This is a genomic window from Pseudarthrobacter sp. MDT3-1 (genome assembly GCF_054510755.1).
Window position 1 is genome coordinate 1 of the sequence record NZ_JBTNDX010000025.1, and the last position, 57,671, is coordinate 57,671.

General features: G+C 62.6%; 48 protein-coding genes and 3 pseudogenes. 28 read left to right on the forward strand and 23 right to left on the reverse strand.

Annotated features, from left to right (window positions below; genetic code table 11):
- On the reverse strand, positions 1–585 hold a 585-nt coding region (locus ACX80X_RS16840), incomplete at its 3' end, for a transposase family protein (RefSeq protein ID WP_459312721.1).
- A gap of 132 nt (positions 586–717) precedes the next feature.
- Between ACX80X_RS16840 and ACX80X_RS16845 the strand changes: the two genes are divergently transcribed.
- The 3 genes from ACX80X_RS16845 (at position 718) to ACX80X_RS16855 (ending at position 2,188) form a co-directional block, all read left to right on the forward strand.
- Complete coding sequence (locus ACX80X_RS16845) at positions 718–963, forward strand: excalibur calcium-binding domain-containing protein (RefSeq protein WP_459312797.1); 246 nt, start codon at positions 718–720, stop codon at positions 961–963.
- 120 nt (positions 964–1,083) lie between these two features.
- Positions 1,084–1,413: a DUF4234 domain-containing protein gene (locus ACX80X_RS16850; protein WP_252608750.1), complete on the forward strand. Its 330-nt coding sequence runs from the start codon at positions 1,084–1,086 to the stop codon at positions 1,411–1,413.
- Between the two features lie 49 nt (positions 1,414–1,462).
- On the forward strand, positions 1,463–2,188 hold the full coding sequence (locus ACX80X_RS16855) for a hypothetical protein (RefSeq protein ID WP_459312723.1): 726 nt from the start codon (positions 1,463–1,465) through the stop codon (positions 2,186–2,188).
- A 71-nt stretch (positions 2,189–2,259) separates the two neighbouring features.
- On the opposite strand, the gene ACX80X_RS16860 is transcribed toward ACX80X_RS16855, so the two are convergent.
- The gene (locus ACX80X_RS16860) at positions 2,260–3,852 is read right to left on the reverse strand and encodes a serine hydrolase domain-containing protein (protein ID WP_459312725.1); all 1,593 of its coding nucleotides are present in this window, start codon (positions 3,850–3,852) and stop codon (positions 2,260–2,262) included.
- 382 nt (positions 3,853–4,234) lie between these two features.
- Here ACX80X_RS16860 and ACX80X_RS16865 point away from each other — a divergent pair, with 382 nt between their 5' ends.
- The gene (locus ACX80X_RS16865; RefSeq protein ID WP_459312727.1) at positions 4,235–5,308 is read left to right on the forward strand and encodes a methyltransferase; all 1,074 of its coding nucleotides are present in this window, start codon (positions 4,235–4,237) and stop codon (positions 5,306–5,308) included.
- A gap of 57 nt (positions 5,309–5,365) precedes the next feature.
- Positions 5,366–5,587, forward strand: a complete 222-nt coding sequence (locus ACX80X_RS16870) for a hypothetical protein (protein WP_252599286.1) — start codon at positions 5,366–5,368, stop codon at positions 5,585–5,587.
- A 48-nt stretch (positions 5,588–5,635) separates the two neighbouring features.
- On the opposite strand, the gene ACX80X_RS16875 is transcribed toward ACX80X_RS16870, so the two are convergent.
- Positions 5,636–7,330 (reverse strand): PAS domain-containing sensor histidine kinase, encoded by a 1,695-nt coding sequence (locus tag ACX80X_RS16875; protein WP_252599284.1) that lies wholly within the window; start codon positions 7,328–7,330, stop codon positions 5,636–5,638.
- 334 nt (positions 7,331–7,664) lie between these two features.
- On the opposite strand from ACX80X_RS16875, the gene ACX80X_RS16880 reads away from it, so the two are divergent.
- The 5 genes and pseudogenes from ACX80X_RS16880 (at position 7,665) to ACX80X_RS16900 (ending at position 10,686) form a co-directional block, all read left to right on the forward strand.
- A complete protein-coding gene (locus tag ACX80X_RS16880) occupies positions 7,665–8,270 on the forward strand; it encodes a DUF1326 domain-containing protein (RefSeq protein ID WP_459312799.1) in 606 nt (201 codons plus the stop codon).
- Between the two features lie 13 nt (positions 8,271–8,283).
- The gene (locus ACX80X_RS16885) at positions 8,284–9,135 is read left to right on the forward strand and encodes a DUF2182 domain-containing protein (protein ID WP_252599282.1); all 852 of its coding nucleotides are present in this window, start codon (positions 8,284–8,286) and stop codon (positions 9,133–9,135) included.
- 44 nt (positions 9,136–9,179) lie between these two features.
- On the forward strand, positions 9,180–9,596 hold the full coding sequence (locus tag ACX80X_RS16890; RefSeq protein ID WP_252599280.1) for an ester cyclase: 417 nt from the start codon (positions 9,180–9,182) through the stop codon (positions 9,594–9,596).
- 97 nt (positions 9,597–9,693) lie between these two features.
- Positions 9,694–9,813, forward strand: a pseudogene (locus tag ACX80X_RS16895) (mycothiol transferase); the annotation flags it as partial.
- Positions 9,814–10,134: 321 nt separating this feature from the next.
- The gene (locus tag ACX80X_RS16900; RefSeq protein ID WP_252573739.1) at positions 10,135–10,686 is read left to right on the forward strand and encodes a flavin reductase family protein; all 552 of its coding nucleotides are present in this window, start codon (positions 10,135–10,137) and stop codon (positions 10,684–10,686) included.
- A gap of 429 nt (positions 10,687–11,115) precedes the next feature.
- On the opposite strand, the gene ACX80X_RS16905 is transcribed toward ACX80X_RS16900, so the two are convergent.
- Complete coding sequence (locus ACX80X_RS16905; RefSeq protein WP_252599278.1) at positions 11,116–13,629, reverse strand: ATP-dependent Clp protease ATP-binding subunit; 2,514 nt, start codon at positions 13,627–13,629, stop codon at positions 11,116–11,118.
- Positions 13,630–14,280: 651 nt separating this feature from the next.
- A pseudogene (locus ACX80X_RS16910) lies at positions 14,281–14,409 on the reverse strand (serine hydrolase); the annotation flags it as partial.
- A gap of 137 nt (positions 14,410–14,546) precedes the next feature.
- On the opposite strand from ACX80X_RS16910, the gene ACX80X_RS16915 reads away from it, so the two are divergent.
- The gene (locus ACX80X_RS16915) at positions 14,547–14,804 is read left to right on the forward strand and encodes a helix-turn-helix transcriptional regulator (RefSeq protein ID WP_252573733.1); all 258 of its coding nucleotides are present in this window, start codon (positions 14,547–14,549) and stop codon (positions 14,802–14,804) included.
- Positions 14,801–16,054, forward strand: coding sequence for a type II toxin-antitoxin system HipA family toxin (locus ACX80X_RS16920; protein WP_459312730.1), 1,254 nt, complete (start codon positions 14,801–14,803; stop codon positions 16,052–16,054). Before ACX80X_RS16915 ends, ACX80X_RS16920 begins: the two co-directional genes overlap by 4 nt.
- Before the next feature lie 27 nt (positions 16,055–16,081).
- Here ACX80X_RS16920 and ACX80X_RS16925 read toward each other — a convergent pair whose 3' ends face one another.
- Positions 16,082–16,837 (reverse strand): ArsR/SmtB family transcription factor, encoded by a 756-nt coding sequence (locus tag ACX80X_RS16925; protein WP_459312732.1) that lies wholly within the window; start codon positions 16,835–16,837, stop codon positions 16,082–16,084.
- 118 nt (positions 16,838–16,955) lie between these two features.
- Between ACX80X_RS16925 and ACX80X_RS16930 the strand changes: the two are divergent.
- The 3 genes and pseudogenes from ACX80X_RS16930 (at position 16,956) to ACX80X_RS16940 (ending at position 19,694) form a co-directional block, all read left to right on the forward strand.
- A pseudogene (locus ACX80X_RS16930) lies at positions 16,956–17,628 on the forward strand (hypothetical protein).
- Between the two features lie 140 nt (positions 17,629–17,768).
- A complete protein-coding gene (locus tag ACX80X_RS16935) occupies positions 17,769–18,200 on the forward strand; it encodes an ester cyclase (RefSeq protein ID WP_459312734.1) in 432 nt (143 codons plus the stop codon).
- Between the two features lie 132 nt (positions 18,201–18,332).
- Positions 18,333–19,694 (forward strand): MFS transporter, encoded by a 1,362-nt coding sequence (locus ACX80X_RS16940; protein WP_459312736.1) that lies wholly within the window; start codon positions 18,333–18,335, stop codon positions 19,692–19,694.
- 50 nt (positions 19,695–19,744) lie between these two features.
- On the opposite strand, the gene ACX80X_RS16945 is transcribed toward ACX80X_RS16940, so the two are convergent.
- Positions 19,745–20,812, reverse strand: a complete 1,068-nt coding sequence (locus tag ACX80X_RS16945; protein ID WP_459312738.1) for a glycerophosphodiester phosphodiesterase family protein — start codon at positions 20,810–20,812, stop codon at positions 19,745–19,747.
- Positions 20,813–21,050: 238 nt separating this feature from the next.
- On the opposite strand from ACX80X_RS16945, the gene ACX80X_RS16950 reads away from it, so the two are divergent.
- Entirely contained in the window at positions 21,051–22,076 is a 1,026-nt protein-coding gene (locus tag ACX80X_RS16950) for a DUF808 domain-containing protein (RefSeq protein ID WP_459312740.1), read from the forward strand.
- Here ACX80X_RS16950 and ACX80X_RS16955 read toward each other — a convergent pair.
- The 3 genes from ACX80X_RS16955 to ACX80X_RS16965 form a co-directional block, all read right to left on the reverse strand.
- The gene (locus ACX80X_RS16955; protein ID WP_459312742.1) at positions 22,073–23,026 is read right to left on the reverse strand and encodes a lipid kinase; all 954 of its coding nucleotides are present in this window, start codon (positions 23,024–23,026) and stop codon (positions 22,073–22,075) included. The two genes, ACX80X_RS16950 and ACX80X_RS16955, sit on opposite strands and share 4 nt — an antisense overlap.
- 229 nt (positions 23,027–23,255) lie before the next feature.
- Positions 23,256–24,152, reverse strand: coding sequence for a ketopantoate reductase family protein (locus tag ACX80X_RS16960; RefSeq protein WP_459312744.1), 897 nt, complete (start codon positions 24,150–24,152; stop codon positions 23,256–23,258).
- A 194-nt stretch (positions 24,153–24,346) separates the two neighbouring features.
- The gene (locus tag ACX80X_RS16965) at positions 24,347–24,664 is read right to left on the reverse strand and encodes a hypothetical protein (protein WP_459312746.1); all 318 of its coding nucleotides are present in this window, start codon (positions 24,662–24,664) and stop codon (positions 24,347–24,349) included.
- A gap of 276 nt (positions 24,665–24,940) precedes the next feature.
- On the opposite strand from ACX80X_RS16965, the gene ACX80X_RS16970 reads away from it, so the two are divergent.
- Positions 24,941–25,228: a hypothetical protein gene (locus ACX80X_RS16970; RefSeq protein WP_459312748.1), complete on the forward strand. Its 288-nt coding sequence runs from the start codon at positions 24,941–24,943 to the stop codon at positions 25,226–25,228.
- Positions 25,229–25,333: 105 nt separating this feature from the next.
- On the opposite strand, the gene ACX80X_RS16975 is transcribed toward ACX80X_RS16970, so the two are convergent.
- Positions 25,334–26,206: a thiamine pyrophosphate-dependent enzyme gene (locus ACX80X_RS16975; RefSeq protein WP_459312750.1), complete on the reverse strand. Its 873-nt coding sequence runs from the start codon at positions 26,204–26,206 to the stop codon at positions 25,334–25,336.
- Between ACX80X_RS16975 and hisD the strand changes: the two genes are divergently transcribed.
- The 4 genes from hisD to ACX80X_RS16995 all read left to right on the forward strand — a co-directional run bounded on the left by hisD (position 26,193) and on the right by ACX80X_RS16995 (position 29,279).
- Positions 26,193–26,870 carry a histidinol dehydrogenase gene (gene hisD, locus ACX80X_RS16980; protein ID WP_459312752.1) on the forward strand — a complete coding sequence of 226 codons (678 nt, stop codon included), beginning with the start codon at positions 26,193–26,195 and terminating at the stop codon, positions 26,868–26,870. The genes ACX80X_RS16975 and hisD overlap by 14 nt on opposite strands.
- 28 nt (positions 26,871–26,898) lie before the next feature.
- Complete coding sequence (locus ACX80X_RS16985) at positions 26,899–27,711, forward strand: ABC transporter substrate-binding protein (protein ID WP_160678138.1); 813 nt, start codon at positions 26,899–26,901, stop codon at positions 27,709–27,711.
- Between the two features lie 85 nt (positions 27,712–27,796).
- Positions 27,797–28,450, forward strand: coding sequence for an amino acid ABC transporter permease (locus ACX80X_RS16990; RefSeq protein WP_160678140.1), 654 nt, complete (start codon positions 27,797–27,799; stop codon positions 28,448–28,450).
- A complete protein-coding gene (locus tag ACX80X_RS16995) occupies positions 28,443–29,279 on the forward strand; it encodes an amino acid ABC transporter ATP-binding protein (RefSeq protein ID WP_459312755.1) in 837 nt (278 codons plus the stop codon). Before ACX80X_RS16990 ends, ACX80X_RS16995 begins: the two co-directional genes overlap by 8 nt.
- A 116-nt stretch (positions 29,280–29,395) precedes the next feature.
- Here ACX80X_RS16995 and ACX80X_RS17000 read toward each other — a convergent pair whose 3' ends face one another.
- Positions 29,396–31,069: a thiamine pyrophosphate-binding protein gene (locus ACX80X_RS17000; RefSeq protein WP_459312757.1), complete on the reverse strand. Its 1,674-nt coding sequence runs from the start codon at positions 31,067–31,069 to the stop codon at positions 29,396–29,398.
- Positions 31,070–31,189: 120 nt separating this feature from the next.
- On the reverse strand, positions 31,190–31,693 hold the full coding sequence (locus ACX80X_RS17005) for an Lrp/AsnC family transcriptional regulator (RefSeq protein WP_056346961.1): 504 nt from the start codon (positions 31,691–31,693) through the stop codon (positions 31,190–31,192).
- A gap of 92 nt (positions 31,694–31,785) precedes the next feature.
- On the opposite strand from ACX80X_RS17005, the gene hisC reads away from it, so the two are divergent.
- Positions 31,786–32,895: a histidinol-phosphate transaminase gene (gene hisC, locus ACX80X_RS17010; RefSeq protein ID WP_459312759.1), complete on the forward strand. Its 1,110-nt coding sequence runs from the start codon at positions 31,786–31,788 to the stop codon at positions 32,893–32,895.
- 43 nt (positions 32,896–32,938) lie between these two features.
- Complete coding sequence (locus ACX80X_RS17015) at positions 32,939–34,351, forward strand: amino acid permease (protein ID WP_459312761.1); 1,413 nt, start codon at positions 32,939–32,941, stop codon at positions 34,349–34,351.
- 620 nt (positions 34,352–34,971) lie between these two features.
- On the opposite strand, the gene ACX80X_RS17020 is transcribed toward ACX80X_RS17015, so the two are convergent.
- From ACX80X_RS17020 to ACX80X_RS17035, 4 genes are all read right to left on the reverse strand, one after another.
- Complete coding sequence (locus tag ACX80X_RS17020) at positions 34,972–35,487, reverse strand: hypothetical protein (protein ID WP_459312763.1); 516 nt, start codon at positions 35,485–35,487, stop codon at positions 34,972–34,974.
- 230 nt (positions 35,488–35,717) lie between these two features.
- The gene (locus ACX80X_RS17025; protein WP_459312765.1) at positions 35,718–36,272 is read right to left on the reverse strand and encodes a hypothetical protein; all 555 of its coding nucleotides are present in this window, start codon (positions 36,270–36,272) and stop codon (positions 35,718–35,720) included.
- A 53-nt stretch (positions 36,273–36,325) separates the two neighbouring features.
- Positions 36,326–37,000, reverse strand: coding sequence for a helicase associated domain-containing protein (locus ACX80X_RS17030; protein WP_459312767.1), 675 nt, complete (start codon positions 36,998–37,000; stop codon positions 36,326–36,328).
- A gap of 5 nt (positions 37,001–37,005) precedes the next feature.
- Entirely contained in the window at positions 37,006–37,140 is a 135-nt protein-coding gene (locus tag ACX80X_RS17035; RefSeq protein ID WP_459312769.1) for a hypothetical protein, read from the reverse strand.
- Between the two features lie 604 nt (positions 37,141–37,744).
- Between ACX80X_RS17035 and ACX80X_RS17040 the strand changes: the two genes are divergently transcribed.
- The 4 genes from ACX80X_RS17040 (at position 37,745) to ACX80X_RS17055 (ending at position 43,276) form a co-directional block, all read left to right on the forward strand.
- The gene (locus ACX80X_RS17040) at positions 37,745–39,052 is read left to right on the forward strand and encodes a DNA cytosine methyltransferase (protein WP_459312771.1); all 1,308 of its coding nucleotides are present in this window, start codon (positions 37,745–37,747) and stop codon (positions 39,050–39,052) included.
- Positions 39,053–39,202: 150 nt separating this feature from the next.
- Positions 39,203–40,609: a hypothetical protein gene (locus ACX80X_RS17045; protein ID WP_459312773.1), complete on the forward strand. Its 1,407-nt coding sequence runs from the start codon at positions 39,203–39,205 to the stop codon at positions 40,607–40,609.
- Positions 40,609–42,438 (forward strand): DEAD/DEAH box helicase, encoded by a 1,830-nt coding sequence (locus ACX80X_RS17050; protein WP_459312775.1) that lies wholly within the window; start codon positions 40,609–40,611, stop codon positions 42,436–42,438. Before ACX80X_RS17045 ends, ACX80X_RS17050 begins: the two co-directional genes overlap by 1 nt.
- 103 nt (positions 42,439–42,541) lie before the next feature.
- The gene (locus tag ACX80X_RS17055) at positions 42,542–43,276 is read left to right on the forward strand and encodes a protein NO VEIN domain-containing protein (protein ID WP_459312777.1); all 735 of its coding nucleotides are present in this window, start codon (positions 42,542–42,544) and stop codon (positions 43,274–43,276) included.
- Positions 43,277–44,231: 955 nt separating this feature from the next.
- On the opposite strand, the gene ACX80X_RS17060 is transcribed toward ACX80X_RS17055, so the two are convergent.
- Genes ACX80X_RS17060 through ACX80X_RS17070 form a run of 3 tightly spaced genes read right to left on the reverse strand, consistent with a single transcriptional unit; the run spans position 44,232 to position 52,644 of the window.
- Positions 44,232–49,667 carry a DEAD/DEAH box helicase gene (locus ACX80X_RS17060; protein WP_459312779.1) on the reverse strand — a complete coding sequence of 1,812 codons (5,436 nt, stop codon included), beginning with the start codon at positions 49,665–49,667 and terminating at the stop codon, positions 44,232–44,234.
- 42 nt (positions 49,668–49,709) lie between these two features.
- Complete coding sequence (locus tag ACX80X_RS17065) at positions 49,710–50,618, reverse strand: hypothetical protein (RefSeq protein WP_459312781.1); 909 nt, start codon at positions 50,616–50,618, stop codon at positions 49,710–49,712.
- Positions 50,608–52,644 carry a hypothetical protein gene (locus tag ACX80X_RS17070; RefSeq protein ID WP_459312783.1) on the reverse strand — a complete coding sequence of 679 codons (2,037 nt, stop codon included), beginning with the start codon at positions 52,642–52,644 and terminating at the stop codon, positions 50,608–50,610. Before ACX80X_RS17070 ends, ACX80X_RS17065 begins: the two co-directional genes overlap by 11 nt.
- A gap of 1,238 nt (positions 52,645–53,882) precedes the next feature.
- Here ACX80X_RS17070 and ACX80X_RS17075 point away from each other — a divergent pair.
- Positions 53,883–55,739, forward strand: a complete 1,857-nt coding sequence (locus ACX80X_RS17075; RefSeq protein WP_459312785.1) for a DUF262 domain-containing protein — start codon at positions 53,883–53,885, stop codon at positions 55,737–55,739.
- A 467-nt stretch (positions 55,740–56,206) separates the two neighbouring features.
- Here the strand turns inward: ACX80X_RS17075 and ACX80X_RS17080 are convergent, their stop codons facing one another.
- The 3 genes from ACX80X_RS17080 to ACX80X_RS17090 all read right to left on the reverse strand — a co-directional run bounded on the left by ACX80X_RS17080 (position 56,207) and on the right by ACX80X_RS17090 (position 57,580).
- On the reverse strand, positions 56,207–56,494 hold the full coding sequence (locus ACX80X_RS17080; protein ID WP_459312787.1) for a hypothetical protein: 288 nt from the start codon (positions 56,492–56,494) through the stop codon (positions 56,207–56,209).
- Between the two features lie 211 nt (positions 56,495–56,705).
- Entirely contained in the window at positions 56,706–57,203 is a 498-nt protein-coding gene (locus tag ACX80X_RS17085; RefSeq protein WP_459312789.1) for a GAF domain-containing protein, read from the reverse strand.
- Between the two features lie 233 nt (positions 57,204–57,436).
- Complete coding sequence (locus ACX80X_RS17090; protein ID WP_459312791.1) at positions 57,437–57,580, reverse strand: hypothetical protein; 144 nt, start codon at positions 57,578–57,580, stop codon at positions 57,437–57,439.
- Positions 57,581–57,671 lie beyond the last annotated feature (91 nt).

Here is a 57,671-nt window from a genome sequence, read left to right on the forward strand (position 1 = left end):
CCAGTCGCCGTAGGCCTTCCCGGAACGGCCCGGAACCAGATCCAGCAGCCTTGCGTGGACGTTGCCGTCGGCGTCGCGGGTGTGGTCGATGATGCCGGTGACCATGCCGGTGCCGGGGAACCCGGTGTGTGTCCAGACGTGCTCGTCCACGCCGAGGGCGTCAATGCCAGCGAGGCGTTCGGGCTTTCCAAGCCGGCGGGTTGCTTCGGCCTCGACGCCCTTCCAGAGGGCCCGCCAGGAGACGCCGAGTTGGTGGGCGAGGGCGGAGACGGACGTGTCGTATTTCTCCAGTGCATCGACGGCCCAGCGGACGGCCCGGCTGGTCAGGATCGCCCGCTTCCCGGCCAAGGGATGTTCTTCGCTGAAGACTTTCCTGGGGCAGTGTTCGTCGGGGCAACGCCACAGCCGCTTGGCCCACGCGAGCCGGACGGGCCGCCCGAAACACGGGATGTCATGAAGACGGATCTGCCGCCGGCCGTGGCCCACAGCGACGACACCACAGACAGGGCAACCATTGATGGTTTGGTCGGTTTCGACGTGGACGATCAGGCCGGTGTCGGCCTCGGTGACGGAGGTGATATGCACGCCGGGGACACCCAGAAGGGTATCGGCACGTTCACACCACCGCCCACCGGAGCAGGAAGTAGAGTGGGACAAGTCGGGGTCTCATTTGAAATTGGAAGCTTGGTCGCTACCAATTCAAAGAGGCCCTGACGCATCTCTCCCGCCGCCACGCCGGACCCACCCCAAACCGAAAACTCAGCGGAACCAACCACGCTTAGAGACGAAGGGCCCGTAAAGCCAGCACCCGTAGTCCAGGCACCAGCCCCGGCACCGGCAGCGGCCTACTTCGGCAGCTGTGCCGAGGCCAAGGCTGCCGGGGCAGCACCGCTCTTTGCCGGGCAGGCCGGCTACCGGGCGGCGCTTGACCGGGACAAGGACGGCGTTGCCTGTGAGAGCTAGCGCCACCTCTCGACTTAGCTTGCATGCGCTGTTTTCGTTCGCGAACAGACCCGGGAGCCAAAAGGCGTTCGAAGGCCAACAGTGCGAACGTTTTTGGAATGCTCAATCAATAGGAGAATCATGAAATATCGCAGCATCGCAGCGCCCTTACTTTTGCCTCTCATCACCTTCGGTATTTATTCTTTGGTGTGGAGTGTAAAGACAAAGAACGAAATGAATAAGTACGGCACTGCAATACCCACGGCGTGGTTGCTGATCGTGCCGATCGCCAACATTGTCTGGCTGTGGAAGTATTCAGTCGGCGTTGAGGTGTTCACTCGCCAAGGCCTCGGACGTCACGCCGCCTTCTGGCTTATGTTCCTCTTGGGCTCCATCGGCTCAGCTATTGTGCAGCACGAATTCAATAGGAAGATTTCGCCGGCTTCCCTTAGCGTGTCTGTCTCCGCCTGATATACGGGCAAGTGCTGGCCACATGACATCCGACAAGGAGATACCGCCTGTGAACACTTCAGAAGCTAACAAGTCGCCGCAGGACGAGCCACGTCAATCAGAGGAACCTCACCCGGAACCGAACAGCCTTGCCAACAGTTCGACAGCAGTCGGAGCACCGGACTCAAGAGAGCCACACGAACCGCAGACCAAGATTTGCCAAAAATGCAGTGTCCAAAGTCTGACGCTTGGTGGCTATTGCCCGAGTTGCGGCACCCCGTACATCGCCCGAAGCCGCTTCGCTAACGTAAACAAGCGCATTGTCCTTATTGCGGCAGCTGTTCTCATTGTTGTGATCGCGGGAATTGGAATCACGCTAAACATTCAGCATACAAACCAGGTCAACGCCGAGCAGGCTGCCGCGGCGTCAGCGGCTGAAGCCGAAAACAAGCGGCAGACCGAGGCCACGAGGGCAGCGGCCGCTGCGACTGCTGCAAAACAAGCCGCTGATACGGGCAAGCGGGCACAACGAAAGCTGATTATCACAGCGCTGGAGGACTCAGTTCTGAAGGACGCAGAGTCACGTGTCACCAAGGGTGTCCTGGAGTGGCCGATCACGCGGGCTTCCTGCACTCCGCTAGGAGGAGGTTCCTCCGATGACTTGACGGCTATCACTGGCACGTTCCAATGCATCGCAGTCAACAAGACCGAACCGGATGGCTCGTCATCGGGCTACCGTTTCTCGGCAACTGTCAATTGGAATGATGCTAGCTATTCGTGGCACCTGGGCAGCTGACAGAAGAACCTCGGCGTAACCCCGGTGGCGGGGTTCAGCGTCGAAGCGGAAGAGGGGCGCCTCGGTGCTGTTCAATGTGGCTGCGACGGCTCGGTAGCGGCGGCGCCCCGCAGTCGCGCGAGCAGCCAGACCGTCCGCGGGATCGGCCAGAGTATGGCCAGCACGAGCACAGGCACCAGCGAGACGCCGACGTCGGGAAACTGGCGGATGATCACGAACAGGTGGGTGTCGAACCGTGCGGGGGCGTAGACGAGGCACAGCCAGAGGGCGAACCCGTCGAGCACGAGAGCCGCAACTCCCCAAATCAGAAGCACCCAGCGCTTCCGGGACGCGGCACGCCGCCGGAGCAAAAACCGCAGCACCAGGCACAGGCTCACCAGCTCAGCGAGGAGCAGGGCCAGGGCCACCGCCCAGCTGTAGCGCTGCAGCCAGTCCTCGAACACAACTGCGGGCACAGGGGACTGCCCGTGCAGGATCCGCAGGACGTTGGTGTCGATGGCCTTGAGCCGGGACGGGGCGGCGGTGTCGTTGCCGTTGATGACCAGGGCGATACCAAGGCCGGACTCCGGAACCAAAGCCAGGTAGGTGTGGCTGTTGCCCCATTCGCCCTGATGCTCCAGCAGCAGCGGCAGGTCCGCCTCCGGGACTGGCGGCGCTGCGGGATCGGCGGACTCCACGAGCGGCCGGGTGAACCACCCCATGGCGTACCCCTTGGACCCGTCCACCTGCACGAGAGGCTCGAACATCGCCGCCACGCTCCCGGGCCGGAGGATGCGGGCATCGCCGTACCGTCCGCCGTCGAGCAGTGCGATCAGCTGGTGGCCGAGGTCCTCGGCCGAGGCGTACAGCGTGGACGACGGCATGCCGGTGGTGGGTGCGGGCACGTCGGTCTGGCGCCAGAACGAGCCGAACCACAGCGAGTAGCCGGCGGCCGCCTTGTCCGCGCGGGCGGCAGCCTGCGTGGGATGCGTGTGCGTCATCTCCAGCGGTCCGAAGACGTGCTGCTCCAGGTACTCCCCGAAAGGCTGGCCGGAGACTGTCTGCACCAGGAGGCCCAGGACGTTGAAGTTGGCGCTGGCGTAGTGGAAGGCCTCGCCCGGTTCACCGGCCAGCGCGGAGCCCGACAGGGCGCGGACCCCTTCTTCGAGAGCCTCCGGGCCCTGCGCGTCTGAGGCTTCGAAGGCCGTGTCCTTGGATGACATGCCGCTGGCCTGGTGGAGCAGGTGACGGACCGTGATGGCTTGCGAGCGGCTGTCGTTCAGGGTGAACCAAGGCAGGTACGTCTGCACCGGCTCGTCCAGCCGCAGCCGGCCGGCCTCCACCTGCTGCATCACGGCGATGGCGGTGAGGGACTTGCTGGTGGAGGCCAGCAGCACCGGCGTCTGGGCGGTCATCGGGCGCCCGGAGTCGTCGGCGCGTCCAAATGTGGCGGAGTGCACCTGGACGCCGTCCCGGACGACGGCGATGGCGGCGCCCGGAATCCCGAGGATGTCCAGTTGCTCCCGGAGGAAGGTGTCCAGCGCGTCGTAGGTCTGCTCGGGGCTCGCGGGTCCTGTGGCCGGCGGGCCGGCAGGGGCCGGTGCCGGTGTGGTGGCGCCGCCGAGGATCCCCACGGTCAGGAAGCACATGAGGATACAGGGCGCTGACCAGGAAATAGCTCGCATGCCCGCACCTGCACTTCGGCTGACCGTCCCTTCACGGTATGGCCTGGCCAGGTGGAAAACAATGCATCCATGCAGTCGGGCGGCGGTTGCGGCAAGTGCACCCCTGTATCCTGACAATGCAGGTTGAATGGTTCCAGCGGCCATCAACCAAGCTCGGTTCGCGGCCGGATGACGGTCCGGAATCTTGGGCCGTCGCCTTCCACGTCGTGGAATCACCGCCGCAATCGTCAGTCGCCGATCGGCCCCCGGACTCTTGGAATGGATCTATATCACTACTGACTCGCCAGCTCCCGTGGGAATCCCGACGTCGGCCCTCCAGCCCCCGCGCGGAGCTGCGGTGGATGAGCCCGCCGTCGTGACCTGGGCCGAGGCGGGTGTCAGTATGACCGCGCGATGGCGTTCGGCGAACGGCAGACCAGCGCCGACGCGCGTCGAAGTGGTCTCCGACTCCCTCACGGCCGATGAAGCGAACCGGTTGGCGTCACAGGGGATCGCGATGCTCTGGCACGGCGACTTCCACAACGGGCGGCAGATCCTCAACGCCATGGACCGGCGGGTAGGTGCCGGAAAGAAGATCACAGGAACTCCGGCCGAAAAGTTCTATCGGCATCGCCAGTCCCGCTCGCATCGTGCACGCATTCTCGGCCTGCTGCTGATTCCTCTTGATCCGGGCCCTGTGGTGCCGCTGCGCCGCGCACCGGATATGCGGGAGGCCGCCGCTGAAGCGTACGGCGATATCCGCGAATCTTCCGTTGTGTCCCTGCATGAGCTTGTCGGGGCAATTGGCGCCCACGAGTGGCGACGGAACGGCATCTACGTCGATGCCCTGCAGGGCCGCATCCACCCGCACTATGGCACGTTCTTCCCCACCCGGAGTGAGTATGTGGATCTCGTGGCCGCCGCGCCGCTGCCCTCGGACACGCTGGCGTTCGACGTCGGAACCGGCACCGGGGTGCTCGCTGCCGTCCTCGCGCGCAGCGGCGTCCACCGCGTGGTAGCGACGGACAATGAACCGCGTGCCATCGCCTGCGCCGGTGAGAATTTCCGGAACCTCGGTGTCCAGGACCGTGCTGAGGCCGTCCTGACCGACATGTTCCCGCCCGGACGGGCGCCGCTCGTTGTGTGCAACCCGCCCTGGATTCCAGCCACGCCGCATTCCACCCTGGACAATGCCGTCTACGACCCCGGCAGCAGGATGCTGTTCCGCTTCCTGAACGAACTCTCCGACCATCTGGAGCCGGGCGGTGAGGGCTGGCTTGTCCTGTCCGACCTAGCCGAGCACCTTGGCCTGCGGACCCGTGAGGATCTGCTGGCCGCCATCGACGCGGCTGGGCTGAAGGTGGTGGAACGGCTCGACACCAAGCCAACGCATCCTAAGGCATCGGACCGCGATGATCCTCTGTTCGAGGCGCGCACGGCCGAGGTCACGTCCCTGTGGCGGCTTGTTCCCCGGTAGTCACAAGCTTCGCCGCACGCGCGCCAGCCACCGGACAGAAGCAGGCTATGGATCTCCTTGGTCGAAGATCGGGTAGGGAGGTTCCAGCGCCGGGCGCCGAGGGGATCGGCGGCATCCGGAAACAGCCGCTACCTTGGCGCCATCACAGCCACGGTGATGATCGGCATCTTCTACGGGACCGGCGTTACCCAGGCCAATTGGGGAGTCATAGTGATCACCATGCTGGTGCTCGGCGCCGTCGCGTTCGGCGTGACGCTGCTGTGGCGGGAGCGGAAGTAGGTTTTCCGGCTGACCCGGATCGCGCTCTGCAAGGCTGGGTTAGCTGGCCTATGACATGGCCGGTACTTCGCCGGCATCCAAGGAGCCGCCGTCTGCCTCCGGCAGTGTCAGGGTGACGGTGGTCCCCCGTCCGGGGCTGCTGGCCAGGGCGATCGTCCCGCCATGGTTTTCGATGATGGTTTTGGTGATCGGCAGTCCCAGGCCTGCACCGGGAATGGCGGAGGCGTGTGCGCGTGCTGCGCGGAAGAATCGGGTGAAGGCCTGGGCCTGTTCTTCCTGGGTCATCCCGATGCCGGTATCGGCGACCTCGCATCTGATGTTGTCCCCGTCCCGGCGGGCTCGGACCGTGACGGCCCCGCCGTCGGGGCTGTATTTGATCGCGTTGGAGAGCAGGTTATCGATAACCTGCCCGATGCGGGCCGGATCGAACCGGCCGGTTACGGGTCCGGACGGTTCAAGGTGCAGGCTGATGCCCGCGGCACTGGCATGCGGAGTGGCGGATTCGATGCTGTGGCGGATCACTTTGGTCAAGTCTGCTGGCCGGGGGTTGATGGCCAGGGTATCCGAGGCGACTGAGAGCAGGTCGGTCACTAGATGCAGCAGCCGTTCGGCGTTGCGTTTGGCCACGACCAGATACTGGGCCAGGTCGGCGGGAAGGTTGGGGTGTTCGTCCTGGGCCAGGCCGAGGTAGCCCAGGATCGAGGTCAGGGGAGTCCTCAGCTCATGCGAGACACTGGCGACGAACTGGTCCTTGGCTGCAAGGGCTGTGACCAGCGCCGTCACGTCGGTAAAAGCCAGCACGGCGCCGGAACTCCGGCCGGTGCCGTCCTTGATCAGCCGAGACGTTGCGGAGAAGGCGCGTTGACCGGTGCCGGTGCCGGTGCCGGTCCAGATCAATTCGTCGGTGAACGCTTCGCCCCTGGCCGCTCGGCGCAGCGGGTGCCGGGCCGGCGGCAGTGGGCTGCTCCGGTCAACGCCGAACACCGGCACCTCCTCACTGCCGGGCGCCGGCGGGTTTTCGCTGAGGGTACCGGCGAGGTAGTGGCTTTGCTGCTTGTTCATGAGAATTTTCCGGCCCTGTTCATCGACCGCGCACACGCCGACACTGACGGTATCCATGATGGTGCCCAGCAACCGCTCGCGCTGTTCGCTGGCCGCGAGCAGTTCCTGCAGTTCCTTGTCCTGGTTTTCCAGCTGCAGCCGCTGACGCAGGACAGCATTGGAGACCACATGCGCGGTGAGGGAGATCACCCCGAGGATGACCGGGAGCAGTACGATCCGGATGAACGACGGCCCTGTGAAGCCCATTCCAAGGATCAGCGGCGGAAGGACCGCACTGAGAATCGTGGCCGATACCGCCATCACAACCCCGCTACGGTGGCGGCCGAGGGATAGCCAGACGACCGGGAAAACCAGCAGGAAACCCAGCACAGTGAGGTATTGATCCGCCGCTTCGCGGGAGAACCCGATGGCCAGGCAGTCCAGGACCGGAATGACTACCCAGGCGCGGGTCGGCAGCCGCCCCCACGGCACCAGCGCGCACGCGGCCAGAAGGACCAGATGGGCGCCCAGACTGTACAGGAATGGACCGGGCTGCAGGAGCCCGGGGCGAAATGCCTCCGCAAGGACGGTGACCAGCAGCATCGTCACCGACAGCGGCAACTGGAATATCACCATCCGACCCCTAAGGTCCAGGCTCCGGAAGTAGTTATCGAGCGAAAGGAGCGGCATCGCGTTACCCATTCGTGCTTCCTTTCAAATCTGTCCAGCCGTTTGTTTCCGCCGCCTGCAGTTCCGGGAGATTTCTGAATCCTACTGCCACCAGAGGCCCACTGGCATGACTGTGTCCGTATTAGCGGTGAGTGCTTCTGAACCCGACGACAGCACCCCTGGTTTATCAACCACAAGGGACCCCTTCGGCGCCCTATTTCCTCGGCGTATTGACACACAGATTTCGTCGGAATACTGTCTGCCTTAACGGGGCTTTCCGTCCCGTTCCTGGGTATATTCGGCGCTGGAGTCTGGGCCGCTTCTGCTAGGCGAGGGTGCCAGCAAGGAGTTCTAAATGTCTTGGGAAATGACCGGAAAGTATGTCGCCAACTGCAATTGCCAGCTGATTTGTCCGTGCCCGGTGGATGGTACGCCCACGGGATCGGATGGCGAGTGCCGCGGCGTGGCTGTGTTCCAAATCGCGAGTGGAAAACTCGATGACACCGATCTGTCGGGCATCGCCTTCGCCTTCTGCAACTGGTTCCCGTCGAACCTCTCGGCCGGCGGCTGGAAGGTGGGAGTCGTCCTTGACGACGGCGCATCGGCTGCGCAAGCCACTGCCTTGGAAAGCATCCTTCATGGTGAGGCCGGCGGCCCGTTCGCGGATTTTGCGGCGTTGTACGGAGAATGGCTGGGAGTGGAGCGCGCCAGCGTCACATTCTCGGACGGCGACACCCCGTCCGCGTCGGTTGCCGGGCGGGTGAGCTACACGTTCGAGGCCCTGCCGGGACCCGACGGTGGTGTCACCACCGTCAAGAACGCGATGTTCGGGTTCGCCCCGGAATTCCGGATCGGCAAAGCGCAGGTACACTCGGACCTCTTTGGCCTTGACTTCGACGGCGTCTACGGTGAGACCGCGGACTTCACGTTCGCCAGCGCGATGGCCGAAAACGCCCCCAAAGGCCGGGCATGAGCGCCGACAGCTGATGCTGCGCAGGAAGCAGTCCACAAGAGGCGGCGTTCGCCCGTCTGCGCGCGCCGCCGTTTCGCCTGCCACAGCGGCCGGTTCTACGGCAGCCGCGTCCCGGGTCGATCCGCGGGAGGCTGGCCTGATCGCGGTCCTGCTGATACTCGCCGCGGCGAGTTGGGTCTTCACGTCCACTCAGCTGAGCGTGATGGACATGGGTCGGTGGACTGAGCCGGGGCCGCTGGGATTCTTCGTCGCCACGTGGGTGGTGATGCTGGCGGCCATGATGTTCCCGTCCGTGGCACCCATGGTGGTCGCATATGGCCGGATTCAGAGCCACCGACGCAAGATGGCGCGGTATGCTCCGGCAGGATCCACCGCCGTTTTCGTGGCCGGTTACCTGATCACGTGGACGGTCTTCGGCGTCGTGGCGTATTCGCTCTACATGTCAGTAGCGTCGCTGGCTCCCGGGCTCTTCGCCGCGGATCAAGGCGGCCGGTACCTGGCGGCCGGGGTGATTATGGCGGCGGCGGCCTATCAGCTCACGCCCGCCAAGAACGTCAGCCTGATGAAATGCCGGACACCCATGGACTTCATCCTGCACCGCATGCGCCCCGGATACCGTGGCGCGCTGCGCATGGGAGTTGAGCACGGGGCGTGGTGCGTCGCATGCTGCTGGGCGCTGATGGTGGCGCTGTTTGCGCTCGGTGTGATGAGCATCGGCTGGATGGCGCTGATTGGGGCCTTCATTGCAGGAGAGAAGATGCTCCCGTGGAAGCGGCTCGCCAACCGCTCGGTTGCGGTGGCACTGGCCGTGATTGCGCTCGGAGTTGCCCTCACGCCAGCGGCGTTGGTCGGGATGGGGATGTAAAACGGGGGGTTCTTGAATGGTCTCATGTACTAGAGGAGTCGGAAATGTCTGACGGGACTGGACTGATCCAGCGGTTTTACAAGGAGATAATCGAGGGCGGAAATCTGTCCCTCATTGACGAGTTGGCGACGGATGACTACATCGATCACGAAGAGGCTCTTCCAGGGCAACCTCCCGGCAAGGATGGCGTCCGGTACTTCGTGAACGCGATCCGGACGGCGTTCCCCGATATTAAAGTCAAGACAATGGAAGCGTCATTGGCTGACGGAAACATGGAGGCGTGCCACGTAATTCTCACGGGCACTCATCGTGGCGAGATGGCCGGCATGGCAGCAACCGGCAAAAGCGTCGAATTCGGCACCACCGACATTATTCGCGTCGAGGACGGCAAGGTGGCTGAGCATTGGGGAACCACGGACAACCTGAGCCTCATGCAGCAGCTCGGTGCCATCCCTACCTAGGGCTCATCTGACGGGCGTCCGCAATCGGGCCAACCCTCGAAGGGCCTTCCGCCGTCGTCCTAGCCGACGGCGGGAGGCCCCTTTGTGCGGCAGTGTCCGCATCGTCGACACCCGCTGGGACCCGCCGGTCACTCTCGGGGTGCGGCTGGTCAGCACTATTGCCGATTGCCTCCAGCACGTGGGGCAGGCCGCGTACGCCAAGGGCCTGAACCCCTGACTGATACTGCCGAGCTGCTGGTGTGAGATCCGCCGTCGTGGGCCAGACGGACGGCGCACCGGGGAGATGAAGTCATGGTGAAGATGTTGAACATTCCCCAATAACTGCAGGTCCGCGTAGTTGCAGCGCGTCAGCTACCAACAGTCACTCAGCCGCCACGAAAGGCCTACCAAACATGGGCCCGAGAACGGGCCATCCGGTTTCGTCCCGGCCGAAGCTACGCGTCAGCATCAGGTGTCGGCCGTCCTTTACAGCCACAACGACCACTAAGGCTTCGTCACGATCGGCCCTGATGTGTTCACTGCGTGAAACGATGTGCTTATGGAGATTCCAGGGACGTTGGACGCGCATCGCCTTGGCGACGAACATCCTTCCGAAGCGGACATCGATCTGTACCGCGTGCTCAGCGCTGACATCTCAGCCGGCGTCGCCGTGGTTTCTACATTGCTGCACAAGCGCGACTACGCAGCAACAGTGACTGCTTTTCTCTCCGTCTCCTATGATCCGCCTACGATGCTTGTCAGCCTCTACGCGGGCTCACGCATTGGCGAAGCAATTGCCACGAGGGGTACGTGGGCGTTGAGTCTGTTGCGCAGCAAGCATCAAGGCGCAGCGGATTGGCTGGCCAGTCAAGGGACCCCCGTTGAGGGCCTGCTGGCCCAGGTTCCCTACCGCCGCGGCCCGGCCACCGGATCGGTGATCCTCGATGGATCGATCGCGTACTTCGAGCTGCGAACGGTTGCAATCCATCCTGCGGCAACGCATCTGCTCATCGTCGGAGAGGTACTTGCGATGGGTAGTGACGCTCCAGCGGCGGAAGTACCGGACCCCCTCATACATTTTGCTTCTGCCTACCACCGGCTGGCGCCCTAGAAGTTACCCACAAAGGCGGCGAAGACCGCTGATCTCCCGGGTTACCACCTGCCCGCACACGGCACCCCGACCTGAATCAAAACCCACCATTGCCGGAGGCACAGCGGCACCTCAAGTGCCGGATGGGTCCAGTTCTGCCTCTTATGGCGGGTCTGTACCAACAATTATTTGTCGGCCTCTTGCGGCATTCACGTCGACGGGGCGGCAAACTAAGGAGACCCACCATGGGTTTGGGTGAGAAGATCCATAACGCTGCCGGGAAACTTCACGGCAAGGCAAAGAAGCAGCAGGCGATGCCACCGGCAACGACCGGCTGAAGCACCCCGGCTGGATCCTCAGGGCGTCATGGAATCCTTCGCCTGCAGGGCAGCGAGTGAGACACACCGGACTTCAGCCCGCCTCGACGGTGGTCAGACGTCGTTTTCGTGGTTAGCTCGCGGCTGGCAGTGCGTCAGGGATCCGGGGTTTCGTGTTTCCTGCGAACGTGAACTTGGCGTCGTCGCCTTCGCCGTCCACGTCCACTACAACGATGTCGCCGGCGTGGAGCTCGCCGAACAGGATCTTCTCGGAGAGCTGGTCCTCGATCTCGCGCTGGATGGTGCGGCGCAGCGGCCGGGCACCCATGGCCGGGTCGTACCCGCGGGTCGCCAGGAGCACCTTGGCCGCGGTGGTGAGCTCGATGCCCATGTCCTTGTCCTTGAGGCGCTTCTCCAGGCGGCCAACGAACATGTCCACGATCTCGATGATCTCGTCCTGGGTGAGCTGCGGGAACACCACAACGTCATCCACACGGTTCAGGAACTCCGGACGGAAGTGCTGCTTGAGCTCTTCCGTCACACGGGCGCGCATCCGGTTGTAGCCGGTCTGCGTGTCTGTGCCGGACTGGAAGCCGGTGGCCACGCTCTTGGAGATGTCCCGGGTGCCCAGGTTTGTGGTCATGATGATCACGGTGTTCTTGAAGTCCACCACCCGGCCATGGCTATCGGTCAGGCGGCCGTCTTCCAGGATCTGCAGGAGTGAGTTGAACAGGTCAGCGTGTGCCTTCTCCACCTCGTCGAACAGGACCACGGAGAACGGACGGCGCCGGACCTTTTCGGTCAGCTGGCCGCCCTCGTCGTAGCCGACGTAGCCAGGAGGGGCACCGAAGAGCCGCGAAACCGCGTGCTTCTCGGAGTACTCGGACATGTCCAGCGTGATGAGGGCGTCTTCCTCGCCGAACAGGAACTCAGCCAGGGCCTTGGCGAGCTCGGTCTTGCCGACGCCCGTGGGGCCGGCGAAGATGAACGAGCCGCCCGGACGCTTCGGGTCCTTCAGGCCTGCACGGGTACGGCGGATAGCCCGCGAAATCGACCTAACCGCCTCCTCCTGGCCCACCACACGCTGGTGCAGCTCGTCTTCCATCCTCAGCAGACGGCTGGATTCCTCCTCGGTCAGCTTGAAGACCGGGATGCCGGTGGAGTTCGCCAGCACCTCGGCGATGAGTTCCTCATCAACTTCGGAGATGTCGTCCATGCCGCCGGTCTTCCAGTGGCGCTCCTTCTCTCTGCGCACCTCGACGAGCTTCTGCTCCTGGTCGCGGAGCGAAGCGGCACCCTCGTAGTCCTCCGCATCCAACGCGGACTCCTTCTCCAGCTTCACGGCGGCGATCCGCTCATCCATCGCCTTGAGCTCCGGCGGGGCGGTCATCCGGCGGATGCGCAACCGGGCACCGGCCTCATCGATCAGGTCGATCGCCTTGTCCGGCAGGAAGCGGTCCGAGATGTAACGCTCCGAGAGATTCGCCGCTGCGACCAGCGCGCCGTCGGTGATGGTGACCCGGTGGTGCGCCTCGTAGCGGTCGCGGAGGCCCTTGAGGATCTCGATCGCGTCGGCCACGGAGGGTTCCTTGATCTGGATCGGCTGGAAGCGGCGCTCAAGCGCGGCATCCTTCTCGATGTGCTTGCGGTACTCATCCAAGGTGGTGGCACCGATGGTCTGCAGCTCGCCGCGGGCCAGCAACGGCTTCAGGATCGAAGCCGCATCGATCGCACCCTCGGCCGCACCGGCACCCACAAGCGTGTGGATTTCGTCGATGAAGAGGATGATGTCGCCGCGGGTGCGGATTTCCTTCAGGACCTTCTTCAGGCGCTCTTCGAAGTCACCGCGGTACCGGGAGCCGGCCACGAGTGAACCGAGGTCCAGGGTGTACAGCTGCTTGTCCTTGATGGTTTCCGGGACGTCGCCGCGGACAATCGCCTGGGCCAGGCCCTCGACGACGGCGGTCTTGCCGACGCCGGGCTCACCGATCAGGACAGGGTTGTTCTTGGTGCGCCGGGACAGGACCTGCATAACGCGTTCCATCTCGGACTCGCGACCGATCACCGGGTCCAGCTTGTTCTCGCGCGCAGCCTGGGTGAGGTTGCGGCCGAACTGGTCCAGGACCACGGAACCGGCGGGAGTGCCCTCGGGCTGGCCGGGGCCCGGGCCCGGGCCCTGGCCCTCGCCTGCGCCCATGGTCTCCTTGCCCTGGTAGCCCGAGAGCAGCTGGATAACCTGCTGGCGGACGCGGTTGAGGTCTGCGCCCAGCTTGACCAGCACCTGGGCGGCCACACCCTCACCCTCACGGACGAGGCCCAGCAGGATATGCTCCGTGCCGATGTAGTTGTGCCCCAGCTGCAGGGCCTCGCGCAGAGCCAGCTCCAGCACCTTCTTGGCCCGCGGGGTAAAGGGGATGTGGCCGGATGGGGCCTGCTGGCCCTGGCCGATGATCTCCTGCACCTGTTCGCGCACGCCGTCGAGCGAAATGCCCAAGGACTCAAGAGCTTTGGCGGCAACGCCTTCACCTTCATGGATCAGACCCAAGAGGATGTGTTCGGTACCAATGTAATTGTGGTTCAGCATGCGTGCCTCTTCTTGGGCAAGCACAACTACGCGACGGGCACGGTCCGTAAATCGCTCAAACATTTTCGCCACACTCCTGGCTGCCGCCTATCTTGATCCTACGTCGCCGCGGGCCCTCATGGGGGGGACTTCGCCGAGAGGCAAGGTATTTGTGACTTCAGCGGTACGTGTCCTGTTTTTCGCAGCATTAGTTGTCCTGGCGCATCAACTGGTGACTTGATGAACTCGCGACCTTCCGACTGCTGAGGTGCTTGATGGGATGCCTTTGTAGCCACAGACCTCCCGTCTCAACTGCTGAGTAGCTTCCGCGTACGTTAGCGGAACAACTAGACCGAAGTTACGCAGGTTGAGACGCCGGAATGGGAAATCGTAGTCCCCCTCTCAAAGGCTGGGAGACTATTTGGTGTCAAGTTCCCGTGGCTGTCGGTGTCTGTGGTGCAGGGCGTAGCTGTCAAACACCTCCGACGACGTCGTTTCTGGATGGCCGAACTTGCCGTGGAGTACCTCTGCGAGATCGTCCAGCGCTGCATGAAGCATCCGTCCGGCAAACCGTAGTTCCGGGTTTTCACTGAGCTTGGCCTCAGACGCCAACTGGTAGGCGTAGGCAACGGTAGCCGGCAGGGAACCCTCTTCTCGACTTCGCGGAAGTAGTAAGTTTCATGGAACGACAGCAAATCTATGCTGACGGAAGCCACGTTTTGGGCCAGTGATTCGAGACTTGCTGGTGGAGGCCAGCAGCACTGGCGTCTGGGCGGTCATCGGGCGCCCGGAGTCGTCGGCGCGTCCAAATGCGGCGGAGTGCACCTGGACACCGTCCCGGACGACGGCGATCGCGGCGCCCGGCGATCAGTTGGCGGTCGCGCAATCTCTTCTTCTCCCGGTTTGGGTGCCCCGCCGGTGAAGATCGTGAACATATCAGAAATAGCTACGAATGTTCACTATCTTCACCATTTGTTTCTCATGCCTGTTATGGTGAATATATGGAACATCCGGCTGAAACTCCGTTCTTCCGTGCCATGGATTCGAAATCCTTTGGCGCTTCGGTCCGTAGCGCCCGTCAGGAGCGGAAGCTGACGCAGAGCGGCTTGGCCGAGCTCATCAACGCGAGCCGTCACACCATCGTCCGCCTGGAACAGGGCGAGAATGTTTCTTTGGAGACGGCCATCGCGGCGGTGCGGGCCCTTGAGCGGGACATTGCCCTTATTCCGCGGTTTTCACGTTTGGACGTCAAGCAGTGAGGCGGAATGAGCGGCTGGCCGTCTGGCTGCATGGCCGGCGGATTGCCTGGCTCACGGGAACGTCGTTGCGTCCGCGGCTTGGATACCTCCCGGACCTTGTAGCTGAGTACGGTGCCGGCGCTGCCCTGCTCTCGTTGTCCTTGCCGTTGCAGTCCAAAGCCATCAACGGTCCGGCAGTGCTGAACTTCTTCGATGGACTCCTCCCGGAAGGTCAGGTTCGTGCGCACCTGGCCGACCTGCACGGCGTTGCTTCCACGGACATCAAAGCGTTGCTCGCGGCGGTGGGCGCTGACTGTGCCGGCGCCGTGCAGGTCCTTCCCGACGGCGTGGATCCCGAGGAGGGGGGAGAACTGCTGCCGATGACCGAGCAGGAAGTCGTGGCCGCCGTCGAGTCCCTCCCCACTTGGGACCTCCCTGAGGACTTCGCCATCACCACGTCCCTTGGCGGTGTCCAGTCCAAGGTCCTGTTGTCCAGCAGCTTGTCGTCAGGCGACAGTGGCTGGTATTGGCCGGCCCGGGGCGCCGCCTCCACGCACATCATCAAACCCGACCCGCTTGATTCACCGATTCCGGACTTGCTGGCGGCCGAACATTGGGCGCTTGAGCTGGCCAGGGCGGCAGGCCTTCGTGCGGCACGGACACGGATGGAGACGTTCGGCACCCGGGATGCCCTGGTAGTGGAACGCTATGACCGAACCGAGGACCACAAGCGGATTCATCAGGAAGACTTCACGCAGGTTCTGGGGATTGCGTCTGCGGCAAAGTACGATCAGTCAACCGCGGCACCGTCACGCCTCGCGCAAGTGGCTGCGGTCGCGTCGCCGCACAGCCGAAATGCTGCGGCTTTCAAGAGTGAGTTGTTGAAGGCTGTGGCTTTCAATGTCCTTATCGGCAACGGCGACGCCCATTCCAAGAACTACTCGGTGCTTATCCGGGAAACGGGCGAGGTGCAGTTAGCGCCCCTGTATGACGTCGCGCCAACGCTGCTGCTCTATGCGCGCAGCTCCAATGCAGGGCATTCAGTGGCCGGTCAGGCCCGGCTGAACTACATCACCCTGGACCATCTTGTGAGGGAGGCTGGCAGTTGGGGGATGGACGTCGAGGAAGCCCGCTCCGGCGTGACGGGCATCCTCGTTGCGGCGGCGGAGGCTCATACGTCCGTTCCCCAGCGCCTCGCGCACCTGCCCGCCCTCGTGGCTGCTCGTGCAGAAGATCTCATTGCCGGAAGCACGGCGCGCAGGCAGCTGTAACCGGACCAGGTGCCGCCGACGGTCGCCTCAGGTGTACATGAGGGAGCCCGGCGTGGTGAGCTTTTCGCCGGTTTCCAGCCAGGTTTTGAGGCCGGAGAGGATCATCGGCCAGCCGCCGTAGAGCTGTTCGTTGGCGCCTTCGCGGAGCTGGTCGTGGGTGACGGTGAGGTGGCAGGAATCGCCCACCGGTTCGATTTCCCAGGTGATGCGTGAGGTGCCTTCGGCCTTCACGTCCTCGCCCCAGAGCGCGCGCATGGTCTGGACGAGTTTGCGGGGCGGGTCGACTTCGAGGATCGCGCCGTCGGCCAGGAGCTGGTCGCCGGCTTTGGGGTTGCCCATTTCGAAGCGGCTGCCCGTGGTCCAGTCCGATTTGATGCTGTTGCCGAACTGGTACTTGCTGCGGATCTCGCTGTCCGTAATGGCTTCCCAGAGCCGCTCCGGAGTGGTCTTGATATAGATTTCGAAGATCTTTTCCATGGGACTTTCCAATCTGGTTTTGAGGTCGCTGAGGGCAGCGGCCCATGGTTGTGCATATTTGCTGACCCAGCGGTCGTGGACCCGGCGGATGGGCACCGGATTGAGGAAATGGAGTTTCTCGCGGCCCCGACGGCGGGTGACCACCAGGCCGGCTTCCTCCAGCAGCTTGAGGTGCTTCATGACCCCATAGCGGGTCATCTCGAAGTGCGCCTCGAGCGCGTGAAGGGTCTGCCCGTCTTCCCGGAAGAGCTCATCGAGCAGGTCCCGGCGGGTGGGGTCGGCGAGGGCCTTGAATACGGCGTCCACGGCTCAAGAATAGGTGACCATTTAGTCACATGTCAACGGGTTTTAGAAGTCGTTTCCCATAAGCACATGACTCGGGAAATGCGTGTCAGTGGGCGGGCGCAGGTGGGACGATGAATCCGTGGACCAATTCTTTGACTTCCTTCGCCACTACTGGTGGCTCGTCTTCCCTCTCGGCGGAATGGCCGGAGGGTGGGCAAGGCAGTGCTCCAAGGCCAGCGAACGCCGGCACCGTCGCCGTCTGGAGCTGTACAAGCTCAAGAACCAGGCGGTCCAGGCGGAACAAGCCAGCCAGGCCCAGGTCGCCGCCCTGGTGGCAGCGCATGATGCCGTGAACCGGCGGTGGCTGGACTACGAGCTCGACGTGGGGAAACTTATCGATTTCCCGGTCATGACGGATGTGCGCGAACCCCTGACGGTCGCCTTCCTCCGGGCCAAGCGGGAGGCCGACGGTTTGCGGCCGGCCAAGCCGGAGGAGATTACGACGGCCGCCCGGCTGACGGAATACCGGGCGGCCGTGCACAGCTTCCGAGCTGGCGTTCGACGTCGCCGAGCGGGAAGCCAAGCGGACCAAGGACAGCAACTTCACGGGGCCCGAACGCCAGCGGCTGGCAACGGCCAGGAAGCTGCTCAACATCGCCTCCGACAACGCGGCGACACCTGCCGAACGGCAGACCGCATACAAGCGCGCCCGGCGGGAACTGGACGGTCTCATCGTCCTGCCCGAGGCCACGGTAGCGGCGGTGGAAGTAAAGATTGCCGGCGAACTGAACGCACCACACGCCCCGGAATAGGGGAGAGTACGACGGCGGTACCAGGGTTGGGTGCGGGCGCCATCCGACTGACCTGCGCCCAGGTAGTAACTAACCATTGACTACGGGTTCCAGCGGTCTAACATGAGGCGCATCAGGACATTTCAAGGAGGAGATGTGTGATGTCACGCGCCGAAGTAGAGCAGCTTGACGACCGCGGAATGGCGGCCTGGGACCAGCACGATACGGCGGCGTTCGCCGACCTGCTGGCCGATGATTTCACTTTTACGGACGTGATGGCCCCCGAGCCGTTCCGCACGCGGGAGCAGGTCCGGGCCTACATGGACACCTGGTTCATGGCGTTTCCGGATATGCGCATCCGGGCCACCCGGCGGGTGGTCAGTGATGACGAGGTGGCGGCGGAAGTGGAGTTCACCGGCACGAACACCGGGCCGGTGCGGATGGGGGACCAGGAAATTCCGGCCACTGGCAAATCCGTAGTGGGAACAGGAACCTATTTCGCCTCAGTCACCGACGGAAAGATCACCTCGTTCCGCGCCCACCCGGATGTTGCCGCACTGATGGGGCAGCTTGGGCTGATGCCCGGGATGTGACCGGGGCACGAGGCTGGCCAGCGCCGGCGCCCAGGGGGTGGTGAAGCTTTCGTCGGTTGCCGGCGAGCTCGACTCGCCGCGCGCCCCCGACTAGGTCCGTGACCCAAGGCAACGATGCACCAGACTTAGGGCGTGACGAACAAACCCCGTCCCGGCCTCGCGATCGCTGCGCTCAGCCTCGGCACCTCCCTGAACCCGCTGAACTCGTCCATGATCGCCGTCGCGCTGGTGGTCCTGCGGGAGGATTTCGCGCTCGACGTCGCCACCGTCACCTGGGTGATCACCTCGTTCTACCTCGCGTCCGCGGCCGGACAGCCGCTCATGGGCAGGCTCGCGGACCGCTTCGGGCCGCGCCGCCTGTTCACGTTCGGCATGGCGCTGGTGGCGGTGACGTGCGCGCTGGCTCCGTTCGCGCCCAACTTCGCGCTGGTCTGCGTGGCCCGCGCGCTCATGGCGGTTGGGACGGCGACGGCGTACCCGTCCGCCGTCGTGATGGTCACCGAACTGAGCCGCCTGGCGAAGCTGCCCTCCACCCGCCCGCTGGGCCGGATCCAGATGGCGAACACGTCGGCGGCCGCGGTGGGACCCGTCGTCGGCGGATTGCTGGTGAGCCTGCTGGGCTGGCAGGCGCTGTTCGCCGTCAACGTGCCGCTCGCGCTGCTGGCGCTGATTGTGGTGCACCGGGCGGCGCCGGCCGATGCCGGCCGCGAAACCGGGAAGCTCTCAACCCTGATCCGTGACTCCGACATCCCCGGCATCCTGGCCTTCGTCGCCTCGCTGATGCTCGCGATGATGGCGCTGCTGAACGTGATGCCGGGATACCGCTGGTGGCTCCTCGGCGCCGCAACCGTCATTGCCGCGCTGTTCGCGTGGCGGGAGCTGCGCTTCCGCCCGCCGTTCCTCGACTTGCGGCTGCTGGGCCGGAACCGGCCGCTGCTGCTGGTGTATCTCGTGTTCGTCGTCTTCAGCGGCGTCTACTACTTTGCGTTCTTCGGCCTGCCGCAGCTGCTGCAGGAGGCAGGACATTACGACGCCGGACTGGTGGGCTTGCTGATGCTGCCCCTGGCGGCGATGTCCGTGCTGGTCACCCCGGTGACGGTACGGCTGATTGAGCGGTTCGGCGTGCGTTCGGTGTTGATCGCCGGTGCGCTGATCCTGCTGGTTGCCTCGGGCGGACTGGGGGCGTTGACGGTGTCCCTGTGGCCGCCCTTGGTGTTTGTGCTGACCGCATTGATGGGTGTGCCTTACGGAGTGGTGAGCACGGCGTCGAACCAGGGCCTGTACGTGTCCGCCCGGCGGGAGGAGAGGGGAGTGGCAGCCGGCATTTTCCAGACCTGCCGCTACCTCGGGGCCATCACAGCGACGGTGCTGATCGGTGTGCTGTACGGGCCCGGAGTGAACCAGGCGAACTGGGGGCTGATGGTTCTGGTGATGCTGGGGCTGGGCGCCGTGGTGCTGGGGTTGGCGGTGGCGTGGCAGCGGAAGGGCGCTTAGCTGCAGCTTCGAAAAGCTGCCGCCCGGCCGCGAATTCCAAGCTAGGGAGCCTAGCCCTTAACCTCGTACGCCTTGGGCAGCTTCAGGCCGCGTTCCTCCATGAGTGTGCGCAGGCGGGTGGGGTGGTCAGTAATGATGCCGTCCACGCCCAGGTCCATCAGGCGTTCCATGTCGGCGGTGGTGTTCACCGTCCACGGGATGACGGGCAGGCCCAGTTCGTGGGCTTCGGCGATCATCTCAGGGGTGACGGAGCGGAACGTGGGGGAGACGACGTCGTACCCCTGCGCGGCTGCCGCCTGGGGCAGGGAACCGTTGTAGTCGTCGATGTCGATGCCGCCCAGGTTGGGGCTGGCGCCGGGCTGGCCTACGCCCATCCAGGCGTCGCCGCTGGAGAGCGCCACGAGCGGGAGGCCGGGCGCGATCTCCCGGGTGAGGTTCAGCGAGGACCAGTCGAAGGACTGCAGCGTGGTCCGATCTGCCATTCCGGAGGCCTGGATCCCGGCCACCACGGCGCGGGTGAGGGACTCCATGCCGGCGCCGCCGATCTCGCTGCTCTCCACCTTGGTCTCCACGTTGAAGCGGACCTTGGCGGCGTTGGTGTCGCGGACCAGCTGGTAGACGTCCTTGAGCTCGGCGATCCGGTTGCCCTCGATGACGTCCTGCTCCGGGTAGCCGGGCAGCTGCACGAAGCCGCAGTTGAGCGTCTTGACCTGTGCGAGTGACAGCTCGGCCACCCGGTCGCCAACGTACGGGAACTCGGGATCGCCGGCGGTGGCGGGGGCGGTGTCCGCGCACTTGTTGGCCTGGATGGTGTCGTCGTGCCACACGATGACCTTGCCGTCCTCGGTCAGGTGGGTGTCCAGCTCCAGGGTGGTCACGCCCAGCGCCAGGGTGTTCGCGAACGCGGCCAGGGACTCCTCGGTCCACTCGCCGCGGCCGCCGCGGTGGCTCTGCAGGTCGAAGGAGCCGTTGCGCTCGTTCGCCTTGATCGCGGACGTGGCGGTTCCGGCAGCGTTCGACGACGGCGTGCCGGCTCCGTTCTCCGGGGCGGCGACGGCGGGGCTCGCCACGGCGGCGATCAGGGCGGCGGCTGCCGCTGCGGTCAGGACTGGGCGCATGGGTGGTTTCCTCCTGGGGTGACGGGGACCGGCAGATGGCCGGTGACCCATCCACGCTAGGGAGGGCAGGTGGCGCGCGTGGGGTCCTGAGTTGGAGGGGAGGTTAACGCGGAGCGGAGGTTACACGGGGTTGTTCGGCCGGCTGTCCGCCGCAATAGACTCGGAGCATGCCAATCTCGCGCCTTGATCTAGGTATTTACACTCAGCCGTCCGCCCTCGAGCAGCTCGGGGCCGATCTGTGAGCGGCGGTCTCGTCGCCCTGCTCGACGACGTCGCAGCCCTGGCCCGCATAGCCGCCGCCTCGGTGGACGACGTCGCGGCCGGTGCCGCCAAGGCGGGGGTCAAGGCCGCCGGCGTCGTCATCGACGACGCCGCCGTCACCCCGCAGTACGTGTCCGGGGCGGACCCGTCCCGCGAACTGCCGATGATCAAGAAGATCTTCTGGGGCTCGCTCCGCAACAAGCTGCTGATCATCCTGCCGGCACTGCTGCTCATCAGCGCTTTCGTCCCTTGGGCCATCCCGTTCATCCTCATGGCGGGCGGCACCTATCTCTGCTACGAGGGCGCCGAGAAGGTCTGGCACAAGCTCCGCGGACACCACACCGCGGAGGAAGATGCGCCGGCGGTTGAACGCGGCCCGGAGGCCGAGGCCAAAGTCATCAAGGGCGCCATCACCACCGACTTCATCCTCTCCTGCGAGATCATGGTCATCTCCATGAACGAGGTGGCCCAGGATTCCCTGTTGTCCAGGGCGATCATCCTGGTGGTCGTGGCCCTGGTGATCACGGTGGCCGTCTACGGTGCCGTCGCACTCATCGTCAAGATGGACGACATCGGGATGCACCTGGCCGCTAAAGATTCCCCCGGCTCCCAGCGCATCGGCGAGCTGCTCGTCAAGGGGATGCCCGCCGTGCTGGCCGCGATCACCTTTATCGGGACAATCGCCATGCTTTGGGTGGGTGGCCACATCATGCTGCAGGGAGCACACGACCTCGGCTGGCACGCACCCTATGACCTGGTCCATGTCCTCGAGCACCCCTTCGCCGGGATCGCTGTTGTGGGCGGCTTCCTGGCCTGGCTCGTCAATACCTTGTGCTCGGCCGTCATCGGACTCGCTTGGGGCCTCGTCGTGATGGCGATCGTGCATCCGCTGCTCAACGCGCTGCCGTTCGGCAAAAAGAAGGGCGGGCACGAGGAGGGCGACATCCGCGCCGAACTTGCCGGCTATCGGCCGACGAAACGTGACGAGGATCCGGCCTCCTAGCCAATCGGCGGCGCGGCGCCCGGTCCGTCGAACAACGCGCTGGTGCTGCTCTGGGGTACCACCACGTGGACGGCGTTGCGCTGGACGGTGAAGTCGGTGGGCGTGGTTGTCGCGATCTCGCCGTCGAGGTTCACCGGCAGCGGCCGCTCGGTGACCAGCCGGACACGTCGGCTGGTCAGGTGGTACACACGGTCGTGTTTGATGAAGCTTCCGTCCTTGAGCAACCGCGCGATACTCACATGCTCCCGGAGTGGCCCCGCCAGGATCGCGTAGATGTCGAGGGTGTGATCGTCGATCCCTGCCGTCGGCGAGACCGTGTTGCCGCCGCCGTAATGCCGGCCGTTGCCGACGGCCACCTGAAGCAGGCTGTCGAGTTCCATCGGCTCGTGGTCCCCGTCGGGGAACTCGAGACGGGCCCGGAACGCCTTGTGCCGGGCATAAGCCGTTAGCGTGGCGATGCTGTAGGCCAATGGCCCGATGTACCGCTTCAGGCGGGGGCTGAGAGCTTCGGTGACAGCCACTGACAGGCCCACGGACGCGACGTTGAGGAAGGGCTCACCGTTGGCCCGGCCGAGGTCGATGTCCACTACTTTCCCGTCTGCGACGGTGGCGCAGGCCTCGGCAAGGTTGTTAGGTATCTCCAGCGTACGGGCGAAGTCGTTGGCGGTGCCCAGCGGAAGAACGCCGAGCGCAACCTTGGTGCCGGCAACCCGACCGGCGGCGTAGGACACAGTCCCGTCGCCGCCACCAACTACGACCAGGTCGTGCCCGTCCGCAAGCACCCGGTCAAACGTTCCGGCCAGGTCTGCCCCGGACAGCACGCGGTGCACCGAGGAAATGGGCACGCCTGCCTTGCGCATCGTGTCCACGGCAAGCTCGGGTGCCGCCCCTCGGCGTGATCCGGCGTTGATAACAACGGCGGCAGAGCGTGCGTCCCGGGCAGCCTTCATGTGGACATGTTAGGCGGTAGACCTGTGAATTGCTGCCAGCCCGCCACCGCCGCCTTCGCCGCCTGCGAGGCCTCCATCCACTCGCTCAGCCACGGGGCCCGGACGCTCGATGTGATGCGGCAGTCTTGTCCGGTCCTTCGGTGCAGCGGGAAGAGCACGGCGTCCCCGGTTGATCAGCTCTCCCGCTCCGGGCGCTGGCTCCGCCGCGTGCGGGCCGCGCCGGAGTGGTTCAGCGCTGCAGGCCGGCCCTGATCTGGATGAGGGTGAGCTCCAACAGAGGCGTAGGGACGTTGAAGCTGCGGGCTCTGCCGGCAAGGTCGCCGAGGATGTGCTCGGCTTCCGATGGGAGCCCTGCGCTGAGGTCCCGGTACAGGGAGGAAGTGAACGCCGATCCCGGTTCAGTCAGGATACCGACTGCCTGTGCATGACCCGCGTCGGAAACGGGATGTCCTGCCGCCGCCGCCACCGCTTCGGTTTCACTAATGGCCTCCAGGATCCTGGACCGCCCGCCGGCGTCGATGATCCGTCCAACCGGCGCCCGGAACAGGCAGTTGACGATCCCCGCGGCCGCGATGAATACCCATTTCTCCCACAGGGCGCCGGCTACGTCGTCCACTACCGAGAAGTCGACGCCGGGCACGTCCAGAGCTTCGGAAACATCCGTAGGGACAGGGTTTCCGCTCAGCCCGCCCACCGTGAGGGACGTGAGGGGCATCTGCTGGCGGACCACATCGCCGTCGAGAGTGGCGACGATCCGGGCCAGGCCGCCGAGCACCTTGCCCGGGTACAACTGCTCAAGCCGGTCCACATGGGCCATGCCGTTGAGGATGGGAATGATGCTCGTTCCGGGCCCGACGAAGGCGCCAATCTCGCCGACTACGCCCTCGAACGCGGTGGCTTTGACCGTGACGAGGATCAGATCGAAGGCCTCTGACCCGTCCGGAGCGGTGATGGTTTTTACCGGGTGCGTCCGGTCAGCGGTGGGGGAAATGAAGCGTAACCCGTCGCGGCGAAGGACCTCCTGCTTGCGCGGACGCACCAAATAGGTGACATCCCGTCCCGCTTCCTGCAGGAGCGTACCGAACGCCCCGCCTGTGGCTCCGGCTCCGACGACGAGTATCCGCATGGGTGCATACCTTTCGGGTGGTTTTCGAAATTGTTTACCGCGGACAGGACCCAGGAAACAGCTGATGAGGCTTTGAATCCGATGTACCAAGGCTAGGTTGTTTCAGCAGGACCCTTACACCCGTGGCGAACTGGGTTCGCCACGGTTCCGGGAAGGTTGCGCCGGCGCCCCGTCAGGCGGCCTGCTGAAGCTGGCTAGCCGTTGCCCGCGCCGTCTCCGGTGTCCTCCCACATGACATCCAGATTGTGGAAGATCACGGGTCCGTCGCACAGTTCCGCCATTTTGGCAGCGAACTCCGACGTTTCCGGCCGGCCGGAGTTCTCCATTGCCGAGTCAAAGGACTCAAACTCGACGATGGTGAAATAGGTCCCTGGGTGGTCCCTGTCCGCTGTGGCAACAATGCGGCGCAACGTGGCCGGAGTGCTCCCCTCGGTTCTTGAGGGACGGCCCAGTTCTTCGATCTCCTTGATGCGGGAGGTCTTGAATTCGATGATCTGCACAAACCCGGCCATGACGGCTCCTTGACGGCGGTGGACGTTGATGCGGATCAGACTAGTCCCCGCATCGGATGGCGAACAGCCGCCTTGCGTAAACGTGAGCCTTCCCACCTTATTTTGAGTAGCTCAGAATAAGCCGTAAAGTTACATACAGGCCACCGTAGCCCTTGAGTACCGCACCGGTGAACATACCCGGGCCAGCGGGGCAAGCGACATAACGCGCAACCGCCCTCCTGCTTGAGCGGCACAAGAACCTGTATGGCACTCATCCCGAAACCCCACGGAGAACCCATGACTTTGCTGACCGAACGCCCCGCAACCTCCTCATCCACCACCGAAACCACTCTCAACAACGCTACCCGGATCACTGTCGCTGACACCGCAGTGCGCGGCGGCAGCTACGTGACTCTCCCCGCCGGCAGCGTCCCCGCCGGCGTCGAGGGCAGCTATGTCACCGTCGCTGGCGCCCGAAACCTGGGCCCCGTCACCCGTGGCAGCTATGTCACAGTAGACGGCACTCCCGTTGTTGCTGCCAGCGTCATCGAGGGCAGCTACGTAACGCTTCCAACGGCGGCCTAGGCTCCAGCGCCCTGCGGGGGATAGCAGCACCGCCGGGCATAAAAAGGAGGCCGACGGCGACACTGGGTGTCGTCGTCGGTCTCCTTCTTCGTGCCATCCGGGCAGCTACCCCGCCACCGCGGCCTTCGCCGCCTGCGAGGCCGCCATCCACTCACTCAGCCACGGGGCCCGGACGCTCGAGGTGATCCGGCAGTCGGCTACGAAGGTTCCCCTGGCGCCGGCGTCGATCCAGTCCGTGAGTGCGGCCAGGTCCGCCAGCGAGCGGATGATCGCCGAGTCGGCACCGAGCGCGCGGGCGATGCCGCTGAAGTCCACCTCGGGGATCAGCATGGGCTTTTCGGTCAGGCCCTGGGAGCCGTACTGGTGGATTTCGGCTCCGTAGGCGGCATCGTTGTAGATCACGACGACGGCGCTGTGTGCCGCGCCAATCAGCGATTCGAGGTCGGACAGTCCCATCAGGAAACCGCCGTCGCCCGAGGCCAGCACCAGGGTGCGGCCGTCCTCCACGGCGCGGGCAGCCCCGACGGCGCTCGCGAGTCCCAGCCCGATGGACTGGAACGCGGTCCCCACCATCACCAGGTCCTGGGGCCGCGGGATCCGCCAGTACATGGGTGCCCAGCCGAGGAAGTGCCCGCCGTCCTGGACCACCGTGCGGCGCTCCGGCAGCCCGGCGTCCAATGCTGTGGCCAGGGCGCGCGGGTCCAGCCGGCCGTCCGCGGTCTGGGCCGGTCCTTCGGCCACGCGTTTGCGGGCTTCCGCGCGCCAGGCTTCACTCGAAGTTCCGCCATCCAGCATCCGCAGGATGTGTTCGGCAGCGGACTTCACGTCTGCGCTGACGAATGTATCCACGCGGGGGTTGGTCGGCTGCAGGGCGGTGTCGATCTGTATGACTGTGGTGTCCGGGCCGAGCAGGTGCCCGAACCGCAGGGTGAAGGGGCTGAGGCGCGCGCCGGCGGATATTCTGGTGGGCGCAGGCAACGCCTACGTAACTGAGGCCAAACGCCAGCTGTTCGGGCGCGTCGGCATTGATCTCCTTGCGGGCCCCTCCGAAGTCGCCGTGATCGCTGACGAAACGGCGGATGCGGAGCTTGTGGCTGCGGACCTTCTCGGCCAAGCCGAACACGGACCGCAATCACCGGCATCCCTGGTGACCACATCCCAGGAGTTCGGCGAGGAGGTCATGCGGCATATCAGCAAGCAGCTGCGGACGCTGGACACCCGGGACATCGCCGGCCCGGCGTGGCGGGACTACGGCACCGTTTACGTCGCCGAGGACCGCGCGACGGCGGTGCAGATCATGGACCTGCTGGCGCCGGAACACCTCGAGATTCAAACGTCCGACGATTCCTACTACCATGCGAACCTGCAAAACTACGGCTCCATCTTCCTGGGTCCGTGGTCCACGGTTGCCTACTCAGACAAGGGCACCTCAGGCACCAACCATGTCCTGCCCACTGGTGGCGGCGCCCGGTCCTCGGCAGGGCTCTCGGTATCCCGCTTCCTGAAACCGCTGACGTTTCAGCGAGTCGAAAAAGACGCCACTCCGCGCCTGGCTAACTACGTGGCAACGATCTCCGGATTCGAAGGCATGGAGGCTCACAAGGCCACTGCTACCCTGCGGCTCGACCGCTTCAACCGATAAAAACCATCACTAACGAAGGCACTTCACGATGAACAAAAATATGCTCCGCAAGCGGTTTGCTGCATTGGTGCCTATGGGCGTAGCTGTCGCCCTGGCCATGACCGCTTGCGGCTCAGGAAGCGGCGGCGGGTCCAGCACTGGCGGGGCCGAACAGAAGACCATTACCATCGCCACCTCCAACGACGCCCCCTTCTCCTACACCGACCAGGCAACCGGTGAACTCAAAGGCATCGACGGGGAAATGATCAACGCCATCGCCGCGGCGAAGGGATGGAAGGTCAAAGTCTTCACCTCGGAGTTCGCCACGCTGATTGCGGCGCTGAAGGCGAAGAAGGCCGACGTCATCGTGGATGCTATGTACATCACCGATGATCGCAAGAAGGAGATCAACTTCACCGAGCCCTGGTATACCGAGGGTGAGGCCATGGTGGTTCCCGCGGATTCCACTTTGGCCTCGCGCGACGACGTCAAGGGCAAGGTGCTCGGCGCTCAGACCGGCACGGTATTCAAGGACCTCGTGGACAGCCTCGGCGGAAGCCAGGTCAAGCTCTTCGACTCGCAGGCGGCCCTGCTCGCAGCAGTGGAAAACAAACAGGTCGACGCCGTGTTCACGGACAGCGCCGTCATCGGTTACAGCCTCGTCCAGAAACCGAATCCCAAGCTCAAGCTCGTCGACCCCTATAAGCCGTTCTACCCGGGCATCATCGGAGCCGGAGTGCGCAAGGACGATACGCAGCTGCTGCAGGACCTGAACTCGGGACTGACTGAGCTCAAGAATTCGCCTAAGTACCTTGAGATCCTCAAGAAGTACGGCCTCGGTGAAGCCAACATGGTCAAGTAGATTTCAACTCACGCAGGGCCGGCGGGCATTCGCTAATGCCGCGGCTCCGCCGGCCCTGCCCGACCCTTGACTTAGGGATTCCTTCATGGACTTCATCACCAACACGCTCGCCGTGTTCCCTGCCCTCCTTGTTGCCGTGCCCGTTGTCGTCCAGCTTGCCCTGGGCGCCATGGCGCTGGCGCTAGTCCTCGGCCTCCTGATTGCCTTGGCGCGGATCTCCAGCATCAAAATCCTCCGCGGAATAGCCACCTTCTACCTCGAAGTGATCCGTGGAACCCCGCTGCTGGTGCAGTTGGTCTACATCTTCTTCGTGCTTCCCAGCATCGGGGTGTCCATCGAACCGGTTCCGGCCGGCATCCTGGGCCTGGGCCTGAACTACGCCGCCTATCTCTCAGAAGTTTTCCGCTCCGCCATCCTGTCCGTGGAACACGGCCAAACCGAGGCCGCCCTCTCGCTCGGATACACACCCACCAAAACCCTTTGGAAAGTGGTCATTCCGCAGTCATTCGTTGTTTCCATGGGGCCAATCGGCAACTACTTCATCGCGATGATCAAGGACACCGCGCTGACCTCGGTGATCGCCGTGACCGAGATCCTGAAGACAGCCAACATCCTCAACAGCCAGACCTTCCAGACCACGGCCATCTATACCGCCGCGGCCATTCTCTATCTGATTATCAGCCTGCCGCTTTCGCGCATCGTGGTAGTGCTTGAACGAAAGGCCCGGGCCAATGGCTGACGAGACCATCATCGAGGTCCGCGACGTCCACAAAACTTTCGTCTCGGAAACAAAGCGGACGCTATGGAGCCGACTGGCGGGCCGCCCCCACGTGGAAAAACGGGTGGAAGTGCTCAAGGGCGTGGACCTGGTGGTCCACCGCGGCGAAACCATCGCGATCCTGGGGTCCAGCGGATCCGGTAAGAGCACCCTGCTGCGCTGTATCAACAAACTGGAAACCATCGAAGCCGGGCGGATCTACGTCAACGGGCACCTGATCGGCTACGAAGAACGCGACGGCGGACTGATCGCCGAAAAAGCCTCGATTACCGCCCAAAAGCGCACCGACATCGGGTTCGTCTTTCAACACTTCAACCTGTTCCTCAACAAGACGGCCCTGGGCAACGTCATGGCACCGTTGCGGGACGTGAAAAAGCTCTCCGCCTCAGAGGCCCGCAATATAGCCGTCCCCAACCTCGAAATGGTGGGACTAGGCGACAAGATGGAGAACTACCCCAGCAAGCTCTCCGGCGGCCAAAAGCAGCGCGTTGCTATCGCCCGTGCCCTCGCCATGGAACCCAGCGTCATGCTCTTCGACGAACCCACATCGGCACTGGACCCGGAACTGGTGGGCGAAGTCCTCTCCGTCATCAAGAAAATCGCCCAGCAGGGAACCACCATGGTCATCGTCACCCACGAAATGCAGTTCGCCCGGGAAATTGCCGACCGAATTGTTGTCATGGACCAAGGAATCATCGTCGAGGAGGGCCCACCAGGCCAGATCTTCACTACCCCGCAGCACCCGAAGACCCGGGCACTGCTGAGCCGTTCCGGAATCCTGCCAGCCTAAAGGTACCGGATTCGCTCACCGCTGGTCACCGAAATCAGAGGCGGCATGAATTGGCTCGGGGACGCGATCAACGGAAGCAAAAAGGGGTAGTTGGGCCGTGGACCTGCGAATTCCAGCTAGCCCGCCACCGCCGCCTTCGCGGCCTGCGAGGCCTCCATCCATTCGCTCAGCCACGGGGCCCGGACGCTCGACGTGATCCGGCAGTCGGCCACGAAGGTTCCCTTGGCACCGGCGTCGATCCAGTCCGTGAGCGCGGCAAGGTCCGCCAGTGAGCGGATGATCGCAGACTCGGCACCGAGCGCGCGGGCGATGCCGCTGAAGTCCACCTCGGGGATCAGCATGGGCTTTTGAGTCAGGCCCTGGGAGCCGTACTGATGGATTTCGGCTCCGTACGCGGCATCGTTATAAATCACGACGACGGCGCTGCTTGCCGCCCCGATCAGCGACTCGAGGTCGGACAGGCCCATCAGGAAACCGCCGTCGCCGGAGGCCAGCACCAGCGTGCGGCCGTCCTCCACGGCGCGGGCCGCCCCGACGGCGCTGGCAAGGCCCAGCCCGATGGCCTGGTAGGCGGTCCCCACCATGACCAGGTCCTGCGGCCGCGGGATGCGCCAATACATGGGTGCCCAGCCCACGAAGTGCCCGCCGTCCTGGACCACCGTGCGGCGCTCCGGCAGCACCGCATCCAGTGCCGTAGCCAGGGAGCGCGGGTCCAGCCGGCCGTCCGGGGTCTCGTCGGAGCCTGGGTGATGGGCCGGTCCTTCGGCCAGGCGCTTGCGGGCTTCCGCACGCCAGGCTTCTGCGCGGCCGGCGTTCGGCGAGGCCGTGCCATCCAGCATCCCCAGAATGCGTGCGGCTGCAGACTTCACGTCCGCGCTGACGAATGTGTCCACCCGGGGGTGCGTCGGCTGCAGGGCTGTGTCGATCTGGATGACGGTGCTGTCCGGGCCGAGCAGGTGCCCGAACCGCATGGTGAAGGGGCTCAGGCTTGCCCCGGCCACGAGGACCACATCGGCCTCGCCCATGAGCCCGGCCGCGGTGTCCGTGCCGAAACCGCCCGCGACGCCCAGGTACCCCTCGCCATTGAGGAGGTTGAGCGCCAGGGCGGTTCCGGCAGTCAGTGCGCCGAGGCGGTCGGCGAGCTCCCGGAGCTCCGGGCCGGCTCCGGCGAGATGCGCACCGTGGCCGGCGAGGATCAGCGGCCGCTTCGCCTCGGCGAGCAGGCGGGCTACCTGCCCAAAGCCGCCGTCGACGTCGTCCGTCACCTTCGGCGTGCGCGGCGCCGGAAGTTCCTCGTCCGCAGCCTCTAGTGCCGCGAGGTCGTAGGGAATGGCAAGCACGACGGCGGTCCGCTTGGTGAGCGCGTACTCCACCGCCTGCCTTGTGATCGAGCCCGCGGCTTCGCGGGTGACGGTGAAGGTCGCCGCGCCGAGGGCCACGGCGATTGCCGTCTGGTCGACGTCCTGTGGCCGGGCGCCGCTGGTGGGAGCGTCCCCGGTGACCAGCACCACGGGGATTTGCGCCTGGACCGCCTCTGCGAGGGCGGTGAGGGCATTGGTGTAGCCGGGGCCGTAGGTAGTGGTGCCCGCTGCGAGACGTCCTGATGTCCGGTAGTAGGCGTCGGCCGCGGCGATGGCGGCGCCTTCATGGCGGACGGGGGAGAAGCGGAGGCCCAGCTTTTCCGCGGCGTCCAGGAAGTAGACGTTGCCGTTGCCCATCACGCCGAAGACATCGCTGATGTAGCTGCTGAGAACCTGCGCCACGCGGCCGGAGACGGTAAGTGAAGTCATGCAGGAAGCTTGTGCGCTGGTCAGCAGATAGGCAAGAGACTCGAGTTCGATTGGGATATTTGGCAGGTGGATGCAGGCCTAAGTGAAAATATGCCCACTTGTGGCGCACGTCACCCGAGTTTAGGTGGAAGGGCGGGATTCCTGCTCCGAGAGCCGGCTGAGGAGGCCGTCGTAGCGGGGCGGCATGAGTTCCAGTACGGAAATGGCCGTGCTGGTCCGTTGGATCCCTTCGATTTCCAGGATCTGGTTGGTGATGCGGTAGAGATCGGCCGTACTGCGGGCCACCACCTTGGCCATGAGGTCCGCGTCCCCGGTGGTGGCGTGCACCTCGATGACCTCCGGAATCGCGGCGAGCCCGTCTTCCACCGCACCTGTCCGGGTCTGGCTGATGGACAGTGAGAGGAAGGCCATGAGGTCATAGCCAAGGGCGGCGGGATCCAGTCTCCGGCTGAAGGAACGGAGGGCGCCGCTGCGCTCGAGCCGTGCCAGCCGGGCGTGGACCGTGTTCCGTGCGACGCCGAGTGTCCGTGAGAGTGCCAGGGCGCTGGCTTCCGGATCCTTGTCGAGGGCCAGGATGATCCTGCCGTCGAGCGAATCCACGGTGCGGGGGTTCGGGATGGTCATATTTTCACCACAGACAGTAGAAGTTGAGCAGAAGTCCCAATGGGTTGAGCGTATCTTGCATTGTGGGCCGGGTCACAACATGATCGTTCCTCATGACCCGTGATCAGCTCCTGACCGCACCGGACACCGCGCTTCCCACCCTTCGCGGCGCGGTGTCCGGCCTCCCGCCCTACGTCCCGGGCCGGCGCAGCGCCGGCACGGACATCGCGGCCCTCGCCAGCAACGAAAGCCACTACGAGCCGCTGCCCGCTGCCGCCGCCGCGGTGGCCGCAGCGGCCGGTACCATGAACCGCTACCCGGACAGTGCCGCCGTCGAACTCCGCGAACGGCTTGCCCGCCACCTCGGCGTCACGGCCGGAGAGGTCGCGGTAGGGCCCGGCAGCGTCGGCGTCCTCCAGCAGATCATCACCGGATTGTGCGACGCGGGAGATGACGTGATCTTCGCGTGGCGCTCCTTCGAGGCCTACCCCATCCTGGTTGAGCTGGCTGGCGCCCGGCCGGTCCGCATCCCGCTGGACGAGGCTGAAGGCCACGACCTCGACGCCATGGCCGCGGCCATCACTGACCGCACGAAGGTCATCCTGCTCTGCACCCCCAACAATCCGACCGGCGTGCCGATCAGCCACGAACGCATCGAGGCCTTCCTGCAAGCCGTCCGCTCCGACATCCTCGTGGTGATCGACGAGGCCTATGTGGAATACGCCGAAGCGGGCAGCGGCCCCGATTCCCTGGCCCTCTACCGCCAGTACCCGAACGTCTGCATCCTGCGCACCTTCTCGAAGGCCTACGGGCTCGCCGGGCTGCGCGTGGGATACGCCGTGGCGGCGCCGGCCATTGCCGAGGGGCTGCGCCGGACCGCCCTTCCCTTCTCCGTGAGCGCGCTGGCCCAGAAGGCGGCCATCGCGTCGCTGGACGCCGGGGCAGAGATGGAAGCGCGCGTCGCCGCGGTCAGGCAGGAGCGCACACGGATGGCCGCCCAGCTGGAAGCCCAGGGCTGGAAACTGCAGGCGAGCCAGGGCAACTTCCTGTGGATCCGTGCGGACGAGACCCTCCGGGCGAGGCTGGTGGACGCGTTTGACCGCGCGGGCATCCTGGTCCGGGCGTACCAGGGGGACGGCGTGCGGATCACCGTTGCCGATCCCGCCTCCAACGACCGCGTACTCCGGCTCCTTGAGGCGCACGCAGCCTCAACAATCGACTGACCTGAAACCCCAATCCGTTCCACCTACAACCAGAGGACTCCCCATGGAACAACAGACAATGACGTCTGGCCGCGCACTGGGCGCCGCACTCAAACCCCGCCAGCTCACCATGATGGGGCTCGGAAGCGCCATCGGCGCGGGCCTGTTCATCGGCTCCGGCGCCGGCATCCAGGCTGCCGGCCCGGCCGTGCTGATCTCCTACCTCGTGGCCGGCACCCTCATCATCCTCGTGATGTGGGCACTCGGCGAGATGGCCGCCGCCAACCCGGACAGCGGCGCCTTCTCCGTCTACACCGCCAAGGCTTACGGGCCGGTGGCCGGCGCCACGGTGGGCTGGCTCTGGTGGCTGCAGCTCGTGGTGGTCATCGCGGCCGAAGCGCTCGGTGCGGCAGGCCTGCTGGCCACCATCTTCCCGGCCCTGCCGGTGTGGCTGATGGCCTTCGTGTTCATCGTGGTGCTCACCGCTGTGAACCTCACCAGCGTGAAGAACTTCGGCGAGTTCGAGTTCTGGTTCGCCCTGCTCAAGGTGGCAGCCATCGTCGGGTTCCTCCTGGTGGGCGCTGCCCTGCTCTTCGGCTGGCTGCCGGGCGTGCAGTCGCCGGGCCTCTCCAACTTCACCGGTGCCGGCTTCGCGCCCGACGGTTTCGCCGGTATTGCCACGGCGCTCTTCGTGGTGGCATTCGCCTTCGGCGGCACCGAGATCGTGTCCGTGGCGGCAGCTGAGACCGCGGAGCCGGCCCGCAGCGTGAAGAAGGCTGTCCGGACGGTGCTGTGGCGCATCCTGGTCTTTTACATCGGTGCCATCTTCGTTATCGCGGCGGTTGTTCCCGTGGGATCGGCAGGGCTGAAGAGCCCGTTCGCTGCAGTGCTGGAGGCCGCCGGTATGCCCGGCGCAGCCACAGCCATCACGCTGGTAGCCGTCGCAGCACTGCTCTCCGCCCTCAACGCCAATCTCTACGGTGCCTCCCGGATGGCATTCTCGCTCGCCGAGCGGGGTGAGGCTCCGCGCCTGCTTGCTTCCGTGTCCAAGGCCCGGGTCCCGGTTGTCGCAGTCCTGGCCAGCGTCGCCTTCGGCGTTGTCACGGTTGTGCTGGAGTTGGCCTTCCCCGAGAAGGTCCTTCCCGTCCTGCTCAACATCGTGGGCTCGACGTGCCTGCTGGTGTGGACGTCTGCGCTGCTCGCCCAGCTCGCGCTGCGGCTCCGCGCCGACCGCGAGGGAACGGAGCTTCCCCTGCGGATGCCCGGCTTCCCGTGGCTCACGTGCTTTGGGCTGCTCATCCTCGCAGCGATCTTCACGGTGGGCTTCATCGGCGAGGACTCCCGTCCCCAGCTCCTGAGCACGTTCGCGCTCGTGGCGCTTCTGGCGGTGGCAAACTGGCTCCACCACCGGAGCGGGAAGGTTGTGGCCGTTCTCGAAGCTTCGGACAGTGCCAAACAGTCGGTCTTCATCGACTGATCAGGAGCGTTGAACTACTTGGTGTGAAGGACGCGTGCGGCTTTGGCCGCGCGCGTCCTTCGACATTTCAAATGCGCCGATATAAGTGCTGCAGCTCTGTCGCCGCTGATCAATCGACAAGGAATGCCAACTTTCGCCTGAACCGCTCCTGACCGTCGAGGACATCGATGAAGCCGCTAGGAAGACCGTCCTACCAAGCGGCAGGCAGCAGAGCAGTTGGCACCCTGGGTAGCGGACGAGTCGCAGTAGGCCCTGGCTTTTGCGCGGCAGGGACGGGTGGGTGCTGACGCCACTGCCATTGTCAAAGGATGTGACAAAACCCCCACCATGTGACCGGGTGCCTTGCCGTTCGGTACGCTTGCTTACCAACCCCGATTGAAAAGAAACAAAACCTATCTGCCCTCGCTCAGCAGTGGCCCAAGCTTGGCCATCAGATACCCCAAAACGGGCCCTTACTCGATGAAGTCTTCTGCTCGCACAACCCCGAAGGCAGGGGCCCCGGCCTCGAGCAACGATTCGCCAGCCGCGCAGGCCGCTTCCGCTGATCGCCCCGTCAAGGACGATCACAGCAAATCCCGTCATCACCACCTGGTCCACCGAAGAGTGCATGGGTGATACAACTATGTGCGGTTGGCGAAGGGAATTTTCCCGTACTTGTCTTTGAAGGCCAGGATCAGGGCCTCCTCAAGCTTCTTCTCCGTCCCACTTGGCGTGACCTTCCAGGCCACCAGCAGATGTCTGGCGTCGGCCAACTGCCATATGTATTCGCCTCCGCTATGAAGATGCTTCCGCCCTTGGCCAGCGATCGAGTATTCGTTGATCCGATCCCACAAACCTCCGCCATTGACACGCTGGCTTGCCTTGCCGAAGTACATCACGGCGGCCCCTGGCACCCAATTAGCTTCAAGCTCACTGACAGGCGCATTTGCCTTTCGAGCCTTGTGCGTTCCGCCGAAACCTTTAATAAGAAATTGTGGGGCAGCTGTGCTGATACGGAGGACCACGTACACGCCCGGAGACCTTGGTGCTCCGCCGTCACCTTGGGCATACTGCGGTCGAAGATCCTGGAAGGTGCAAAATCCTTTGAAACCTCGGTCAATAAGTTCAGGGATATTGAAGCGCTTTAGGGTGGCCAAGTCAGCTCCCGTCAGGCCATCTTCTGCTGCGTTTATGGGCAGGTCCAGTCTTTCTCACGCCACCACTCAGCTCCATGGGTCGCACTTGCACGCTGGGCTTTCAGTATTCCGAACCAGAAACGCCGACCAGAGCCCAACTCGGAGGTAAGTAGCTCCTGCCTGATCAAAGCAATCACGTAAGTGGCCGGAGGGTCACGGCCAAAACTGCTGTGCCCGTTTGGACGATTGCGTCATGGGTTATTGGGTGAGGAAGTGGGCCCTGGTAGTTGTGGGTTGTTGGATCCGGAACCAAGCGCGGGTTGAGGCAGTAGCGTGACGTTCTTTCTTGCGATTTCTTTGCCCCACTGATTCTTAACCTTCTCGGGCAACGCAACAAGTACAGCGTTCGTGTTCGTAAGGGTCGGCTCCCAACTTGCCTCCGTGCCGTGTGCCCTAATCGCGTCGTGCAAGTCTCTCGTGATGTTCTCTAAATGCCGATAGAGCCAAACGGCTTCCTGAGGCGCGAGCGCAGTTTTTCTGATGGAATAGATAGCGAAATCTGTACTCTGCAAGGCCCACATAACGCGAAACGCTGAAGCAACAAACTTCTCTTTTTCCCCTGCAGAGATACTTGACTTTCGGGCCGCCTGGCCAATAACTGTTCTAGCTTCAGCTATTTGTTCCGACGTCAGTATCTCCAGCGCTCGCGTGACAGCCGAACGCTTACCTGTTTGGTACGCGGTGATCCAACTCTGTCCAAAGGCCAGACCGGATACCACTAGCGCACCCAATGCAATTAAATCCACTTTTCCCCCATTTCAAAGTCTCGTGAACAATACCAGCAGTCCGGTGCTTCTTATCAAGCTTTTCGGATGTTCAGGGTTCCAGGCGGGCGTCCGCGGGTCCTGCCTTCCCGCCAACTGGGAAGAAGCGTGTTCAGCTGCACTTCCTTGTCGCACTCCAGTTCGTTGTGGCGGTATTTCATGCGTTGGATGTGCAGCCACATGCCCAGGATCCGCTCTTCTTCGGTGTCCGTTTTCTTGTGGCGGGGCCAGTCGTTTTCGGCGGTCATGTAGGCGGTGAGTTCTTGCAGTCGCTGGCTCCAGCGTGCTTCGTCGTTGGTTTTGCGGGTGCGTAGTTCCCAGCCGTGGACTTGTTTCAGGCCGTCGCTGTAGATGGGGGAGAGAGTGCCCTGGTCGTGGTCCTGGCGCCGCCTCGTCAGCCATGTGGCTAAGGCACGCTCCCGGACAGAGGGGGACTTGGTTGAGGGCAGTCGGCCTTCGGCTTTGTACAGGGCGATTGTGTCGTGGAGGTTTTGCAGCCCGGCGGGAGTGATGCGGGTGGCCGGTGTTGTGCGGGATGCGTTGCGGTGATCATCCCTGATCGAGGGTTGCGCGGCGGCGGCGATGGCCAGATGATAACGGACGGTGCTTTGCGCGGCTCCGGTTGTGGCGGCGATTTGGGCGGTGGTGAGTCCTTGCCGGTACATCAGGACCCACTCCGGGTAAGGTGCTGTCCGCCTCTGGTCGGGCATGCCGGTCAGCTTTCCTCGGGGATCGCGATCTGCTTTGCGCTCTCCGGTAGCGAGGCTTTGGCGGGCTCGTACCCCTCACTGTGAGCGGTGATGTGGCTGATGCTGCCGTCGGCGATCTGTATTTTTCCAATGATTTCCACCGGATCAGCCTAGTTGGCTCTCCGGGTTTCCGCCGGTTGCGCGGGGAAGTCCTCCAAAGCTTGGTGCGTTGCGGTCGGCCGGGGATAGAGTCCACCGGCCGGGCCCAGCGAAGGTCTGCCGAGGGTGTGACAATCCAGGGGGTGAAGTAGTTGTAGGGGATCTCCAGTTCCACTGCGTGCCGGAACAGGGACACCACTTCGGGGTGGAGATGGCCGCGTGGGCGGAACGGAAGCCTGGGCAGTACGTGCCCTCGTCAAGGCCCGGATGGGTTGCAGCATGACCTCCTCCGGGTCTTCCATGTCTGCACCCGACCTGCTCCAGCTTGGTCGGTAGGTGCCCATTGACCCCTTCCCCCATGAGGACAATCTTCCGAGGTTCTGCACCGCTCTGGCGGCCGTGGGATATATTCCAACGGCTCCCAAGTCAGCAGTGCAGTAGCGAAATGAGCACCGATCGGACGTCTACAGGAATTCAGCCAGACACTTGACCCTGTGAGCATTTCCTCCCGCCCTGCATGCAGGGAAGCGGAGAACTGTGTTGTTGCCCATGTCGGTCGGCGAGCGTCCCAGATGGGGGCGCCGGGTCTGAAAGAATAGACACATCATGGACGGAATGAAACGCGCGAGCGAGCTGACAGTGGTCGAGATCTGCGCTGGGGCGGGTGGCCAGAGCCTAGGGTTGCACCTTGCGGGCTTCCGGCACACACTCGCAGTCGAACTAGACCGAGACGCGGCCGAAACCCTGGCGCGTAATCTGTCGCGCCTTGCCGCCGTTGACGGGCAGCCCGAGCCGAATGTTGCTGTCGGGGACGTCGCTGACGAATCAGTGTGGGACCCCGCCGAACATGCGGGCGTGTCCCTGCTTGCGGGCGGAGTGCCGTGCCCCCCGTTCTCGATCGCAGGCAAGCAACTGGGCTCGTCCGACGAGCGAGATCTGTTCGCCTGGGCCGTCGAGGCGGCTGGTCGCATGCAGCCTGACGCCGTGCTGCTCGAGAACGTCCGCGGTCTATCCATGCCGCGTTTCGCCGGGTATCGACAGGCCGTTCTCGACCGGTTCGCTGAGCTGGGATACCGCGCCGACTGGCGGCTGCTTGAGGCCAAGGACTATGGTGTCCCACAATTGCGGCCTCGCTTTATTCTCGTGGCCCTGCGGGAAGAGTTCGCGCCCTACTTCGCATGGCCTGAGCCAACCCCGGCGGTACAAACGGTGGGCGCCGCACTCTATGACCTGATGGCAGCGAACGGCTGGCCGGGTGCGGAGGACTGGGCGAAGGGCGCCGACCGGGTTGCCCCGACCGTTGTCGGCGGCTCCAAAAAGCACGGCGGCCCCGATCTCGGCCCGACTCGGGCAAAGCGCCAATGGCGCGCCTTGGGAGTCGACGGGCTTGGGATCGCTGACGCAGCGCCTGGTCCCGACGTCCCAGCCGACTTCGTCCCCAAACTTACGAATCAGATGGTCGCCCGCATTCAGGGCTGGTCCGGTCGGGCGTACGAGTGGGACTTCGCCGAGCGCAAGGGGCGCAAGACTGCAACCTACCGGCAGATAGGAAACGCGTTCCCGCCTCCGGTAGCGCGCGCTGTCGGGGTCGCTATAGCGTCCGCACTACGAAAGGTCGGAACCCCGTCCGGGAACCACGGCGCGGGAAGCCATGACGAGGTCTACCGGGCGCTGCGTGAGCACGGCGGCTTTGTCTCGTTCGCGGGGCTGCGGAAGGCGCTCGGTGGAAGCCTCGCCGACAGCGAGATTGAGCGCAGGGTCGACTTTATTAGCCGAGACTTTGTGGTCGAGGTGCGCGTTCGCGGCGGCGTGCCCATGTTCAGGCTGGGGGAGTGGCGGGCGTTCCGGGGGCAGTCCGACCATGCTCGCCACGATGTGTTTGCGGTCGATCGGCTGCGTTCGAAGGTTAGTTAGCAGACTCGTGTACCGCTCTAAGTGAGTGGTCTTCCGAGCAAAGCGCTCCGCCTAGCGTTGCCGGCAGCGTGTCGCAGGCTGTTGTCAGCATGTCACGTCAGGTGTTTGGCACACTGATTCTGATCTAGTTCAATTTCTAGGAGTTTCTTTATGCCAGACTTCGGCATACCTCCCAAAGGGGAGGAAATCAAGGCAGTTATCGACCAGCGCCTGAAGCTGGCGATGACTGAAGTCGGCGCGAAGGTCACGATTGACTGGCGTGGTGAGCTGCGCCACCTGTATGTGATCTCCGTGCCGGTCGACATCCTTTACTTCAACCCAGATACCCACCGAGTACGCGCACAGCGGACGCTCGACCCAGAGCGCGATAGGGCTATCGAAGAGGATCCCTGGGGCCAAGTAGCTCAGAACTACCTTCACGATCTGCTTAGGCAGCGGCCCGCGAACCCGGACCAGACGGACCCCGACTACACGGCGCTGATGGACGAGCTGGACGACGTCGGGCAGAGAGAGCCCGGCATCGTTACCCCCCATGGGATCCTGGTCGACGGCAACACTCGAGCCGCCGCGCTGATCGATCTCGGCGAGCAGAACATCAGGGTCGGCGTTCTGCCGGAAGACACCTCGCGCAAAGACATCAACGCCGTTGAGTTGTCGCTCCAGCTACGGAAGGACCGCCGGCGCGACTATTCCTACATCAACCGACTCATCGCGATCGACGAGGAACTGGGGCGCGGGCGCACGGAAGCCGATGTTGCGAAGGATTTCACTATCAAGCTTGCGACGCTGCAGCGAGACCGCTGGGTCTACGCGCTCATACTCGACGCGATCGACCGCAGTAAGACCGCGGACGGGGCGGCCCTGCGTCTGATTGATTTCGAACAGCACCAGGAAAAGCTACGTGAGCTCCACCGCGACTTTTCGAAGCTGAGTATGACGGACTCTGACGCTGCCAAAACCCTGATGCAGTCGCGCCTGGCAATGGTTCTCCTGGACTACCCGAAGACCTCCTTGCGTCTCGCCGAGGCAGATTTTCACACGCGATATCTCGATAGCCGCCTCCCGGAGGACCTTAGACCGAACGTGCAGGGCTCGTATAAGGTCTCGGTTCCGGGCATTCCAGGAGCGATCCTTCCGAGCCAGAGTAGAGCTTCTGCAGCAGCCGAAGCTCTCACGAACCAACTTCTCCGCGCCAAGGCTGTGGCTTCTGACGGCAGGAGCACAAACCCCGAAGAAATCGCTAGGGCGTCTGCAGTTATGAAACAGGCCCGTAGTACCTTCGACGTCGCGGTTAAGCTTGCTGGGCAGAATGCAGAACTCGTGAAGAGGCAGACTGCGGTGCCTGAGCGGCTGACTGACGCAGCGGACTACGTTAGTCAGTGCGCGAGCGAGTTCGCTGAGGCGAAGGCAAAGCGAGCCCTGGACGACGAGGCGTTTGACGATGCACTAATCGTGCTCCGCGACAGCCTTGAAACTCTCGCCCGACAGGCAGGACGCACTTACCCCGCCCCAGGGGAAGGCGTTGCCTGGCTCCTTAAAGCCGTCCGATCAAGGTGATGGCGGCCGACGGCCCGAGCCTCACTATGGGCCTCGCAGCCGAGGTGACACGTGCTCGGCTCACGGCTCGGCCGGGGTTGGAGGGCGATCTCCGTAGGCTGGCAGTCGGCTTCCGCACCAGTACGCAGCGGTCTCCAGGCAGTGTCGAGGTTGAACTCGACGACCTCCTGACAAACCTAGAGGTGCTTAGCAGATGGCCGCACACAGCGGATGGCGACGTGAGCTGGGACGCGCAGCTACAGGCGCTCGTAGTTGACTCGCTGCATGATGCTCAGACGCTCTCCGGGCAGCTGAACGATACCAGCGCGACGGAAACGGTGGACACCGAGGCTGTACCCGGCCTCCTCGGGCCCAATTGGACAGGCGACCTCACGTCGTTCCAGCTGCGCGACATCGCCAAGCTGCTGTCTTTGCGGCATGGAGCCAACTTCTCCGTGCCCGGTGCTGGTAAGACGAGAGTCGGATTGGCCGTATTCCAGGCGCTGCGTCGTCAGGAGAGTATTGAGCGGCTACTCATTGTTGGGCCCAAGTCGAGCTACGACGCGTGGTGCAACGAGAATAGTGAGTGCTTGCAGCCGTCGCTGTCTATGGAGGTGGTCGACGGCGTCCCATCGAGCACTGTGGAAGCAATTATCGTCAACTATGAGCGCCTCCCCAACATGGTTAGCTCGCTCGGCCGCTGGCTCACGGAGCGGCCCTCGATGATCATCCTGGACGAGGCCCATCGGATGAAGCTCGGGGCGGACGGTGCGTATGGCGCAGCGTGCCTCGCTCTCGGCCCTCGCGGTCGGCGGCGGCTCATCCTAACAGGGACACCAGCCCCGAACGGTGTCAAGGACATCGAAAACCTCTTCGGATTCGTGTGGCCAGGTACTGGTCGCCAGACCGTACTCCGGGCGGTTAACGGTGGCGACCTAGCCGATGCGAGCCGCACGCTCAGGCCGCTCTTCACGCGAACGACCAAACATGAGCTCAATCTGCCGCCAGTGGAGACTAGCCTTCGAGTTGTACCGCTGCCTCCATTGCACGCCGAAATTTACGAGGCCCTCGTTGGTCGGTTCTCCACTCGTGCGACTGGACACGAGGGCGACTTCCAGGCTCTTGGTAGGATCTTGGTCTACATGCTCATGGCTGCTACCAGCCCTGCCCTCCTCGCAGTCGGAACCACCCAGTATGAGCCGCTTGCATACCAAGTGCCGCCGCTTCAGATTCCCGAGGGGTCATCGCTTTACCAGTTAATGCAGGACCTTCCCACCTACGAGATGTCGCCGAAGTACCAGGAAGTGCTTGCGATCGTTCGTGAGAATGCTGCCCAGGGTCGAAAGACGCTCGTGTGGTCAACATTCATCCGCAGCCTCAACACCCTGCAACGAATTCTGGTGCGGTTTGGCCCCGCGCTGGTCCACGGCGGTACCCCCGACCGCGAAGAGCAGATCCAACGGTTTAGGAGTGACCCGGACTGTATGGTCCTGCTGTCCAATCCTGCAACGCTCGGCGAGGGGATCAGCCTGCACCACGAGTGCCACGACGCGGTATACGTTGACCGTGACTTTGCCGCGGGCCGATTCCTACAGAGCTTAGACCGTATTCACCGTCTCGGGCTCAGTCCCGACATCACGACCCGAATCACCGTCCTCGCCTCAGAAGGCACCATCGATGAGGTGGTCGCGGCACGGCTCGCGAACAAGCTGACGTTTATGGGTGGCATCCTCGACGACCCGGCCGTTCAGCAGCTGGCCGATTTGGATGAGGAGCCTGCGGTTGGGGGAGGTCTCGACCAGGGGGACCTTCAGTCGTTGATGGGCCACTTGCGTGCGTCTACCACCTGAGCCGATCCTGCTGGCTGCTCGGCGCTGGATGGAGATTCTCCCGATGAGTGGTGGCATCCCACGTGCCCAGGCACTATTGACGACCCACAGACAGTACAGCGACGTGTCACCCACTCAGTACGCGACAGCACTCAGCTGGCTGCGTGACCTGGAGCTCCTGGAAAAGGTCGGATCCCCGATTCCGTTGGCCAACCTGGTACTCGGCGCGATCTTCGAGAACGCAGCACCCCCCTGGGTGCAGGACGCCGACGAGCTCGTTCAGTCACCGGACGAGTTGCCCTCGGACATTGTTTTGGCCGGGGAAGCGCTGGGACTAGATGCGAACGGGGTATTTGAGCAGCTTGCCACCAGTTGGGGCAAGGTCGACACCGCTGTTCGCGAGCGGGTGGGCGCTGCGGGCGAAGCAGCGCTCGTTTCTATTCTCAGAGAAAGCGCCGACGGCAGCGTCGACCATGTGTCGACGTGGTCCGATGGCTTCGGATACGACATCGCCTTCGCCCAGGGGGCCGTCTCCGCCCACCTGGAGGTAAAGAGTACAACCCGGACCGGACGATTCACTGCATACCTGTCGCGGCACGAGTACAGCGTCATGCTACGTGATCATCGATGGGTGCTCGTCGCCGTGCGGCTGACCGCCGGCCTCGAGATCGCGGGAGTGGGCTCGGTGCCCCGGGACTGGATTGCTGCGAACGTATCACGCGACGTGGGGCTCTCCGGAAGTTGGGCGTCATGCAAGCTTGAGGTGCCTGCGGAGATTATCGAGGATCATGTGGCGCAGCTTGGGGCGGACGTGGCGAACAGACTTCCACCATGGCGTCCCTTGCAGCCGCACGAGTGACGGCTCGGCGAGCCTGGTCCCCGCCGTCCGGCGCAGGATCATATGATCACGGGGAACTATTGACCACGCCTGGCTAGACAAGATTAGAAGGAGCAACGTGAAACAACCGGCATGGGATGACCCCGAGTCCAAAGCGGGGACCATGATTCGCGGGGCGCTGTGGCTCCTGCAGGTGGTTGGTGAGGGGGGTACCTTCACAAAGAACGAACTGCGAACGGCTTTTCCCGGCATCTCACAGATTGACAGACGGATCCGGGATCTCAGGGACTATGGGTGGATACTGCACTCTAGCGCCGAAGACGCATCTCTGCTTGCCGAAGATCAGCGGTTCGTGAAGGCTGGGGTGCCGGTGTGGGACCCACACGAGCGCAGGCAGGCTGCTCCCCGAAAGGCGATTTCGAGCAAGGACCGTCAAGCAGTGCTTATACGAGACGGGTACATGTGTACCCTGTGCGGCATCGCGGGCGCTGAGCCGTATCCGGACGACCCCGTCATGACAGCTGTCATCGCCGTCTCGCGGCGCTTTATCCGAACTTTTGACGGCCGAGAAACCGAAACTTTTGTGACCGAGTGCAAGCGGTGCACAGCAGGACGAGGGGCATCTTCGATTGACGAGCGTGACGTCATTTTGGCCGCCACGGAACTTAGCCCCGGAGATCGGCGGCGTTTCATTCGGTGGACGGAGCGTGGCCGACGCGGCAGCACCGAGCTCGACCGCGCATGGGCGGCGTACCTGCGGGTACCGAGTGATAGGCGAAAGGACGTGGCCGGTCAGCTTGGCCGGGACCAGTAAAGACAAACGCCCAGCTTGCGCGGATTGATCCATATGCCGAGGAGCAGCCCAGTGGGGCCGCTCCTCGGCGCTATTGGTATACCTGTGTTCCATCTTGGTGGTTTCACTGGTGGAACCCGGGAGGACTAATGCGTCGCGCACCTTACATTTCTAAGCGCTTGTTCAAACATCAGTTCTGAGGCTTCGGAAGAGGTTGATGACATGGCTGGGGTTGCGGTCGAGCATGAACGTATCGACATAAACCAATCCGTCTAGGCCGGGATGTTCTGCAATTATCTGTGCCGCCGCCCTTGTTAGTCTTTCCGACATCAAATCAGCTTCTCCTGATTCCAGTGGATGCCGCAGCACCAAAGCGATGCGTCCTTCAGCTGGTTTGTCCCACAGGGCGCAGGCGGCAAAGTTGTTCTCGAGTGTGGAGACGTTGTAGACCGCGGCCCAGTTTTTGATTGCTTGCCGATGCTTGTCCAGCTCAATGGTCAGGTTCCGGCCGTCGAGTACTGCTTTCAGGTCTTTGGCTAGACGCCAGTCAAGAAGTGCGTGGTACGCCATATTGGAATAATCGCGCAGGCAGCGGTAGCAGGAAGACGAGCACTCCCGGGAGTGCTCACCCGCCAGTTCGTCCAGGTAGGTGTCGATGTCAGCGAGGTATTCGTGAAGGATCTCGGGTCTTCCCAAGTGGCTGCTGAAGCCCGCGCCGTTCTCCAAGGTGTCGGCAAGAAAAGCGAACGTGGTTGGCTCGCCGTCCTTCAGCCCGGTATAGATTCCGGCGTTGAATTCCTGGGACTGAATGTCTAGCTTCTTCGCAGCCACTGTCCTCATCAGGAAGCTCAGTGAGTACCAAGCAGCTCGGCGGCCTTGAATAGAGTCATACGCGCCGTGTTGTTGAGGCGTTCCGGTGCTCAGATCCAGCCGTAGCCCCTGAGGCTTGATTACTGCTGACTGCGGTCCATAGAACAGGAAGTCCGTTGGTTGAATAGTTCCCAGCGCAGCAGCGATGGAAGGTTCGGACTGGTCGGTGTGCACCGCGCTCGTCCCGTCAGGAGCTATGGCTATGTAGCCGCCCCAGTAATCGTTCGGGAGGGCTTGCTTGAACTGGAAGGATTTGCCGGAGTTGTCATTGATCACATACCTCTTCCCGCGGCCCGAGTATGCGACTGAACCGGGGAGGGAAACGGGTAGCAGTTTTTGGAGATCGGCCACGGCTCGGGTTGAGGTCGACTTAGGTGACCAGGAGAAGTTGCCGTCGAAGTCTCGGGGGGTGCCTGCGCGATATCCTTTGGGTTCCCGGAGATCGATGGTACTGAAGGTTCCAGGGTCAGCTCCGCACTGCGGGCAAGAGCCTGCTGCGTATTCTGAGCCTGTTGGTTTTTCTTCCACGTATGCACACTGCCTGCATACGTCGATTAGTCGTTGGTCGCCTAATGCATTGTCTTCAGCCGTGACGGTGCGACCAGCGGGGTAGAAGGAGGCCACTCCGATGACAGGATAAATTTTCCCGTCGCGCACCAGCTCACTGCCCGGAGCGAACTGGTTAATTGCCATCGCTGCATCGCGGTCGATCACATTGTCCGGCGGCCAGGGGAAAGCGGAGCTTGGTTTTTTGAGGTAGAGGTCCCGCACCTTTGAGGGGAACCCGAACATCGGCAGGAGGCCGCTTTCGGCCAACCGCTGACTAAGGTCGGAATGGCCGGGGATGTCACTGAAGGCAACTATGGAAATATCCTCAGCCAGGGAGGCGATACTGGCACGTGCGATGTCCAAGTCATCCTGGCTTAGGTTCGTGAACGTCGCCAAACCAGTCGCCGCCTCCTCAACTGTTGACCAGTTGTCATTGAGCCATCGACTTAGCAGTGGCTTCACCCTGGCCCAGTCCGACACCAACCCGAACTGGCCATGCGTGTTGTTACCTAATCCGGAGAATCCGTCATCCAGAGAAAGGGCGTCGGTAAAGCCGATGAATGCACGCCGAAGCGTTTCACTTCTCAAAGCACGTGTATAAATTTCGGGACGGTTGAGGGCCAGGTAGGGCGGCGGTGTCGGTTCATTGGTGATGAGTTCGGGCCGTCCAAAGTAATATTCATCGTGGCTGCGGCCCCTGCACACGGTGAGTGACACCGCCATGGGCGTCAGACGTCGGCCGGCACGCCCTACGCGCTGCTGGTAGTTGAAGCGGGTAGGTGGCATGTTGGCCAAGATGACGGAATCGAGGGCGCCAATATCGACACCCGCTTCCATCGTTGTGGTGACGGAGAGTAGCTCAATCCCATCGGACTTCTTGTTCTCCGTCTGGTTGAGGAAAACATTCTGGAACCGGGCTTGTCGGGATTGGGCGGCGAGCCGATCGGTTTGGCCGGTAAGTTCAGCCGCGGTGAGACGGAACTGGCCCTGGTCGTAAGTGGCCTTATGCCCATAGTAATCAAGATCTGTCCCATGAGCAGTTGCCTCTGGGAGGTCCTTACCGCAGTACGTGCACAGACCGCACCCGTATACCAGGTGCCGCCGTCGGCAAGTCTGACATGTCCATTCACTGCTGGAGGGCTGGTAGATGGTTGCCATCTCGGCGTGGATGAGGAAGTTGGATACTGCGTCGCCCCATACCTTCCGGACCGACGTCTGAACGTCATCAATGTCCATGTCGAACTTCACCGAGACTGACTGCCAGAAGGTCTTCAGCTTCCTCGGTGGCGTGTCGGATACGTTTCTCATACCGGCGAATCGGCGCATTCCGGCAAGAATGCGCAGGCTGGACTGTGCGATGGCAGCCGGAGAGGATGGGACGTTCTCGGCGGCGCTGACAGATCCGACGAGTCCAACCCAACCTAAGCCTAGAGACTCATAGTCGCGTCCTACCCCGGAGAATAACCCGTCAATGATCTCCTTCTGCAAGTTTTTGTCTATGGCACCCTCGAGCTTCTTGTGGGCAGTGGATAGGTCTGTTTTCCGTGCTGGTGAAGGTTCCCAGCGGTAGATATGCGACCAGGATGAGGGGGCCTTCTCGTCAGTTTGCTGGAGAGAAGCCGATGGACCGCCGGGATTTATACCCATCTCCACCAGCCGCTGACTAACACGGTCAGTGAGTACGGGAAGCGAAGGAGATTGAGCAAGCTCGCGGATGGCTTCCGTTTCCGGCACGTCACTCTCAAGGTCCCACACGTCCTGCAGGAGGGTGAATGCCTTCAGATCCTTGGCGCGCAGGCGTTTGATCGCGTCCTTGGACTCGGCGGTCTTCTTTCCGTCGACGATATGTTCCTTGGCTAACGGAATATCGGCTGCAACCTGATCTGATGCCGCAAGTTCTGTACGGAGGAGCAACCGCAACAGATCCTGGTAGTGCCGGAGACTGATTCCGGACGATAACTTGGCGGCGTCCTGTCGGCTGTCCGTGAAGACGATGGTTTTCCGGTTCGCGGGCTCAAGGTCTTGGAGCAGTTCCGTGATGAGCACCTGATTTATTTTTTCGAAACCGGTGCGCATGGCCCGAATGGGTGATCTTTGACGTTTCTTGTCTGCCGCTGGCACGACCCCATCGGCGGTGTGGGTTATCTCCCAGTCATCGGCGCAATTAGGGCACCGCGTAGGGAACGGAGACAACTGCTCGGGGTTCCGTTTGAACACGCCCGAGTTCTGGCCGCGCTTGCCTGCGGGTGTGGCCACCTGGAACGTCCAGCCTGTGTGGTCATTACTTCCGGTCGGCCGGAGCTCGCCCGTCTCAGGCCTGAGGATTGAGCGTCGAAATGCGTACTCTACTTTTTTGCTGTCTGCAGTCCATTCCCGATCCTCCAGATCTGGGTACTGCTTCTGCGGCCAGTAAAGAAGGTAGTTGTTGGCGGTTCGCTCGAGACCCACCTGATCGGGTAGATGTTCTATGTCGGACAGGTCTGCCAGCAGGGTTACTGACTTCCCTGGAGGTTGGGTCGAACCGGCGGGTACGTACCCTCCCAGGAAAACGTCTCCACAATTTTGGCAGTACAGGAATTCCAGGACTCTGGAGCCGCATAGGCACCGGCTGACCGGTTCGGAGTACAGGCGACCTACGGGACGCGTCTGACTACCTCCTTCCTGAACTTCAGGGCACGCCGGGTCGGTGCAGGCCCACATACCCGGTACGTTGCGGAAGAAAAGATGGCTTCGCAGTAAAGGCCATTTGACGGCGCCTGTTTTTTCCGGGGAGGCGGCAGCAGCTTTCAAGAGCTTCTGTACTGCCTGACGGCGTGAATCTTCAGGCAGCGCGGGGAATAGATGATGTTCCATCTGCTTTAGAGACTTCGCCTGCGGTTTTGATTGAGGCTCCCCATTTTCGGCCAGGAAGAAGACGTTACTTAGGGCACTGGCTCCCGTGAGCTCGTCCGTGTGGCCGGGGACTCCCTCCGGGGTTGCGAATCCCGTTTCCGACAGGTCAAGAGCCGGATCCTGTGCGCGGATGAGCTGTCCGGAAAGGAAATCGAATGATTCGCGCGGCACACCAAAGAATTCCTCGACGAAGGCTTCGTCCCGTTCAGATTCCAAGGAGGCTGAGGCAGCGATGACTTGGAACTGGTTGGAGTCTTCAGCGAGTCCGAGCCTCATTTTCAGATTGCGGATGAGTAGCGCGACTTCTGTGCCGGCCGTACCTCTGTAAGAGTGCAGTTCATCGACGATGAATGTGAATCGATGGTCAGAGCTGGCTTGAAGCCACTCACGGGTTGAGTCGAAGTACCGACTGTCACGCTCGCGCAGGAGCAGGACATTGAGCATCGAATAGTTGGTGATGAGAATGTCGGGGGCAGCGTGGGCCATGTCCCACCGGGAGACCATTTCAGCTCCGCCAAGATGGGGCATGAAGTACTTAGACTCGTCATCGAGCTGCTGCATCTGGGTACTGCGATGATCAATATCTTGAAGATAGGAGCGTAGATTCCCCACGGCAACTTTGTTGTCCAGTGCTCCTGTGACGGGCGTTGCCCCGGTGTACCGCCCGAAGTAAAAGCGGTGGCCGCGCCTGTTCTTATCCAGCCACGTCCGGGCCGCATCGCTGTCCAGTGCCTTTCGCAGCCGGATGAGCTGATCATCAACCAGCGCGTTCATCGGATACAAAATGATGGAGCGGACAGCTTTGGTACGTCCAGCCTCTGTCTCCCGCTGTGGTACGAACGGACTATTTGCCCCTCTCCACCATGTCGCGAAAGATGATCCGTGACCGGTCCAGGAGGTTGATTCGGCCAAAAGGTTAGAAAGTAAAGGCAGGAGAAAGGCCTCGGTCTTACCTGCACCGGTGCCTGCGGTCACCACCACATTGCGTTTATCCTTTACGACCGAAATCAGGGCTGACTCCTGGTGGGTGTACAGGTCCCGACCGGCAGGGATGAGACCGGTCCGCGCGAACTCAACCAGGTCCTTCGAGGCGTGGGCCTGTTGTACTGAGTCCTCGAAGGACTTCGTGGAGGCCATGTATTCGGGGCGCAGTTCGATGAAGGGTTCCCTGTAGACACCGTTGTCCTTGTCGAGGATCCGGCGTCGTTCTGCTTCAAGTTTTTCATCAGCAAGTCCGAAGGGTGTGTCGTAATAACGAAAATACGACTCCCTCAAGTGGTTGAACGTTTCCACTATGTCTAAAGGCATGATGTCGTCTTTCTGTAGAACGAACGGGAGCGCTGCATATGTCTAGCGCACTTGAAGGTGTTGGTGAATCGATCGCGCGACGGCTAGAGCAACAGAGTTGGGCACATTCTCATAGGTCCACGCTCCGCCCGGAGGCTTGACAGGGCTGACTCCGCTGCACAAGGCCAGCGCTCGTCGGTGTTGCACGGGTAGCGGCAGGCTGGCCTTGACACGGAGTGTCCCGATGGGGTCTTCGACATCTTCGAAGACATTGAACTGCAGACCCTTGCTGTCTACCTCGGACATGGTGAGGCACACACCTTCCGCATAGCCGACGGAGGACCAGAGCCCAGATCTGAGCAACCAGTATTGCCACCGTCCGTTCACCGTTTGTCTGTAGAGTCCGTCCCGGCGGAAGGCTTCAGCGTGAGTGAACTCCAGTTGGAGGACGTTGAACATCTCAACTGCTGGCCCGTAAGTGTTGGGTCCCGCTGCTCGAGGCCCGGGAGCAAGCAGAGGAAGATTCGCTGCGACCGACAAAGCAGCACACGGGATGAACGATGCTCCTGCGTTGGCAGCAACCTCGCTGAGTTCCGCTTCACTGTCGTATTCAAGGAGAAGGATCCCTGGGTCGCCGAGCGCTGCTGTCCCGCTTTTCGGGGGTTCCACCTTGTGGAGCACCGCCTCCTCTTCGAGCCGGTCCTCTAGTTGCGTTGTTCGTCTGCCGACGACCAATGCAAACGCCGAGGACCCTGGAAGTTGTGTTAACACCGTTGGTCGAATTCGCCATTTGCTCTCCGACCACAACAAATCTAGATGCCCCAGCACCTCCAGACGCCGCAGATACGCTCGAGCTGCATTCGTTCTGGAATGAGGAAGACCGTTCATCAACGCGGCGACTGATGGTGATACGTCAGAAATGCGGCCATGACCACGAAAACTCAACCACTCTAAGACGAGATCACCGTCCATAGATGCTGTCCTCCATTGACTGTGACAAATATGATCTCCACAGGCGGTCCGGGTTACCGATGGTTTCCCTAGCTGCCCGGCGCCAAAAAGCCTGGGCCGGGCCGTCTATCGATCCGAAGTTCGGTGGATCGGGCGCGATTAGCTGGGGCTGCGAAAACTTTCCTGCCTGTTCAGTCAAAACCCAGGTTGTACCCTGCGGGACAGAGACTTTCCACCGGTAGGACTCGGGGAATCCGAGCCCAGTAATGAAGTGGGGAATAGGAGGTTCACCACACCTTCGCACGAATCCCGAGGGAGACACGAACCATACAGCGGCATCCCGTCCCCGTCTACAGAGCACAAACTCGGGAGCTCTCGCTTCTGGCGCCGGACCCGGAGGCACGACCTCGTCGTGACCTTCGGCGTGTGCCGCCTCCCACTGAGCGGTAGAACCAGTGGAGTGGACGAAAAAATCCAAGGTGAGACCAGCGACGGAAACTGTGTGCTTCCCCTCCGTAAAGGGCCCGGCGAGCCGAAGAGGAAAGAGGGAACCGTTGGCCTTCACTCGTGTTCCGGGCAGTCTGTTGTCAAGGACAACGTGAACGTACTCGTCAGAAGATTCCTCTGGAAGCTGGATATCCGGCTCACCGCCTAGCAGGTAGTGGCGGCCCCCGACATCCGTCCGCAATTCAAGCCCGTTCGCGAGTTTGGGCCGCGAGCTGGGGGGTGCCTTCAGGAGCTGGCCCAGGCTGTTGAACGACCCTGCCGCTGACAGGTCAATCGGCTCCACCAAGGACACATCTACATACACGGCCCATCCTGGAAAGACCTTGCCGCGAAGCTTCCAGTACCCGGGCGCGGCACTTTTGGCGAGAAGCTCGTCCATTTCCACTACATCGGTGTCCTGCACAACGAACAGGTGGGGCTCATCCGGAGTGGCGTCTGGCACCGACTGCCAGTGGCCCGATGAAGGATCGATGCGCAAGATCCACATTTGACGCACATTCTTGGTCAGGACAGCTCGGGCTCCTGTTGCCCGAAAACGGTGGTTGATCAGATTAGCGCTTTGGGGGAGGGTGCCCATTACAACGTCGTAGACAGATCCGTAATCGGGTTTTTGGATCGAGAAGAATGAACCGTTGTCCTGCTTAAACTCGTCCGTTTCTAACCGCGGATCAACAGGGATCACCCAGCTGATCGACCAGTCCCGTGGGTCAATACTCAGGCTCAGGTCCAAACGCACCCGGCCCTTGGCCGCAGCCGGACCGGAACTTTGCTCTGCAGCCAATTTTGCAATCACCGCCAAGAGCAGTGGATTGCCAGAGCCCTTTTGAACCAGGTCGACGAATGCTGTGGAGAATCCCCGTGGCTTGTCTAGCCACAGGCGTAGTAGGGCCAACAACTGTTCCGGTGACGACCTGCCATTCCGATCAACACGGAGCCGGTCAAAAAAACCCGACAACCGATCCCGGTCGGACGCTTTCAACACGGTTTGTGAAAGCGGATAGCCGATTTTGTTGAACGTCTCATGAGTGCGGATAGTGCTCGGGCCTAAGAGATCGTGGTTTCTTTCTATCCAGTCATCGAGGGTTTGCCACAGCTCAGCCACTACATCGAAGTGCTTCTGAATCCCCGTTGCGGTGAGGCTGTTTGTACCGGACGTCATCAGAGTGACCAGCCGAGGGTAATAAGCCGCAGAGGAGAATTTCCCGTCGTTTCGCATTCTGGATCCTGCGATGACAGTGACGGCCAACAGAGGCAGACACGGTGGGGGTTGATCCTGCGGACCCTTCCTCCAGGATGCAAGGCGCCGGTAAATAGGCTCGAATATCGCAGGCTTGTCAGTTTGCCGCAGCTCCGCAAGAACAGCCGAGCGCAGCGCTCCTACAGGATCAGGTAGGAGAGGGCAAATCCGCGTCATTTCTTCATCATCGAGAAAAATGATGACTGGTTCATCAGGTTGGTCGATAGAGAAAAATTCATGGGACAGTTTCGACTGCCAACTGTCGTAGTCCATATGATTCGCCAAAACTTCCTTGTCCCCCATGTAACGATTGTATTCAGATGCCAGGGCAACGACGCGGAACGGCGCGAGCACCTGGCTTGGATAGCCGCGGAACCTATGCGGGCTGGGGAGAACCTCACTGAGTCGCAGGTCAATGAACCTCCTGAACAGCCGCAGCCACTAACCGGGCAGCACTCGGGGAGGAACCGATTTTCTTCAACTCGGGCTTGCACCTGCTGGGCCGGTGATCTTGTCGGAACCGGCTGTAGGGGGCTATCCCCCTGCCAGCGTGGGCATCGTCGGGAGTTTCCATCCTGATCGACGCGCGTCGGGATGGCGCGGAGTCCGGCAATACTGACCTTGACTCATATTTCGATATCAAATTGAACATATACCCGGAGGCACACCTCGCAATCCAACCGACGGCATTTATGCGTAGTGTCTCTTCGGTTGCCCATTGTCCGCAAAGACGGCGGCCGCTGGTCCGACTGCCCTACTCACATTTCACATATTCGTCTAGGAATTTCGGCTGGCATGAGTAATGAGTTCAGCTGCGCTGTATGCGGTGAAAAGCTTGAAGACTGCGAGCATTCCATGGGTGAGCCTTACTTGCACGTCGCACAAAAGACGCATTCCAGAATTTGCACCCTCTGCTATCAGCAAGTATGCCAACATAAGCCCGGCTCCATGTATGAGGTGGCGGTCCAAGGACTGGTATCAGCCGCATACGCACGAAGGTTCTCTAGTGCGCCGGCCTCATTTCCCGCTGGCACGAATCACCGAGGTGGCTTAACCTCGACCTTAACGCAGATGATCTGCTCCATCCGCACATGCTGGCCGGACGCCTGCTCTGCGACACGTGTCAAGGTACGTTCAGCAGCTATCGGTCATTCCCGTAGGTGAGTAATTTGTGGGTCATAGGTGTCAGCCGTTTTCCGCCTCCCGTAGTTTAAGTACGACCGGCAATGGCATGCTTCTGCTTCCAACCAGTCGCGGAAGCCCGGAACGACAAATACCGCGTGTCCCCGCAACCCACCAGACGTCCCAGTGCCTCCACGGCCTCGGAGTACCTCCCGGCTGCCCACTAGCCACAGGATCTCGCTGCGTCGGTGAACCGGAACTTGAATCGTCGGCCAGCAGGTCGTGCAGCGCGGACATGACCTGCTGCATGCCAACCAACATGTCTATTTCCGGCGATAGCTTACGAAGAACGGCGATGAAACGTCCGGTACTGTGGCCGTAACGGCACGCAGGGAACTAGCGATACTAGGGAGAACGTAGTGGCAAAAAAAGGTGAACTGGCCTCCGACCCGATCAGCCTAGGCCAGCGCCTGGCAGACGACGTGCAGCTTGTCTGCCCACTTTTTCAGCGCCGCTACGTATGGCGAACGAGCGAAATAGATCAATTATGGGAAGACATTGACTCTGTCCTCGACGGTTCATACGAGCGCCGGTTCCTAGGGGCTTTGGTGTTTGACGACGAGCTAGCCTCATCCGCTTCGAGTGCCGGTAAGTACCTCGTAATTGACGGCCAGCAGAGGTTAACGACGTTAGTGCTGACGATAGTGGCACTGGCGGAGCGTTCCATGAGCCTGGGCGAAGCGGGCCACCAGTTAGCCCGCGACTTATATGAGCAGTACCTCGTGAGCCGGAAGGCCAATACAAAAAATCAGCCCAAGTTATCCCCAACTCTCGCTGATACTCGCCAGTTCAATGAGATTTTGCGGAGCATATTCGAGGCCGCTTTCGAGTTGGACATCGATCCGCTTAAAGAAACTGGCGACGAGAAGGGAGTGATGACCGATGCGTATCGGTCCATACGCGCCCACGTGCGTTCGCGAACCTCTCCTACGCCTGGCCTGACTGCCGACGAAGGCTGGACCCTGGAGCAGGTTGCGATTTTGCGGGATGTCCTCCTGGACCAGCTGGAATTCGTCGAAATACGTTTGGGTGATGAACACGATCCCAACGAGGTGTTCGACCGTCTAAACAAAGAGGGCGTCCGTCTAGGAATCATAGACCTCGTCCGGAACGAGGTCCTGAAACGCCTCGGTGATGATGCAAAGCTTGCCATGCAACTTTATTCCCAAGAGTGGAAGCCATTTGAAGAATCATTTCACAGCGAAACTGCAAAGAGCGGTTATTTCTACCCTTTTGCGTTGACGATCGATGCGAGCATTACCAAAGCGAAGACATTCTCCACCTTGACCAAAAGGTGGAACGAAATGTTTGACAAGTCGGCAAAGGCGGCAAAGCAAGAGTTGAAGCCGATGCTGACCGCCAAGGAAGAGCTTAAAGAGATCATGGCGGATCTTCGAAGCCATTTATCTGCATACAATGCCATTGCATCGGGCAGGCTCGCCCAGGTTGATGAAGAACTCCGGGAATACGTGCGTAGGCTCGTGGATTTGAATAGTCCGACGGTGACCTACCCCTACCTGATGCAGCTGTTAAGCGCTCATTCGAGCGGCCTCGCCAGTACCGATGATGTCATTCTTGCTCTTCGTATCATTGAGTCATTCCTCGTAAGGCGGGGTCTTCGAGGCATAGAGCCAACTGGATTGCACGCCATCTTTAAGAAGATGTGGGGTGTTGCCGGAGCTGACCCTCAAGCTGTTCGAAAGGCCATAGTGTCGACCACGGTTGTTTATCCGAATGACGTCGACGTTAGGGCTGCGATCATTAGTGATAACCTCTACAAGCGTAAGATATGTCGGTATGTGCTCGCGGAGTATGAGCGCTACGTATCAACCGGGGATGTTTTGGAATTCCTTCCTGAAATGACGGTTGACCACCTTATGCCTCAGACACAGAAGGGCGCTTGGCTGGAGACGGTGTCGAAAGCCGACTTTGATCGACTAGTTAACACGTGGGGAAATCTCGTGCCTTTATCGCAGGGTGCCAACTCCACAAAGGGAGCTATGGACTGGGCGCAGGCGAGAGAGCTTCTAAGCACGGAAACTATCTTCTCTTCCACAAAGCAGGTGTACGCCCACCACGACGAATGGAACGCAGAGACGATTGAAGCGCGGTCGAGAAATATTGCCATTTGGGCCCTGGACAGGTGGCCCCACTTTGTGGAGCTTATGGGCGAGGAACAGCTTGCTCAACCGATGCTGACTATGACAGAGGCATGACCTATGGACACCGCTACTGGGGTTGTATGGCAGGCGCGGGTAATGCGACCTAAGCAGCTCATGAGGCGGGTAGATTCAGGCAGGTCCTGGTACCAGACCGGATGATCTTTGGACGTGAGGTTTGCACTTAGACAACGCTCGGACTTCCGAAGAGAGCGACTGTTGCCACCGGAATTTGCAGCCCGGCGTCCAGATGTTCTGCATCTGCACGGGGTCGGCGCGGTCGTCCGCCAGCAGCCTTCAGGGAAGTGCAAGCCACACCTACCTCAGTCGTCTCATTTGGTCAGTGCGTTAGTTCTTGGTCTGCGGATGGCGTCGAGGATGGCTTGCTGCTCTTCACCGACCGTGGGGGCGCACCTCTGGGTGACGCCGCCGAAGGTGCAGGCCAGTCGGCCCTGCCGATTTAGCACCGCGAGGTTGCGGCGGATGGTGGAGAACGCGGGGGCCAGGCTTTGGTTTTGACCAGCTCAACCACCGAGAGTGAATGAAGCCCGGAACGCCAAGTACCGCGCATCCCCGCGACCCACCAGCCGCCCCAGGGCCTCGACTGCCTGAGAATCCGTGGAGCCCATGTCGGTGGACAGCCAGCGGACAAGCAGCCCGGCATCGCCGCTGGACCGCACGGCGGAGCCGAGGGCCACGTCCAGCTGGTCGCGGAGCAGCTGGACGGCCAGGGCGCACGAGCGGCTGAGCAGGGGAGCCCGGTACGCCGCCAGCGCTTTGGCCACCCGTCCCTCGTGCAGCAGCCGCAGCACCGCCCCGAATCCGAACGTCCCCTCAGGCCCGCGACGAACCGGTAGGGGTTCGACTCCACGGCATCGCCCAGCATCGAGCGGACCCTGAACATCTCGGTGCGGATGGCCTGCGGCGTGCCCGCATCGCCATAGAGCTCGTAGGCCAGTTCTTCGGCGCTCCACCCTTGGGATCGCGAATCCAATAGCGCCAGGATCTCCGCCCGGCGCAGAGTCAGCGCCACCCGGCTCCCATCGGCAAACACAGCGGCAGGTTTGTCCCCAAGAAGCTCCAGCGATTCCACCGCAGCCTCTGGCCGCCTGACTGACTGCCGGGACGCACGAACGGAAGAAGGGGCACCCGCGGAAGTCCCGCCGTCGGGCGTTCCCAAAAGCGCCTCCGCCACCCAGACCACGCACCGCACCATCCGCAGCGTGTCCGCCCTGAAGGTGTCCTGCGGTCCGGAGACGTCGAGCACGCCAGCAACTTGCCCGTCAAAGGGTCCGTGATGGGCGCCGCCGTGCAGGCCCGCTCGTGGTGGGTGCGGATCAGGTGCTCGGCGGAGAACAGCTGCACCGGCCGGCCGGTGACCAGCGCCTCGCTGATGGCGTTGGTGCCGATCCCGGCCTCGGACCAGTCGGCCCCTTCGGAGAACTCCAGCCCGTCCGCGCGCCGCAGCACCTCTGGGCTGCCCACCCGCCACAGGACCTCGCCGCGGGCGTCGGTGAGCACCAGCAGGTGTCGGCCGGAACTGGAATCGTCGGCCAGCAGGTCGTGCAGCCTGGCATGACCTGCTGCAGCCGGTGCTCCCGGCGCAGTTCAGGACGTCGGCGTTTGGAGTACCCAGCCAGGACACAGACGCTGTTGCCGCACCGGGTCATCAGCTTCTTGAGCAGGGTTTGGGCAGGGTCGGCTTCGCAATGCCGTCCTCGGCGTTGACTGCGTCGGCGCTAGGGAACACGCGGTCAAAGCTCATCCACTCCAGCGCGGCCTCGGCGAACGGTCCCACGAAGCTCCGGCTCAGGCTCCTGGCCGCCCAGGCAGTCCACCTCGATGCCGTCAGAATCCGACAGGTCCTTCATGGTGTTGATGCCGGGGGTGATGGACACATTTTTCGAACCCGCGCCCCTCGTGGACCGGGTACCCATGTTGGGCCGACGTCGAGCAGTTGTTCTCCCTGGGCAGGATCAGTGACGCGGC

Bases quoted from the DNA above. Each gene is read 5' to 3' on its own strand.
- ACX80X_RS16850 (WP_252608750.1), top strand. From the start codon at position 1,084: ATGAAATATCGCAGCATCGCAGCGCCCTTACTTTTGCCTCTCATCACC.
- ACX80X_RS16860 (WP_459312725.1), bottom strand. From the start codon at position 3,852: ATGCGAGCTATTTCCTGGTCAGCGCCCTGTATCCTCATGTGCTTCCTG.
- ACX80X_RS16865 (WP_459312727.1), top strand. From the start codon at position 4,235: ATGACCGCGCGATGGCGTTCGGCGAACGGCAGACCAGCGCCGACGCGC.
- ACX80X_RS16875 (WP_252599284.1), bottom strand. From the start codon at position 7,330: ATGGGTAACGCGATGCCGCTCCTTTCGCTCGATAACTACTTCCGGAGC.
- ACX80X_RS16880 (WP_459312799.1), top strand. From the start codon at position 7,665: ATGACCGGAAAGTATGTCGCCAACTGCAATTGCCAGCTGATTTGTCCG.
- ACX80X_RS16885 (WP_252599282.1), top strand. From the start codon at position 8,284: ATGCTGCGCAGGAAGCAGTCCACAAGAGGCGGCGTTCGCCCGTCTGCG.
- ACX80X_RS16890 (WP_252599280.1), top strand. From the start codon at position 9,180: ATGTCTGACGGGACTGGACTGATCCAGCGGTTTTACAAGGAGATAATC.
- ACX80X_RS16900 (WP_252573739.1), top strand. From the start codon at position 10,135: ATGGAGATTCCAGGGACGTTGGACGCGCATCGCCTTGGCGACGAACAT.
- ACX80X_RS16905 (WP_252599278.1), bottom strand. From the start codon at position 13,629: ATGTTTGAGCGATTTACGGACCGTGCCCGTCGCGTAGTTGTGCTTGCC.
- ACX80X_RS16915 (WP_252573733.1), top strand. From the start codon at position 14,547: ATGGAACATCCGGCTGAAACTCCGTTCTTCCGTGCCATGGATTCGAAA.
- ACX80X_RS16935 (WP_459312734.1), top strand. From the start codon at position 17,769: ATGTCACGCGCCGAAGTAGAGCAGCTTGACGACCGCGGAATGGCGGCC.
- ACX80X_RS16945 (WP_459312738.1), bottom strand. From the start codon at position 20,812: ATGCGCCCAGTCCTGACCGCAGCGGCAGCCGCCGCCCTGATCGCCGCC.
- ACX80X_RS16955 (WP_459312742.1), bottom strand. From the start codon at position 23,026: ATGAAGGCTGCCCGGGACGCACGCTCTGCCGCCGTTGTTATCAACGCC.
- ACX80X_RS16960 (WP_459312744.1), bottom strand. From the start codon at position 24,152: ATGCGGATACTCGTCGTCGGAGCCGGAGCCACAGGCGGGGCGTTCGGT.
- ACX80X_RS16965 (WP_459312746.1), bottom strand. From the start codon at position 24,664: ATGGCCGGGTTTGTGCAGATCATCGAATTCAAGACCTCCCGCATCAAG.
- ACX80X_RS16970 (WP_459312748.1), top strand. From the start codon at position 24,941: ATGACTTTGCTGACCGAACGCCCCGCAACCTCCTCATCCACCACCGAA.
- ACX80X_RS16985 (WP_160678138.1), top strand. From the start codon at position 26,899: ATGAACAAAAATATGCTCCGCAAGCGGTTTGCTGCATTGGTGCCTATG.
- ACX80X_RS16990 (WP_160678140.1), top strand. From the start codon at position 27,797: ATGGACTTCATCACCAACACGCTCGCCGTGTTCCCTGCCCTCCTTGTT.
- ACX80X_RS16995 (WP_459312755.1), top strand. From the start codon at position 28,443: ATGGCTGACGAGACCATCATCGAGGTCCGCGACGTCCACAAAACTTTC.
- ACX80X_RS17000 (WP_459312757.1), bottom strand. From the start codon at position 31,069: ATGACTTCACTTACCGTCTCCGGCCGCGTGGCGCAGGTTCTCAGCAGC.
- ACX80X_RS17005 (WP_056346961.1), bottom strand. From the start codon at position 31,693: ATGACCATCCCGAACCCCCGCACCGTGGATTCGCTCGACGGCAGGATC.
- hisC (WP_459312759.1), top strand. From the start codon at position 31,786: ATGACCCGTGATCAGCTCCTGACCGCACCGGACACCGCGCTTCCCACC.
- ACX80X_RS17015 (WP_459312761.1), top strand. From the start codon at position 32,939: ATGGAACAACAGACAATGACGTCTGGCCGCGCACTGGGCGCCGCACTC.
- ACX80X_RS17030 (WP_459312767.1), bottom strand. From the start codon at position 37,000: ATGCCCGACCAGAGGCGGACAGCACCTTACCCGGAGTGGGTCCTGATG.
- ACX80X_RS17040 (WP_459312771.1), top strand. From the start codon at position 37,745: ATGGACGGAATGAAACGCGCGAGCGAGCTGACAGTGGTCGAGATCTGC.
- ACX80X_RS17045 (WP_459312773.1), top strand. From the start codon at position 39,203: ATGCCAGACTTCGGCATACCTCCCAAAGGGGAGGAAATCAAGGCAGTT.
- ACX80X_RS17050 (WP_459312775.1), top strand. From the start codon at position 40,609: ATGGCGGCCGACGGCCCGAGCCTCACTATGGGCCTCGCAGCCGAGGTG.
- ACX80X_RS17060 (WP_459312779.1), bottom strand. From the start codon at position 49,667: ATGCCTTTAGACATAGTGGAAACGTTCAACCACTTGAGGGAGTCGTAT.
- ACX80X_RS17065 (WP_459312781.1), bottom strand. From the start codon at position 50,618: ATGGACGGTGATCTCGTCTTAGAGTGGTTGAGTTTTCGTGGTCATGGC.
- ACX80X_RS17070 (WP_459312783.1), bottom strand. From the start codon at position 52,644: ATGGGGGACAAGGAAGTTTTGGCGAATCATATGGACTACGACAGTTGG.